Source organism: Bacillus sp. FSL K6-3154 (assembly GCF_040869395.1).
Classification (GTDB): Bacteria; Bacillota; Bacilli; order Bacillales; family Bacillaceae; genus Bacillus; species Bacillus safensis.
Genome location: NZ_CP152033.1, coordinates 857,525 through 915,195, shown reverse-complemented (window position 1 = coordinate 915,195; position 57,671 = coordinate 857,525). Strand labels below are relative to the sequence as shown.

General features: G+C 41.1%; 60 protein-coding genes, 1 pseudogene and 1 riboswitch (1 of these 62 cut by a window edge). Of the genes and pseudogenes, 50 read left to right on the top strand and 11 right to left on the bottom strand.

The annotated features are described in order from the left end of the window. The 19 genes from MHH61_RS05005 to MHH61_RS04915 form a co-directional block, all read left to right on the top strand. A protein-coding gene (locus MHH61_RS05005; RefSeq protein WP_024423405.1) for a YusG family protein crosses the window boundary here: on the top strand, nucleotides 1-89 show its 3' portion. The gene continues 148 nt to the left of window position 1, outside the view; only the last 89 of its 237 coding nucleotides appear in the window; its start codon lies beyond the left edge, outside the window; its stop codon occupies nucleotides 87-89. Between the two features lie 131 nt (nucleotides 90-220). After that, a complete protein-coding gene (locus MHH61_RS05000) occupies nucleotides 221-565 on the top strand; it encodes a toprim domain-containing protein (RefSeq protein WP_024423404.1) in 345 nt (114 codons plus the stop codon). 12 nt (nucleotides 566-577) lie between these two features. Further along, complete coding sequence (locus tag MHH61_RS04995; protein ID WP_024426005.1) at nucleotides 578-880, top strand: thioredoxin family protein; 303 nt, start codon at nucleotides 578-580, stop codon at nucleotides 878-880. 120 nt (nucleotides 881-1,000) lie between these two features. After that, nucleotides 1,001-1,342, top strand: coding sequence for an SCP2 sterol-binding domain-containing protein (locus MHH61_RS04990; protein WP_024423403.1), 342 nt, complete (start codon nucleotides 1,001-1,003; stop codon nucleotides 1,340-1,342). A gap of 102 nt (nucleotides 1,343-1,444) precedes the next feature. Further along, nucleotides 1,445-1,553, top strand: a riboswitch (SAM riboswitch). A gap of 154 nt (nucleotides 1,554-1,707) precedes the next feature. Next, complete coding sequence (locus tag MHH61_RS04985; RefSeq protein WP_024423402.1) at nucleotides 1,708-2,733, top strand: methionine ABC transporter ATP-binding protein; 1,026 nt, start codon at nucleotides 1,708-1,710, stop codon at nucleotides 2,731-2,733. Continuing rightward, entirely contained in the window at nucleotides 2,726-3,394 is a 669-nt protein-coding gene (locus MHH61_RS04980; RefSeq protein ID WP_125586118.1) for a methionine ABC transporter permease, read from the top strand. The genes MHH61_RS04985 and MHH61_RS04980 overlap by 8 nt, the downstream gene beginning before the upstream one ends. Before the next feature lie 14 nt (nucleotides 3,395-3,408). Next, nucleotides 3,409-4,230, top strand: coding sequence for a methionine ABC transporter substrate-binding lipoprotein MetQ (gene metQ / locus MHH61_RS04975; RefSeq protein WP_024426003.1), 822 nt, complete (start codon nucleotides 3,409-3,411; stop codon nucleotides 4,228-4,230). Between the two features lie 306 nt (nucleotides 4,231-4,536). Then, nucleotides 4,537-4,905 carry a carboxymuconolactone decarboxylase family protein gene (locus MHH61_RS04970; RefSeq protein ID WP_003212803.1) on the top strand — a complete coding sequence of 123 codons (369 nt, stop codon included), beginning with the start codon at nucleotides 4,537-4,539 and terminating at the stop codon, nucleotides 4,903-4,905. 215 nt (nucleotides 4,906-5,120) lie between these two features. Further along, on the top strand, nucleotides 5,121-5,255 hold the full coding sequence (locus tag MHH61_RS04965) for a hypothetical protein (RefSeq protein WP_254965641.1): 135 nt from the start codon (nucleotides 5,121-5,123) through the stop codon (nucleotides 5,253-5,255). A gap of 213 nt (nucleotides 5,256-5,468) precedes the next feature. Next, entirely contained in the window at nucleotides 5,469-6,254 is a 786-nt protein-coding gene (sufC, locus tag MHH61_RS04960) for a Fe-S cluster assembly ATPase SufC (protein ID WP_007500355.1), read from the top strand. A gap of 18 nt (nucleotides 6,255-6,272) precedes the next feature. Next, nucleotides 6,273-7,586 (top strand): Fe-S cluster assembly protein SufD, encoded by a 1,314-nt coding sequence (gene sufD, locus MHH61_RS04955; protein WP_125586120.1) that lies wholly within the window; start codon nucleotides 6,273-6,275, stop codon nucleotides 7,584-7,586. Continuing rightward, nucleotides 7,586-8,806, top strand: a complete 1,221-nt coding sequence (locus tag MHH61_RS04950; RefSeq protein ID WP_041107713.1) for a cysteine desulfurase — start codon at nucleotides 7,586-7,588, stop codon at nucleotides 8,804-8,806. Before sufD ends, MHH61_RS04950 begins: the two co-directional genes overlap by 1 nt. Then, the gene (sufU, locus tag MHH61_RS04945) at nucleotides 8,796-9,242 is read left to right on the top strand and encodes a Fe-S cluster assembly sulfur transfer protein SufU (RefSeq protein WP_012011181.1); all 447 of its coding nucleotides are present in this window, start codon (nucleotides 8,796-8,798) and stop codon (nucleotides 9,240-9,242) included. The genes MHH61_RS04950 and sufU overlap by 11 nt, the downstream gene beginning before the upstream one ends. Nucleotides 9,243-9,259: 17 nt before the next feature. Next, complete coding sequence (sufB, locus tag MHH61_RS04940) at nucleotides 9,260-10,657, top strand: Fe-S cluster assembly protein SufB (RefSeq protein WP_007500362.1); 1,398 nt, start codon at nucleotides 9,260-9,262, stop codon at nucleotides 10,655-10,657. A gap of 214 nt (nucleotides 10,658-10,871) precedes the next feature. Continuing rightward, nucleotides 10,872-13,625, top strand: a complete 2,754-nt coding sequence (locus MHH61_RS04935; RefSeq protein ID WP_125586122.1) for a type I restriction endonuclease subunit R — start codon at nucleotides 10,872-10,874, stop codon at nucleotides 13,623-13,625. A gap of 171 nt (nucleotides 13,626-13,796) precedes the next feature. Then, complete coding sequence (locus tag MHH61_RS04930; protein WP_125586124.1) at nucleotides 13,797-14,381, top strand: restriction endonuclease subunit S; 585 nt, start codon at nucleotides 13,797-13,799, stop codon at nucleotides 14,379-14,381. A 27-nt stretch (nucleotides 14,382-14,408) separates the two neighbouring features. Further along, nucleotides 14,409-15,962: a type I restriction-modification system subunit M gene (locus MHH61_RS04925; RefSeq protein WP_125586126.1), complete on the top strand. Its 1,554-nt coding sequence runs from the start codon at nucleotides 14,409-14,411 to the stop codon at nucleotides 15,960-15,962. Nucleotides 15,963-15,965: 3 nt separating this feature from the next. Then, nucleotides 15,966-17,222 carry a restriction endonuclease subunit S gene (locus MHH61_RS04920; protein ID WP_125586128.1) on the top strand — a complete coding sequence of 419 codons (1,257 nt, stop codon included), beginning with the start codon at nucleotides 15,966-15,968 and terminating at the stop codon, nucleotides 17,220-17,222. A gap of 151 nt (nucleotides 17,223-17,373) precedes the next feature. After that, nucleotides 17,374-17,925, top strand: a complete 552-nt coding sequence (locus MHH61_RS04915; RefSeq protein ID WP_125586130.1) for a hypothetical protein — start codon at nucleotides 17,374-17,376, stop codon at nucleotides 17,923-17,925. 317 nt (nucleotides 17,926-18,242) lie between these two features. On the opposite strand, the gene MHH61_RS04910 is transcribed toward MHH61_RS04915, so the two are convergent. Next, the gene (locus tag MHH61_RS04910; protein WP_125586132.1) at nucleotides 18,243-18,893 is read right to left on the bottom strand and encodes an FMN-dependent NADH-azoreductase; all 651 of its coding nucleotides are present in this window, start codon (nucleotides 18,891-18,893) and stop codon (nucleotides 18,243-18,245) included. Between the two features lie 82 nt (nucleotides 18,894-18,975). Between MHH61_RS04910 and MHH61_RS04905 the strand changes: the two genes are divergently transcribed. Beyond that, the gene (locus tag MHH61_RS04905; RefSeq protein WP_125586134.1) at nucleotides 18,976-19,908 is read left to right on the top strand and encodes a YafY family protein; all 933 of its coding nucleotides are present in this window, start codon (nucleotides 18,976-18,978) and stop codon (nucleotides 19,906-19,908) included. Nucleotides 19,909-19,990: 82 nt separating this feature from the next. Here the strand turns inward: MHH61_RS04905 and MHH61_RS04900 are convergent, their stop codons facing one another. Next, on the bottom strand, nucleotides 19,991-21,196 hold the full coding sequence (locus tag MHH61_RS04900) for a DUF418 domain-containing protein (protein WP_125586137.1): 1,206 nt from the start codon (nucleotides 21,194-21,196) through the stop codon (nucleotides 19,991-19,993). A 249-nt stretch (nucleotides 21,197-21,445) separates the two neighbouring features. On the opposite strand from MHH61_RS04900, the gene MHH61_RS04895 reads away from it, so the two are divergent. The 9 genes from MHH61_RS04895 to MHH61_RS04855 all read left to right on the top strand — a co-directional run bounded on the left by MHH61_RS04895 (nucleotide 21,446) and on the right by MHH61_RS04855 (nucleotide 29,277). Continuing rightward, the gene (locus MHH61_RS04895) at nucleotides 21,446-22,147 is read left to right on the top strand and encodes a response regulator transcription factor (RefSeq protein ID WP_125586140.1); all 702 of its coding nucleotides are present in this window, start codon (nucleotides 21,446-21,448) and stop codon (nucleotides 22,145-22,147) included. Next, nucleotides 22,128-23,441: a HAMP domain-containing sensor histidine kinase gene (locus MHH61_RS04890; protein ID WP_125586142.1), complete on the top strand. Its 1,314-nt coding sequence runs from the start codon at nucleotides 22,128-22,130 to the stop codon at nucleotides 23,439-23,441. Before MHH61_RS04895 ends, MHH61_RS04890 begins: the two co-directional genes overlap by 20 nt. A 37-nt stretch (nucleotides 23,442-23,478) precedes the next feature. Further along, the gene (gene psiE / locus MHH61_RS04885; RefSeq protein ID WP_024423385.1) at nucleotides 23,479-23,907 is read left to right on the top strand and encodes a phosphate-starvation-inducible protein PsiE; all 429 of its coding nucleotides are present in this window, start codon (nucleotides 23,479-23,481) and stop codon (nucleotides 23,905-23,907) included. Nucleotides 23,908-24,216: 309 nt separating this feature from the next. Beyond that, complete coding sequence (locus tag MHH61_RS04880; RefSeq protein WP_125586144.1) at nucleotides 24,217-25,128, top strand: alpha/beta hydrolase; 912 nt, start codon at nucleotides 24,217-24,219, stop codon at nucleotides 25,126-25,128. 9 nt (nucleotides 25,129-25,137) lie between these two features. Beyond that, entirely contained in the window at nucleotides 25,138-25,299 is a 162-nt protein-coding gene (locus MHH61_RS04875; RefSeq protein WP_241218537.1) for a hypothetical protein, read from the top strand. A 139-nt stretch (nucleotides 25,300-25,438) separates the two neighbouring features. Then, nucleotides 25,439-26,392 carry an ABC transporter substrate-binding protein gene (locus tag MHH61_RS04870; RefSeq protein WP_024425990.1) on the top strand — a complete coding sequence of 318 codons (954 nt, stop codon included), beginning with the start codon at nucleotides 25,439-25,441 and terminating at the stop codon, nucleotides 26,390-26,392. Nucleotides 26,393-26,465: 73 nt separating this feature from the next. After that, on the top strand, nucleotides 26,466-27,482 hold the full coding sequence (locus MHH61_RS04865; RefSeq protein ID WP_024423381.1) for an iron ABC transporter permease: 1,017 nt from the start codon (nucleotides 26,466-26,468) through the stop codon (nucleotides 27,480-27,482). Continuing rightward, nucleotides 27,475-28,512, top strand: a complete 1,038-nt coding sequence (locus tag MHH61_RS04860; RefSeq protein WP_024425988.1) for an iron ABC transporter permease — start codon at nucleotides 27,475-27,477, stop codon at nucleotides 28,510-28,512. The genes MHH61_RS04865 and MHH61_RS04860 overlap by 8 nt, the downstream gene beginning before the upstream one ends. Nucleotides 28,513-28,533: 21 nt before the next feature. Continuing rightward, nucleotides 28,534-29,277 (top strand): IucA/IucC family C-terminal-domain containing protein, encoded by a 744-nt coding sequence (locus MHH61_RS04855; protein ID WP_024425987.1) that lies wholly within the window; start codon nucleotides 28,534-28,536, stop codon nucleotides 29,275-29,277. A gap of 13 nt (nucleotides 29,278-29,290) precedes the next feature. On the opposite strand, the gene MHH61_RS04850 is transcribed toward MHH61_RS04855, so the two are convergent. Then, nucleotides 29,291-30,169: an endonuclease I family protein gene (locus MHH61_RS04850; protein ID WP_125586146.1), complete on the bottom strand. Its 879-nt coding sequence runs from the start codon at nucleotides 30,167-30,169 to the stop codon at nucleotides 29,291-29,293. 171 nt (nucleotides 30,170-30,340) lie between these two features. On the opposite strand from MHH61_RS04850, the gene MHH61_RS04845 reads away from it, so the two are divergent. Both MHH61_RS04845 and MHH61_RS04840 read left to right on the top strand, forming a co-directional pair. Continuing rightward, nucleotides 30,341-31,576 (top strand): alanine--glyoxylate aminotransferase family protein, encoded by a 1,236-nt coding sequence (locus MHH61_RS04845; RefSeq protein ID WP_029707392.1) that lies wholly within the window; start codon nucleotides 30,341-30,343, stop codon nucleotides 31,574-31,576. Nucleotides 31,577-31,734: 158 nt separating this feature from the next. Continuing rightward, nucleotides 31,735-32,925, top strand: a complete 1,191-nt coding sequence (locus tag MHH61_RS04840; protein ID WP_024425984.1) for a tetracycline resistance MFS efflux pump — start codon at nucleotides 31,735-31,737, stop codon at nucleotides 32,923-32,925. Between the two features lie 56 nt (nucleotides 32,926-32,981). Here the strand turns inward: MHH61_RS04840 and MHH61_RS04835 are convergent, their stop codons facing one another. Continuing rightward, the gene (locus MHH61_RS04835) at nucleotides 32,982-34,139 is read right to left on the bottom strand and encodes an oxalate decarboxylase family bicupin (protein ID WP_024425983.1); all 1,158 of its coding nucleotides are present in this window, start codon (nucleotides 34,137-34,139) and stop codon (nucleotides 32,982-32,984) included. 64 nt (nucleotides 34,140-34,203) lie between these two features. Next, nucleotides 34,204-35,373: a CdaR family transcriptional regulator gene (locus MHH61_RS04830; RefSeq protein WP_024425982.1), complete on the bottom strand. Its 1,170-nt coding sequence runs from the start codon at nucleotides 35,371-35,373 to the stop codon at nucleotides 34,204-34,206. 305 nt (nucleotides 35,374-35,678) lie between these two features. Here MHH61_RS04830 and MHH61_RS04825 point away from each other — a divergent pair, with 305 nt between their 5' ends. The 4 genes from MHH61_RS04825 (at nucleotide 35,679) to yunB (ending at nucleotide 39,183) form a co-directional block, all read left to right on the top strand. Next, nucleotides 35,679-36,530 (top strand): DUF72 domain-containing protein, encoded by an 852-nt coding sequence (locus MHH61_RS04825; RefSeq protein WP_024423374.1) that lies wholly within the window; start codon nucleotides 35,679-35,681, stop codon nucleotides 36,528-36,530. A gap of 66 nt (nucleotides 36,531-36,596) precedes the next feature. Next, complete coding sequence (locus tag MHH61_RS04820) at nucleotides 36,597-37,970, top strand: bifunctional UDP-sugar hydrolase/5'-nucleotidase (protein ID WP_125586148.1); 1,374 nt, start codon at nucleotides 36,597-36,599, stop codon at nucleotides 37,968-37,970. A 67-nt stretch (nucleotides 37,971-38,037) separates the two neighbouring features. Continuing rightward, nucleotides 38,038-38,343 (top strand): YunC family protein, encoded by a 306-nt coding sequence (locus MHH61_RS04815; protein WP_024425980.1) that lies wholly within the window; start codon nucleotides 38,038-38,040, stop codon nucleotides 38,341-38,343. A gap of 69 nt (nucleotides 38,344-38,412) precedes the next feature. After that, a complete protein-coding gene (gene yunB, locus MHH61_RS04810) occupies nucleotides 38,413-39,183 on the top strand; it encodes a sporulation protein YunB (RefSeq protein ID WP_024423371.1) in 771 nt (256 codons plus the stop codon). A 26-nt stretch (nucleotides 39,184-39,209) separates the two neighbouring features. On the opposite strand, the gene MHH61_RS04805 is transcribed toward yunB, so the two are convergent. Beyond that, on the bottom strand, nucleotides 39,210-40,154 hold the full coding sequence (locus tag MHH61_RS04805; RefSeq protein WP_229137106.1) for a M23 family metallopeptidase: 945 nt from the start codon (nucleotides 40,152-40,154) through the stop codon (nucleotides 39,210-39,212). 326 nt (nucleotides 40,155-40,480) lie between these two features. Here MHH61_RS04805 and lipA point away from each other — a divergent pair, with 326 nt between their 5' ends. Beyond that, entirely contained in the window at nucleotides 40,481-41,377 is an 897-nt protein-coding gene (gene lipA / locus MHH61_RS04800; RefSeq protein WP_008360456.1) for a lipoyl synthase, read from the top strand. 39 nt (nucleotides 41,378-41,416) lie between these two features. Here lipA and MHH61_RS04795 read toward each other — a convergent pair whose 3' ends face one another. After that, nucleotides 41,417-42,052, bottom strand: a complete 636-nt coding sequence (locus tag MHH61_RS04795; protein ID WP_024425978.1) for a YhcN/YlaJ family sporulation lipoprotein — start codon at nucleotides 42,050-42,052, stop codon at nucleotides 41,417-41,419. A 120-nt stretch (nucleotides 42,053-42,172) separates the two neighbouring features. Here MHH61_RS04795 and MHH61_RS04790 point away from each other — a divergent pair, with 120 nt between their 5' ends. From MHH61_RS04790 to MHH61_RS04780, 3 genes are read left to right on the top strand one after another with little or no spacing between them, the layout of a single operon-like run. Further along, complete coding sequence (locus tag MHH61_RS04790) at nucleotides 42,173-42,448, top strand: YutD family protein (protein ID WP_024423368.1); 276 nt, start codon at nucleotides 42,173-42,175, stop codon at nucleotides 42,446-42,448. A gap of 19 nt (nucleotides 42,449-42,467) precedes the next feature. Further along, nucleotides 42,468-42,902, top strand: a complete 435-nt coding sequence (locus MHH61_RS04785) for a DUF86 domain-containing protein (protein WP_025094159.1) — start codon at nucleotides 42,468-42,470, stop codon at nucleotides 42,900-42,902. An 18-nt stretch (nucleotides 42,903-42,920) separates the two neighbouring features. Continuing rightward, complete coding sequence (locus tag MHH61_RS04780; protein WP_117590494.1) at nucleotides 42,921-43,694, top strand: TIGR01457 family HAD-type hydrolase; 774 nt, start codon at nucleotides 42,921-42,923, stop codon at nucleotides 43,692-43,694. A gap of 40 nt (nucleotides 43,695-43,734) precedes the next feature. On the opposite strand, the gene MHH61_RS04775 is transcribed toward MHH61_RS04780, so the two are convergent. Next, the gene (locus MHH61_RS04775) at nucleotides 43,735-44,235 is read right to left on the bottom strand and encodes a phosphatidylglycerophosphatase A (protein ID WP_025094161.1); all 501 of its coding nucleotides are present in this window, start codon (nucleotides 44,233-44,235) and stop codon (nucleotides 43,735-43,737) included. A gap of 132 nt (nucleotides 44,236-44,367) precedes the next feature. Here MHH61_RS04775 and yutH point away from each other — a divergent pair, with 132 nt between their 5' ends. From yutH to MHH61_RS04745, 6 genes are all read left to right on the top strand, one after another. Further along, nucleotides 44,368-45,390 (top strand): spore coat putative kinase YutH, encoded by a 1,023-nt coding sequence (gene yutH / locus MHH61_RS04770; protein WP_056765874.1) that lies wholly within the window; start codon nucleotides 44,368-44,370, stop codon nucleotides 45,388-45,390. Nucleotides 45,391-45,464: 74 nt separating this feature from the next. Then, nucleotides 45,465-46,433: a D-glycerate dehydrogenase gene (locus MHH61_RS04765; RefSeq protein WP_125586150.1), complete on the top strand. Its 969-nt coding sequence runs from the start codon at nucleotides 45,465-45,467 to the stop codon at nucleotides 46,431-46,433. 223 nt (nucleotides 46,434-46,656) lie between these two features. Continuing rightward, nucleotides 46,657-47,958 carry a homoserine dehydrogenase gene (locus MHH61_RS04760; RefSeq protein WP_024423362.1) on the top strand — a complete coding sequence of 434 codons (1,302 nt, stop codon included), beginning with the start codon at nucleotides 46,657-46,659 and terminating at the stop codon, nucleotides 47,956-47,958. Further along, nucleotides 47,958-49,019 carry a threonine synthase gene (gene thrC / locus MHH61_RS04755; protein ID WP_024423361.1) on the top strand — a complete coding sequence of 354 codons (1,062 nt, stop codon included), beginning with the start codon at nucleotides 47,958-47,960 and terminating at the stop codon, nucleotides 49,017-49,019. The genes MHH61_RS04760 and thrC overlap by 1 nt, the downstream gene beginning before the upstream one ends. After that, entirely contained in the window at nucleotides 49,016-49,948 is a 933-nt protein-coding gene (gene thrB / locus MHH61_RS04750) for a homoserine kinase (protein WP_024423360.1), read from the top strand. The genes thrC and thrB overlap by 4 nt, the downstream gene beginning before the upstream one ends. Nucleotides 49,949-50,050: 102 nt before the next feature. After that, a complete protein-coding gene (locus MHH61_RS04745; protein ID WP_125586153.1) occupies nucleotides 50,051-52,021 on the top strand; it encodes a S9 family peptidase in 1,971 nt (656 codons plus the stop codon). 215 nt (nucleotides 52,022-52,236) lie between these two features. On the opposite strand, the pseudogene MHH61_RS04740 reads toward MHH61_RS04745, so the two are convergent. Next, nucleotides 52,237-52,536: pseudogene (locus tag MHH61_RS04740) on the bottom strand (NifU family protein). A 121-nt stretch (nucleotides 52,537-52,657) separates the two neighbouring features. On the opposite strand from MHH61_RS04740, the gene MHH61_RS04735 reads away from it, so the two are divergent. Together MHH61_RS04735 and MHH61_RS04730 are read left to right on the top strand one after the other, a co-directional pair. Continuing rightward, on the top strand, nucleotides 52,658-52,987 hold the full coding sequence (locus tag MHH61_RS04735) for a YuzD family protein (protein WP_024423358.1): 330 nt from the start codon (nucleotides 52,658-52,660) through the stop codon (nucleotides 52,985-52,987). Between the two features lie 101 nt (nucleotides 52,988-53,088). Further along, a complete protein-coding gene (locus MHH61_RS04730; RefSeq protein WP_024423357.1) occupies nucleotides 53,089-53,319 on the top strand; it encodes a hypothetical protein in 231 nt (76 codons plus the stop codon). A gap of 50 nt (nucleotides 53,320-53,369) precedes the next feature. Here the strand turns inward: MHH61_RS04730 and MHH61_RS04725 are convergent, their stop codons facing one another. After that, nucleotides 53,370-54,437 (bottom strand): NAD(P)/FAD-dependent oxidoreductase, encoded by a 1,068-nt coding sequence (locus tag MHH61_RS04725; RefSeq protein ID WP_024423356.1) that lies wholly within the window; start codon nucleotides 54,435-54,437, stop codon nucleotides 53,370-53,372. Between the two features lie 255 nt (nucleotides 54,438-54,692). Here MHH61_RS04725 and MHH61_RS04720 point away from each other — a divergent pair, with 255 nt between their 5' ends. The 3 genes from MHH61_RS04720 (at nucleotide 54,693) to MHH61_RS04710 (ending at nucleotide 56,490) form a co-directional block, all read left to right on the top strand. Then, nucleotides 54,693-54,929, top strand: a complete 237-nt coding sequence (locus MHH61_RS04720; RefSeq protein WP_008346813.1) for a YuzB family protein — start codon at nucleotides 54,693-54,695, stop codon at nucleotides 54,927-54,929. A gap of 270 nt (nucleotides 54,930-55,199) precedes the next feature. Beyond that, nucleotides 55,200-56,054 (top strand): diaminopimelate epimerase, encoded by an 855-nt coding sequence (gene dapF / locus MHH61_RS04715; RefSeq protein WP_024425968.1) that lies wholly within the window; start codon nucleotides 55,200-55,202, stop codon nucleotides 56,052-56,054. Between the two features lie 73 nt (nucleotides 56,055-56,127). Continuing rightward, nucleotides 56,128-56,490: an iron-sulfur cluster assembly accessory protein gene (locus MHH61_RS04710; protein ID WP_024425967.1), complete on the top strand. Its 363-nt coding sequence runs from the start codon at nucleotides 56,128-56,130 to the stop codon at nucleotides 56,488-56,490. 297 nt (nucleotides 56,491-56,787) lie between these two features. Here the strand turns inward: MHH61_RS04710 and MHH61_RS04705 are convergent, their stop codons facing one another. Further along, a complete protein-coding gene (locus MHH61_RS04705; protein WP_169510658.1) occupies nucleotides 56,788-57,555 on the bottom strand; it encodes a MerR family transcriptional regulator in 768 nt (255 codons plus the stop codon). Nucleotides 57,556-57,671: the final 116 nt, after the last annotated feature.

The following is a 57,671-nucleotide window of genomic DNA, read 5'->3' as shown; positions in this document are numbered from 1 at the left end:
ATCAAAATCGTTTTTATCGTTTAACGGACACATTAACCGATGGGACAGAAAAATATGTTGACTGTGACGATGAAAATGGCTGGTGCTAATCACAGATGAGACTGCAGTGAACAGAAGCTGCAGTCTTTTTGATGACGAGGCGCTCAATCTTTACAACCTGAATGAAAGATTGTAATCTAAGGAAGAAGTGAATCAACGTCAAAAGGGCCGGGTGATCGTGATGAATGTCGAGATAGAAAAGGTCATCATTGTAGAAGGTAAAACAGACAAACAAAAGCTAAAAGAAGTCATAAGTGAACCTGTTACCATCATTTGCACCAATGGCACGATCAGTACATCGAAGCTGGATCAGCTTGTGGACGATTTAGTGGGGAAAGACGTTTACATATTAGCTGACAGTGACGATGCAGGCGACAAACTGCGGAAGCAATTTCGAAAAGAATTCCCTGAAGCACTTCATCTTTTTGTCGACAGAACGTACCGCGAAGTGGCCGCTTCACCGTCAGCCCACATTGCATCTATCCTATTAGCTGCAAACATTGATGTTCATTCGAAATATTTATGAGGGTGGACGTATATGAAAGAGATTGAAGAGCACGAATTCAAGGAGATAGAGGACGATTTATTTCTTTTATACTTATATACACCGTTTTGCGGAACATGCCAGCTGGCTAAGAAAATGCTGGCAGTTGTAGACGCCATGCAGCCGGATGTACCATTTTACGAAAACAATTTAAACTATTCACCAGGCTTTGCGAAAGCATTTGAAATTGAGAGTGTTCCTTGCTTTCTCCTGTTTAAAAAAGGTGAATTGGTGCAAAAAGGCTATGCATTTCACTCAGTTCCATATCTTCATGAAATGATTGAAACCGCTAAATAAAGCGGTTTTTTGTCATATTTCAAGAAATTCATTTGAAAATTTGTCGAGTTATTTATAAAGGACAAGAAGATGTTTGTAGAGAAATGTTATGTATAACCAAATGACAGGGAGGTTATACATGTGGAAAATGTGAAAGCCCATGGTAACACAGGGCAGCGTTTATTATTAAAGCCGCTGCTCTCATCATCATCCTTGAAGATTACATTTGAGGCGGAAACTGACTCTTGTACATTGATTGTGGATGAACGTGGTGAAGTGAAGAAACTACCTGCAATTGAGTTATCGGATCTCATCTTTTATGGTGAGAGGAAAGAAATTCTTCAATTATTAGATGGAGATATGTCCTTACAGCAGTTAATCAGCAGAGGACAAGTCAAAGTGAAAGGGTCATTCCGTGCGCTCCTTAGACTAGAGGCAGTGCTTTGGCTGACGAACGGTTTTTTTCGAAAAATGATAACGTAGTTGTTTACTTGGAAATTAGCGATTTACAGCGTTGACATATCTCGGGTAGCATGATATTCTACGTTAGTAAAAACATGAACATCACATAAAACAACATATTTTCTCTTATTAAGAGAGGTGGAGGGACGTGCCCTATGAAACCCGGCAACCGTCAGCATAGCTGAAATTGGTGCCAATTCACTCAAAGCCGCAGCGCTTTGAAAGATGAGAGAAAGGCGTAATTGACATAAAAGGCCTTTCTGCTTGCGTTGCAGTTAGGTCTTTTTTACTGACCTGGCGCCAGGCTAGAGTCATGACAGAAAGAAGAATAAATAACGTATGTGATGGAAACCTATAGATTCAGCAAGAAAGCAGGTGATCAGACTGTGATCCATTTACAGAATGTATCAAAAACGTACCATTCAAAAAGCGGAAATGTTGATGCCGTGAAAGACGTCAACTTGGATATTGATAAAGGTGAAATATTCGGAATTATCGGGTATAGCGGTGCAGGGAAAAGCTCGCTTATTCGCCTATTAAACGGTCTGGAGCTGCCAACAGAAGGAATTGTTGAAGTGGCAGGCAACCGGATCAATGAAGTATCGAATGCGAAACTTCGGAAAGCAAGACAAGAAATCAGCATGATCTTCCAGCACTTTAATTTACTTTGGTCAAGAACGGTGAGACAAAACATTATGTTCCCGCTTGAGATCGCAGGTGTACCGACATCGAAACGGAGAGAGCGTGCGAATGAACTGATTAAATTGGTCGGTTTAGAAGGAAAAGAAAATGCATACCCGTCTCAGCTAAGCGGCGGGCAAAAACAGCGTGTCGGCATTGCGAGAGCATTAGCGAATGATCCCAAGGTTCTTCTATGTGACGAAGCGACATCTGCGCTAGATCCGCAAACGACTGATTCGATCCTTGAGCTTTTGGCGGATATCAATAAACGGTTAGGGCTCACGATTGTGCTCATTACACATGAAATGCACGTCATTCGCAAAATTTGTCATCGCGTCGCGGTCATGGAAAATGGACGCATTGTCGAAGAAGGCGAAGTATTACGCGTCTTCAGACAGCCAAAGGAAGAAATGACGAAACGATTTGTGAAACAGCTTGCAGAACCAGAGGAAGCGAAAGAAACAATCGAGCACGTCTTAGAACGAGTAAAAGAAGGTCAGGTCGTACGGTTGTCCTTTATTGGAGACTCTGCCGAGCAGCCGCTGATCACTGAAATCATTCGATCCTTCAATGTCGATGTGAATATCCTTCAAGGGAAGATTTCTCAAACGCAGGAAGGCGCGTTTGGAACACTCTTTATCCACATTAATGGAGAAGAGACCGAGGTAGAAAAAGCCATCGCCTATATCCAAAGCAAACAGGTTGAAATCGAGGTGATGACACATGTTTGAGAAATGGTTTCCGAACGTTGATTTAGACGTCATCTGGAGTGCAACAGGTGAAACGGTGTATATGACACTGATTTCATTGGCATTTGCTTTTGCAATCGGGATTATCTTAGGGCTCCTGCTCTTCCTTACAGGAAAAGGCGGTCTTTGGGAAAATAAACCGATTAATGCTGTCATCGGCGCTGTCGTCAACATTTTCAGATCGATTCCTTTTATCATTCTAATCATTCTATTATTAGGATTTACAAAACTTATTATGGGCACTATTCTAGGCCCAAATGCAGCACTCCCTGCCCTTGTCATAGGGTCAGCTCCATTCTATGCACGTCTTGTCGAAATTGCACTGCGTGAGGTAGACAAAGGAGTCATTGAAGCAGCACGATCAATGGGAGCAAAAACGTCAACAATCATTTTCAAAGTATTGCTGCCAGAATCATTGCCAGCCCTTATTTCAGGTATTACCGTAACAGCAATTGCTCTGATTGGCTCTACTGCGATTGCAGGTGCAATTGGAGCAGGCGGACTTGGTGACCTCGCCTATGTGGAAGGGTACCAATCTGGTAATACAGATGTCACACTTGTAGCTACTGTGTTTATTCTCATCATCGTCTTTATTATTCAAATAATCGGTGATTTGATTACAAATAAAATTGATAAACGTTAAGGGAGGATTTATTCATGAAGAAATTGATATTAAGTGCACTATTTCTAGCATTTGCAGGTATTTTAGCTGCGTGCGGTTCATCAAATAACGCAAGTGAAAGCAAAACCATTACGGTTGCCGCTTCAAAAACGCCTCATGCCGAAATTCTTGAAGAAGCAAAACCACTTCTAAAAGAAAAAGGCTACGATTTAAAAGTGAAAGTGCTTAGCGATTATAAAATGTACAATAAAGCGTTAGCTGAAAAAGAAGTGGATGCGAACTTTTTCCAACATATCCCTTACTTAAACGAAGAAAATAAATCAAACAAAGATTATAACCTAGTGAGTGCTGGTGCGGTTCACCTTGAGCCTTTCGGTATCTACTCTAAGAAATACAAATCCGTAAAAGATATTCCAAACGGCGGCACAATCATCATGACAAACAACGTAGCTGAACAAGGTCGTATGCTTGCCCTGCTGCAAAATGCTGGTGTCATCAAGCTTGATCCAAAGGTTGATACAATCAACGCAACAGTAAAGAACATTAAAGAAAACCCAAAGAACCTAAAATTCAAAAAAATCGCGCCTGAATTAACGGCGAAAGCTTATGAAAACAGTGAAGGCGATGCTGTATTCATCAACGTCAACTATGCGATCCAAAATAAATTGAATCCGAAAAAAGATTCAATCGAACTTGAGCAAACAAAGAACAACCCATATGCAAACATCGTTGCGGTTCGCAAAGGTGACGAAAAATCAGATAAGATCAAGACATTAATGGAAGTTCTTCACTCTGATAAAATCAAAGAATTCATCGACAAAAAATATGACGGTGCAGTATTGCCTGTATCTGAATAACAACATTTTAACCTCGCTTCTATCAAAGCGAGGTTTCAGCATGTAGACAAACCCTCGCATTCTTTGTCAGTTCTGCGCTCCGGTGCTCACGAATGTCAAATTCGCTCCGCTCCGGTGCTCGCCCTTCCTAGACTTCAAAGGTTTTCTATCACGCTGAAAGGAAGATAAAGGGCTAAAATAAAGATCATTTTAGCCCTTTATCAACAATCTGCAACCTCGCTTCTACCAAAGCGAGGTTTTTTGTGTATTTTTTCAAATCTCGCTCATAATAAAAACGTACAAATGACCTGAAGGGATGGAATCAAGATGAATGAACAGCATATGAGCGGATCCATGCAGCAATCACTGACTGATTATAAAACCGCAATGGGTGAATTCCAGAAGAAAATGCCAGTGTTTGGTAAGAAATTCAATGAATTTACGGAGCAGTGCTTCCAAAGCGATTCATTAACGCAAAAGGAAAAACAAATGATTGCCCTCGGTATTAGTATTCATGCGCAGGATGAATACTGCATGATTTATCATACAAAAGGAGCGCTCGATCAAGGGGCGACAGAAGAGAATTTGCTGGAGGTTGTCAGCGTGGCGGCAGCTTTTGGCGGAGGAGCAGCACTAAGCCAAGGAATCACTGTCGTTCAGCAATGTATTGATGAATTTGGAGGACAGACGCATTAAGGGAAGCAAAACACGGTATTTTTCCATCTCAGGGAGTTGAGCGCTTCTCATCCGATTGTGTGAGAAAATATGCCAGCATAGGGTGTCGTATCCCTTTTGAGTGAAGACGCATACGTTTGCTACAATAAAGCTACACTCAAGGAAGGGAATGGTTTATTATTTGTTCGGACCATAGTACACTAGGATTGGATTATACCGCCGAGATGGAAAAGGCCATGCATCAAGCTCATGGCATGAGCTATGCAGAGTACGAAAGAGACCATGACTTACGGATGAAAGTGGAATATAAACGAGAGCAGTCCTACCGAGATGAGAAAAGACAGCTCGCAAAAATGAATATACGAGGCTAATAATAGCTGAGGGGCGGGGAGCACAGTTTCCCGCCCTTTCTTTATGAAAACAGTCTTTTCGACATAAATCCTTTTATCTACCTGCTTTTTTTGTTAGAATTTTGAGAGCATCCTCTCACGCTTATCGTGAATGTGTTGTATTCAGTTTTAATTTGTTATAAAATTAGAATGAGAATAAATTGAGAATAATGATTATTTTGGAGGTATCGATATATGACTGCTTCGACATTAACAATTAAGGACTTGCACGTTGAGATTGAAGGGAAAGAAATCTTAAAGGGTGTAAACCTCGAGATAAAAGGTGGAGAATTCCACGCAGTAATGGGACCAAACGGAACAGGTAAATCTACTTTATCTGCTGCCATTATGGGTCACCCTAAATATGAAGTAACAAAAGGGAGCATCTTGCTTGATGGCGAAGATGTCCTTGAAATGGAAGTAGATGAGCGCGCTCAAGCTGGTCTTTTCCTTGCGATGCAATACCCATCTGAAATCAGCGGTGTTACAAATGCTGACTTCCTTCGTTCTGCAATTAACGCACGCAGAGAAGAAGGCGATGAAATCTCTCTTATGAAATTCATCCGCAAAATGGACGAAAACATGGAGTTCCTTGAAATGGACCCAGATATGGCACAGCGCTACCTAAACGAAGGTTTCTCAGGCGGGGAGAAAAAACGCAACGAAATTCTTCAATTAATGATGATTGAACCAAAGATCGCCATCCTTGACGAAATCGATTCTGGTCTTGATATCGATGCCTTGAAAGTTGTTTCTAAAGGAATTAACAAAATGCGCGGCGAAAGCTTCGGCTGCTTAATGATCACTCACTATCAGCGTCTACTGAACTACATCACACCAGATCACGTTCATGTCATGATGCAAGGTCGTATCGTGAAATCTGGCGGCCCAGAACTCGCGCAGCGTCTAGAAGCAGAAGGCTATGATTGGATTAAAAAAGAGTTAGGAATTGAAGACGAAACTGTTGGTCAAGAAGCGTAAGCGTTAGGAGGATTATTGATGACATTAGAAACGAAATTATCAGTAGATCAAGATTATGTCAAAAGCTTCTCCGAGAAGCATCAGGAACCGGCATGGATGAGCTCCCTTCGCTTACAGGCTCTTGAAAAAGCAGAAGACCTCCCAATGCCAAAGCCTGACAAAACGAATATTTCAAAATGGAATTTAACGAATTTCAAACAGCATACAGTCGAAAGTGCGCCATTTGGATCATTAGAAGAGCTTCCAGAAGAAGTGAAATCTCTGATTGATTTAGAGGACACAAATAAGACAGTTTACATTCAGCGTGATCAAACGCCGGCCTATTTGTCTCTTTCAGCTGAAGCGAAAGACAAAGGTGTGATCTTTACTGATCTTCATACAGCGATTCGTGAGCATGGAGATTTAGTGAAACAATACTTCATGACAGATGCAGTGAAAGTGGATGAGCATAAACTAACAGCTTTACATGCTGCTTTAGTGAATGGCGGGGCTTTCCTCTATGTACCGAAAAACGTAGAGCTTGAAGCACCAATTCAAGCTGTTTATCTTCATGAAAATGATGAAACGACTTTGTTCAACCATGTCATCGTTGTAGCAGACGATCATAGTGCTGTGACATATGTAGAAAACTACATCAGTACAGCAAAACCGGAAGAAGCGATCTTCAATATCGTTTCTGAAGTGTTCACAGGCGCAAACGCCCGCGTCACATACGGTGCTGTAGATAACCTTGCAGAAGGAGTCACAGTATATGTAAACAGACGCGGTATGGCAAATGGCCGTGACAGTAAAATCGAGTGGGCACTTGGCCTGATGAATGATGGAGACGTTGTGTCTGAGAACATCACAAAACTGATGGGCGACGGTACATTCGGTGATACGAAATCAGTTGTTGTCGGCCGAGGAAACCAAACAGAAAACTTCACAACAAGCATCATCCACTTCGGTAAAAATTCTGAAGGATATATCTTGAAGCATGGTGTGATGAAGGATCAAGCATCTTCTATCTTTAACGGAATTGGCAAAATCGAGCATGGCGCAACAAAGTCAAATGCAGAGCAGGAATCACGTGTCCTCATGCTGAGTGAGAAAGCACGCGGTGACGCAAACCCAATTCTTTTAATTGATGAAGATGATGTGACAGCAGGGCACGCCGCTTCTGTTGGACGTGTTGATCCAATTCAATTGTACTACCTCATGAGCCGCGGGATTTCCAAAGAAGATGCAGAAAGACTTGTGATTTATGGCTTCTTAAATCCAGTTGTGAAAGAACTGCCGATTGAAGGAGTTAAAAAGCAGCTGATTTCTGTGATTGAAAGGAAAGTAAAATAATGAATATCAAAGACGTTCGTGAGCAATTTCCAATCCTTCATCAGCAAGTGAACGGACATGATTTGGTGTATTTGGACAGTGCAGCGACTTCTCAAAAACCAAGAGTGGTCATTGATGCAATGAATGAGTATTACCGGTCTTACAACTCGAACGTCCACAGGGGTGTTCATACCCTTGGCACAAGAGCAACGGACGCATACGAGGGTGCGAGAGAGAAAGTTCGTGCATTCATCCGTGCTTCATCTGTCCAGGAGATTATTTTTACTAGAGGTACAACGACTGCACTAAACACAGTGGCGATCAGCTATGCTAGAGCCAACCTCAAAGAAGGCGATGAGATTGTCATTACGCATATGGAGCATCATGCGAATATCATCCCTTGGCAGCAAGCAGCAAAAGCAACTGGCGCCACATTGAAATACATTCCGTTACAGGAAGACGGCACGCTATCGCTTGAAGATGTGAAGCAAACGATCACACATCAAACGAAAATTGTCGCAGTCACACATGTCTCAAACGTATTAGGAACCATCAACCCGATTAAAGAGATCGCCAAAATTGCCCACGATCATGGGGCAATCATTGTCGTCGACGGTGCGCAAAGCACCCCGCACATGCAAATTGATGTTCAGGATCTAGATTGTGACTTTTTCGCATTCTCTGGGCATAAAATGTGTGGACCGACTGGCATCGGTGTGCTTTACGGGAAGAAGGACCTTTTGAATAATATGGAGCCTGCTGAGTTTGGCGGTGAAATGATCGACTTTGTGGATCTATATGATTCTACATGGAAAGAGCTGCCGTGGAAATTTGAAGCGGGAACACCGATTATTGCTGGAGCAGTTGGACTAGGAAAAGCAATTGACTTCTTAAATGACATTGGTATGGAGGAAGTCAGCCGTTACGAGCATCAGCTTGCGACTTACGCGCTTGAGCGCTTTAAAGAGCTTGACGGTGCGACTGTTTATGGACCGCAGCACCGAGCTGGGCTTGTGACGTTTAACTTAGACGACGTCCATCCGCATGATGCGTCAACTGTTCTGGATACGGAAGGTGTCGCCATTCGTGCTGGACACCACTGTGCACAGCCGCTCATGAAATGGCTTGGTGTATCAGCGACTGCAAGAGCAAGCTTTTATCTGTATAATACAGAAGAAGAGATTGATCTACTCATTGCAGCGCTCCGTAAGACAAAGGAGTATTTTACGAATGTCTTTTAATGTAAACTTAGATACACTGTACAGACAAGTGATTATGGATCATTATAAAAATCCGAGAAACAAAGGTGTACTAAACGACAGCATTGTCGTCGATATGAACAACCCAACGTGTGGTGACCGCATTCGTCTTACGATGAAAATCGAAGACGAAAAAGTCACGGATGCGAAATTTGAAGGAGAAGGATGCTCGATTTCGATGGCATCTGCCTCTATGATGACGCAGGCGATTAAAGGGAAAGATATTGAAACAGCTTTGAAAATGTCTCAGATTTTCTCCGATATGATGCTAGGAAAAGAATACGACGATTCCATTGATCTTGGTGACATTGAGGCGCTACAGGGAGTGGCAAAATTCCCTGCCCGCATCAAATGTGCAACATTATCCTGGAAGGCGCTTGAAAAAGGCGCATCTGCCGAAGATAACGGCAAATCATAAGATTGGAGTGAAAATGGATGGCTAAAAAAATGCCAGATGTTGGTGAATATAAATACGGCTTTTCTGATAAAGACGTTTCCATTTTCCGTTCAGAGCGCGGACTGACAAAAGAGATCGTTGAAGAAATTTCTCGTATGAAAGAAGAGCCTCAGTGGATGCTCGACTTCCGTTTGAAATCTCTTGAGCACTTTTACAACATGCCGATGCCACAATGGGGCGGAGATTTAAATGCATTAAACTTTGATGAAATTACGTACTACGTAAAGCCATCAGAGCGCTCTGAGCGTTCTTGGGATGAAGTACCAGAAGAAATCAAACAAACCTTTGATAAGCTTGGTATCCCAGAAGCAGAGCAAAAATATTTAGCTGGTGTATCTGCTCAGTATGAATCTGAAGTTGTGTATCACAACATGAAGCAAGACCTTGAAGATCTAGGAATTGTGTTTAAAGATACAGACAGCGCATTAAAAGAGAACGAAGACATCTTCCGTGAGCACTGGGCAAAAGTCATTCCTCCGACTGACAACAAATTTGCTGCGCTTAACTCGGCTGTATGGTCTGGTGGTTCATTTATCTACGTACCAAAAGGCGTAAAAGTAGATACTCCACTTCAAGCATACTTCCGTATCAACTCTGAAAACATGGGTCAGTTCGAACGTACACTGATCATCGTTGACGAAGGCGCACATGTGCATTACGTAGAAGGCTGTACAGCTCCAGTTTACACAACAAACTCACTTCACAGTGCGGTTGTTGAAATCATCGTCAAAAAAGGCGGCTACTGCCGTTATACAACGATTCAAAACTGGGCAAACAACGTCTTCAACCTTGTGACAAAACGTACAGTATGTGAAGAGAATGCAACAATGGAATGGATTGATGGAAACATCGGTTCTAAGCTGACAATGAAATACCCAGCGGTCATCCTAAAAGGTGAAGGCGCTCGTGGTATGACATTAAGTATTGCCCTAGCAGGTAAAGGTCAGCACCAAGATGCAGGTGCGAAGATGATTCACCTTGCACCAAACACATCTTCAACAATCGTATCGAAATCGATTTCCAAACAAGGCGGTAAAGTAACATACCGCGGAATCGTTCACTTCGGACGAAAAGCAGAGGGTGCACGCTCAAACATCGAGTGTGATACACTCATCATGGATAACAAATCAACATCTGATACGATCCCTTACAATGAAATCTTAAACGACAACATTTCATTAGAGCACGAAGCGAAAGTATCAAAAGTATCTGAAGAACAGCTATTCTACTTGATGAGCCGCGGAATTTCTGAAGAAGAAGCAACAGAAATGATCGTCATGGGCTTCATCGAGCCATTCACAAAAGAACTGCCAATGGAATACGCCGTTGAAATGAACCGTTTGATTAAGTTTGAGATGGAAGGTTCGATTGGTTAAAATCTTAAATTATCTATTAGTGTAGGAGGCGAACTTTTGAAGTTCGCCTTCTTCTATTTGCTCAGTAATAGGTGTTCGTTTGTATTTTATTGGTTTTATAAGAGGGGGATTAGAACAGGGGAATGGATAATTAATGCAATGTTAAAGATAAAATGGAACTTAAATATTTAATTTTTAGTATAATAAAAGGTAATGGTATTAAGGAGGTTCCAGTATGGCATACCAACCTGAAGCAGAACTTGAAAAAACTCTACATAAACAACTTGTAAATCAAGGCTATAAAGCTGTTAAGATTGCTGACTATGATGCACTATTAGCTAATTTTAAGCAGCAGCTTAACTTATTCAATGAACATAAACTAAATGGACAACCATTATCTGATATAGAATTTAAGAGAATACTTACATTAATCGAAGGAAAAAGTATTTACGATTCTGCCAAAATCCTACGTGATAAATTATTAATTGAACGTGAAGATGGTACTCAATTATATGTAGAATTGCTAAACACAAAAGATTGGTGTAAGAATCTTTTTCAGGTTACAACCCAAACCACTGTGACTGGTAAGTACACTAATCGTTATGACATCACTATTCTAATTAACGGCTTGCCACTCGTTCAAATAGAATTAAAAAGACGAGGATTAGATTTTAAAGAAGCGTTTAACCAAATCCAACGCTATCGTCGTCATACATTCCCTGGTTTATATCGTTTTCTACAAATCTTTGTTATAAGTAATGGTGTCGATACAAAATACTTTTCAAACTCTGATTATGACATTCAATTTGGATTTACATTCTTCTGGTCAGATGAAAAAAATGAACTGATTACGAACTTACAAAGTTTTAGTAGTACATTCTTAAATCCATGCCATCTTGCGAAGATGATTAGTCGTTATATGGTCATTAATGATACCGATAAAGCATTAATGGTTATGCGTCCTTATCAAGTTTATGCAGTTGAAGCACTTGTAAAGCGTGCAACCGAAACCAGCAACAACGGCTATATTTGGCATACAACCGGTTCTGGTAAGACATTGACTTCCTTTAAAGCTGGTCAAATTTTATCAGATGAAGAAAGTATCAAAAAGGTGTTCTTCCTTGTCGACCGCCAAGATTTAGACAGCCAAACGATCGCAGAGTTCAACAAGTTCCAAAAGGGAGCGGTTGACCGCACTGACAAAACCGAAATCCTTATTGAACAAATACAAAATCCAATGAAACGGTTCATTGTGACAACGATTCAGAAAATGAACAATGCTATCAAAAATCCAAAGTACGTTAAGATAATGGAACCATACAAACAAGAGAAAGTAGTTTTCATTATTGATGAATGTCATCGTAGCCAATTTGGTGATATGCGAAAAGAAATTGATCATCACTTCCAGAATGCTCAATATTTTGGTTTTACCGGAACACCACGTTTTATCGAGAATAAAAGTCAAGATGGACGTACAACTGCTGACCTATTTGATAAATGCTTGCATTATTACCTTATTAAAGATGCGATCCGTGATGGGAACGTACTAGGTTTTTCAGTAGAATACGTTCGTACTTTTAACGCTAATATTGATGAAACAGATGCTACAAAAGTACAAGCGATTGATACAGATGAAGTGTGGCATGATGAACGACGTTTAAACTTAGTAGCTGACCATATAATTGATAATCATCAACGACGTTCTAAAAGCAAAGGCTATTGTGCTATGTTTGCAGTTGATTCAATTCCTACGTTAATTAAGTATTACGATATTTTTAAATCTAAGAATCATGATTTAAAGATTGCTGGGATTTTCTCATATGGGCAAAACGAGGAAAGCGATGGTACAGGTGAACATTCTCGTGAAGCGTTAGACCGCATGATTTCAGATTATAACCAAATGTACGACACAGACTTCTTGACAGAAACATGGGATCGTTATTTTTCAGATGTATCAAAAAAAGTTAAAAATGCTCAAATAGATATTTTACTTGTCGTAAAGATGTTCTTAACTGGATTTGATAGCAAGCCACTCAATACTCTCTATGTAGATAAGAACATGGTATATCATGATTTGTTGCAAGCATATAGCCGTACAAATCGTGTAGAGAAATCGACTAAGCCATATGGAAATATCGTTTGCTATCGAAATTTAAAAGAAAAAACAGATGAAGCAATTAAGTTATTCTCAAGAACAGACAACGTTGATACCGTTCTAATGGGTAGCTACGATGAATATCTAAAAGCGTTTAAGGAAGCAGTGAAAAATTTAAGGGATGTTGCAGTCATTCCTGAAGAAGTTGACGAGCTAGAAAGAGAAGAAGATAAGCGGCAATTTATTATTGCATTCAAAAATGTAACGAAATTCCTTCAACGTTTACAATCATTTTCTGATTTTGAGTTTGATGAAACAGAGCTAACGATTTCACAGCAATCATATGAAGATTTCAAGAGCAAGTACTTCAAAGTGTACGAAGATTTTAAGCGTAGTGAAGTGCCAAAGGAATCGATTTTACATGATATCGACTTTGAATTAGAGCTAATGCATACAGACAAGATTAATGTCAGTTACATTTTAAATCTGGTTGCCAACCTTAACACAGAAAATGAAAAAGAACGTGACAAAGAGATTAGATTTATTAAACAAGAATTAGACCATGCCTCAGATCCAAAGTTACGTCTGAAAATTGAATTGATAAAAGGGTTCTTAGATAAGGTCGCACCAACTTTGGCTCCTAATGAATCTGTAATGGATGCTTACAATCGTTACGAAGAAGAAATGAGTGAACAAGAACTCTCAACATTTGCGAAACAAGTAAATATTGAAGACAGTGTATTACGTGAACAAGTATCAGCGTATGAGTATTCCAGTCTAATTGAAAAAAATGAGATTATGGATAATTTATCAGGATCGTTTCTGAAAAAGAATAAAGCAATCAAAGCGATTACTTCTTTCATTCGTGATTTTACCGAAAAATACGGTGCGTAGTTACCGCACATTACACATTTAATAAAGGAGAGGGCGCTAAAACAGCGCCCTCTCTTGTTATTTTTAAAAATATCAAAAAAACAAATGAAAAAACATTGATATTTTAAAAAATATCATATATATTAAATGTATCGGATCTGATATTTTAAAAAATATCAAAGGAGGAATGTTGTGAAACTTTATCAAATTGCACAATTTACTCAAGGTGCATTTACAAATCGCTTAGAAACATTTTCTTCTGATGTTGAAACGTTAAAAGTCAAACCACTATCATTAAAGGAATTTAACGAAACCCTAGGATTAGCTTATCGAATCTCAAATGAGAGAAATGTGGAAATTACTGTACCGAAAGAAAAATTGGTACCACAACTGCTAACTGACACAAACAGTCTTATTTTACACGCTCATACACAAAAAGTTGCTTTGTTACCTGATAAATATAGCGGGTTATTATTAACAAATAACTTTATCAAAATTCAATTAACAAGCAATGTAGATCCAGCCTTCTTCGAATGGTACTTTAACGAACATCCATCCATTCAAAAGCAGCTGTCTGTCTTAAGTGAGGGAACAGTCGTTTCATTATTGAAACTTTCTCATTTAAAGGATTTAGAAATTGACTTGCCACCTATTCAACAGCAAATCATTATTGGTAAAGTTGCTAAGCTTAAAAGGAGAAAAGAATTATTGATGGCTGAAAAAACTGAATTACAACAGCTATATATTCAGCAGAAACTAATTCAAAGTATCAACTAAAACTAATCCACCTTAGGAGGAATAACGATGACTACAAGTGAAAAACAACGACAGCAACAAGCTGAACTGCATAAAAAATTATGGGCGATGGCAAATGACTTACGAGGTCAAATGGATGCCAACGAATTCAAGGATTATATTTTAGGGTTAATTTTCTATCGTTACTTATCTGAAAAAGTAGAAGCACGTGCAAAGAAATTACTAAAAGACGATAACATATCTTATGCAGAAGCATGGGGAAATGATGAGTACCGTGAGGACTTAGCTGAGTATCTTATTGATGAATTGGGTTATATAGTAGAACCGCAATTCCTGTTCTCACGTTTCCTTGAAGAAATCGAAAAAGGGGCAAATGGTAACTTTGATGTGGAGATGCTACAAAACGGTGTAAAAGCAATTGAATCATCTACTTTAGGCACTGAAAGTCAAGACGATTTCCAAAATCTATTCGACGATATGGATTTAACTTCATCTCGCCTAGGGCGTACAGTGAAGGATCGTACAAATTTAATCAGTAAAGTGATTGTCAATATTGCAGATATTCCATTTCTACAAGATGATGTTGAGATTGATGTTTTAGGCGATGCATACGAATATATGATTTCTCAATTCGCAGCAAACGCAGGGAAGAAAGCTGGAGAGTTCTATACGCCACAACAAGTGTCTAAAATTTTAGCGAAGATTGTGACTGCTGAAAAATCAGAAATTCGTGATGTATATGACGGAGCTTGTGGTTCAGGTTCGTTGCTACTTCGAGTGGGTAAAGAAGCGAAAGTACACAAATATTACGGACAAGAAAAAGTATCAACAACCTACAACTTAGCTCGTATGAATATGTTGTTACACGATGTTCCATACCAACGTTTCGATATTCAAAATGCGGATACATTAGAAGAACCGCTCCATATTGACCAACGCTTTGAAGCAATCGTTGCCAATCCTCCATACTCAGCAAAATGGAGCGCAGATGACAAATTTAAAGAAGATGAACGCTTTAGTGCCTATGCAAAGCTAGCTCCAAAGTCAAAAGCAGACTTTGCTTTCATTCAACACTTTATTCATCAATTAGATGATAACGGTACAATGGCAGTCGTTTTACCACATGGTGTCCTATTCCGTGGTGCAGCAGAAGAAGCAATTCGTAAGTATCTTATAGAAGAAAAAAATTACTTAGATGCAGTCATTGGTTTACCAGCGAATGTTTTCTATGGCACAAGCATTCCTACTTGTATCTTAGTATTTAAAAAATGCCGTAAGCATGATGATAATGTATTATTTATTGATGCATCAAATGAATTTGAAAAAGGTAAAAACCAAAATCGCTTAGCAGATGAGCACGTTGAAAAAATCATCGAAACATTCTTAAGCCGTGAAACAATTGACAAGTATTCGTATGCAGCAGCTTTAGAGGAAATTAGAGAGAATGACTATAACTTAAATATTCCTCGCTATGTGGATACATTTGAAGAAGATGAACCTATTGATATAAAAGAAGTGACACAGCGGCTAAAAGAAATTGATGATGAAATAGAGAAAGTGGATAGCGAACTTGAGAGATACTTTAGTGAGTTGGAGGTGTAAAATATGAATGCACCTAAGTTGAGATTTAAGGGTTTTAATGACGAGTGGAAATTAATTCATCTTAGTGAGTTAATGACATTTAATAATGGTATTAACGCTGATAAAGATAGTTACGGTCATGGTCGTAAATTTATTAATGTATTAGACATTTTAAACAATAATTCAATAAAATATGATGATATTAAAGGATCTGTATCTGTTTCTCAAAAGGTTGAGCAAACTAATAGAGTTGAGTATGGAGATTTGTTATTCCTTCGAAGCTCTGAGACTAGAGACGATGTTGGCAAAAGTTCGGTTTATTTAGATGAAAATGAGTTTGCATTATTTGGTGGATTTGTAATTCGAGGTAAAAGACAAAAAGAATACGAGCCATACTTTCTAAAACTTAATTTAGAATCACCTAGAAATCGACATCAAATTAGCTCTAAGGCAGGAGGAAGTACTCGATTTAATGTTAGTCAATCTATTTTAAGCTCTGTTGAAATTTCTATACCATCTAGGATTGAACAAGAAAAAATTGCAGATTTCATTAGTTGTTTTGATAAAAAAGTTCAACTGCAAAAAGAAAAAATCGAATTGTTGGAACAACAGAAAAAAGGCTATTTGCAGAAGATTTTTAACCAAGAATTGCGTTTTAAAGATGAGAATGGAAAAGAGTATCCTGAATGGGAATTTAAAAAATTAGGTGAAATTGGAGAATTTAAAACCAGTAGTGTTGATAAGGTGATTAAAGATTCCGAAAAGCAAGTGTACTTATTAAATTATATGGATGTATATAATCACAAGGTAGTTAATCTAAACAACTACAAAACCTTAGATAAAAATACTGCATCAAGTCAACAAGTTATTACAAACAACCTTAATAAAGGTGATATAATTTTCACTCCATCTTCTGAAACTCCTGAAGATATAGGTCATTCTATTGTTATATCAACCGATTTACCCAATACTGTTTATAGCTACCATTTAATCAGATTTAGACCAAATAAAGCTGCTCAGTTAAATATAAACTATTCTCATTTCTTTTGTAATACTGATTATGTTAGAAAACAGATAATCAAGCATGCTACTGGTTCCACACGTTTTACTGTAAGTAAAGAAAGTTTTTCTAATATTCTTGTGCCATTGCCTTCTAAAAAGGAGCAGCAAAAAATTGCAGAATTCTTAATGCTTTTAGATAACAGAATTAAAAAAGAAAAAGAAAGATTATTTGTACTGAGAATGCAAAAACAAGCCTACATGCAAGAAATGTTCATTTGATAACCAATTACAATACCTTACTGATTAGGGGGTTTTACCAATAAAGAATATTTTTTCTAATAATAGTGACATCAATAAAAATGCATATATGAATTGGAGAACAAACCGATTTGATCATATTCATAATATGCATGTAATAGCAGAGGGTTTTATGAATTCAGCAATAACATTAGCCCAAACCAGTTTAAAAGATAATCATGACAAAAAAGCAGATATGTTAATCTTTCCGATTCTATTTAATTTAAATCATGGTATTGAAGTTTATTTAAAAGCCATGTGTTGGAGCTTAAATCAGCTATTAAATAAAAAGGAAACCTTTGAGTCATCGCATAACCTTAATAATCTAATTAAGGAAACGAAAAAACTAACAAGTGCGTTTGACAATAGAACTGAAGCATTACAATGGTCTTTACAATTAGAAAAATATATAGATGAACTCTATAGTAAAATTGAAACTGTAAAAGATAATGGCAAAAAAGTTTATGATATTACTTTTGCTCGATATTCCTTAACAAGAGATTTGGAACCACAGTTTTATATAACAGAATTTGATAACGTTGTTATTGATTTAGAAAACTTCGTGCAGTTTTTTAATGATGTATATAGAGGTTTAGACAATATGTCATCTTATTTGTTAGATATATTGGAACAAAGAAATCAACTTAGAGCTGAAATGGAATCTGAATATCATTCAAATTTATAACTATTAATAAAAACATCACCTTCCACTCATTTTGGAAGGTGATGTACCTGTTTGCCATTCAAAACCAATGGTTTTATTAATTAGATTTCCGTGCCAAAACCATGCCAAGTTCATGCCAAGTTGAAATTATCATCCATTTTAAACCATTTGAAGAATGGCTTGATATCAAAGGTTTGACTGGTTTTATTTTTAATCATTACGTCCCATTTCAAGCAAAGTTAATCAAGTTTGAGATGGAAGGTTCTATCGGCTAATAATAAAAGACCAAAAACGTGATATCAAACGTTTTTGGTCTTTTTGTTTTGAAAAAACAGATCTTACATCTCACTAGGCGAGTAAAACGCATCAAAGGCTTTAGACAAATCGTCAGCTGCAGATGTCAAGATCGTTTCTTCTTCTAAAATCGCTGTTCCTTGTGCTCGGACAATATGAAATTGTTTAAAGCCCATCAAGTTTTGGAATATTTCTTTTAGGTAGTAATGTGAAAATTCCAGAGGTGTATATCGATCGTGATTTGTGAAAATTGAGCCGCTTGCTTGGAGCAAAAGTACACGATAATCATCAGTCATCAGACCAACTGAACCACTTTCTGTATATTTAAACGTTTCTCTAGCAATAAAAATATTATCTATATAATCTTTCATACGTGACGTCACATTGAAATTATGAACAGGTGATACAATCACGATTCGATGATGTGCTTTGAATTGAGCCAATAAAGCAGAGGAAGCAGCAGCGATTTTTTCTTCGGTAGCTGTTAATGTTTGTTCAGATGCTTGCTTATCCCAAATACGTAGCAGCTGGTCTTTTTCGATACGAGGAATTTCAGTTTCATGTAAATGTAAAATGGTCGGTTCTTCATGAGGGAATCTTTCTTTAAACTGTTCTAAAAACAATGTTTGCAGTTTGTTTGAATAGCTTTCTTGTTGAGTAAAATCTGGGTGCGCGTTGATGATTAATGTTTGCATGTACATGCTCCTTTTCTTTTGATAAGCTGAGTATAAATGATAAAGGTGACAAAATAAGTCACCTTTTTAAGAGGGAAAACAAATGAAAAAATCAGAACGATTAAACCAAGAACTTATTTTTTTAAGCGATAAACACTCTTTTCAGTTAAAGGACTTACAATCCGAATTTGACATTTCTAAAAGGACGGCTTTAAGAGATATAGAAGAGCTAGAGTCAATGGGCTTAGCTTTTTACGTTGAACCTGGCAGACACGGAGGATATCGACTGGTGAATCAATCTCCATTGGTTCCTATTTATTTCAATATAGAAGAAGTCCAAGCTATTTTTTTCGCTTTAAAAGCTCTAGATCTAGTGTCAGCAACACCATTTAAAAAATCCTACTCACAAATTCGGCAAAAGTTGTTTGCCACAATGTCTGATGAGAAAAAGCAAATGATTACGGAGACTTTGGATGTGATTCATTACTATAATGTCGCACCAGTTAGTGAACAAAATCATTTGGAATTGATTTTACAGGCAATGATGAAAGATCAAATCGTGAAGATGACGTACACTCAATATGAAAATAAATGGATCAGGCTGCAATTTCTTGAGTTGTTTTATCGAAATGGTATTTGGTTTTCTCAAGCATATGATGTTCAAAATAAAAAGTGGGGCATCTATAGATGTGACTTTATGAAGGACATGGTGATTGAAGAAGACGGCAAAGACACCTTTACGAAGGAAGAATTAAAAGAACTGCAGCTCGAATATGAAAAAACTTATCATGATATCTCATTTAAATGTCGATTAACGGAACAAGGAAAAGAAAAGTTTTTAAAGCATCATTACCCAAATATGAGATTGGAGATCATTGATCAGATCCCTTATATTGTGGGTGGATACAACCAAGAAGAATTATCGTATATGACTCATTATTTGATGTCATTTGGGAAACATGTGAAAATTGAATACCCAGATGAATTGAAAGAAAGTTATTTGAATCAATTGCGAGAAGTGATTGACAAGTATTGAATCAAAAAAATGAATATACTACAGAAAAGGCGAACCACTAAAGTTCGCCTTTTCCCACTCTTTTTAACTACTATTATTTCAGTTACTTCGCCATATCCATTGTATTTGTTTTCGGTTGATCATCAACCTTCCCATATGTCAGCTGACGCCAAATAAACTCCATCGGGCCATATTTGAACCGCTTTAACCATAATGTACTAAAGAGCACGAGGAAGACATAAACCCCGAGTCCAATCATGAACGTGCCAGCAGGCTGAAGATGATCGGCAAGTCCGGCTCCGTATTTCAGAAATAGCGTTGTGCCAATGATGGAGTGAAGCAAATAGCAGGTTAGTGACATGCGTCCGACTTTGGTAAATACCATCAAAGCACCTCGCAGCTGAGGGACGTGAAGAAACAGCATCGCAAGTGTACTCATATAGAACATACTGCCTGTTAATCCGCCGTTTTGCTCAAGGGCAGAGGCTATGTTCGTCCAGAGCGTATTTTCAAAAGGATTAACCGCTGCTATGATCGTGCTGCTCTGTGTCATCAGAAATGCGATTGTGAAAATGACCCAAATGCGATTCCATATCGCTTTTTTCGCCTCCATGTTTTTGAAAAACTTCATTTTCACAAAATACACACCAAGTAAAAACATGAAGAACATAGAATAGACGGTGGAAAATGAACTGGAAGCCATTGTGACCATATCTGTCCACCGATCACCAATAGATGCTAAATAAGTCAGACTGTTGTGGCTGGTCAGCTCGAAATCAGCAAAGTCCGGCTTGCCTGATGATCCTGAACTGACGGTATTGAACAGCATCGTGAAAATAGGTGTGAGCAATTGAATCACAAAGAGTGTGATGAGCCAGTATAGGATGGTTTTGGCTGTGCGTTTGTAAAAGAAAAGCAATAAAAAGCCAGCGACTGCATAATAGGCCAAAATGTCACCAATCCAAACGAAGGTCAAATGCAGAAGGCCAAATCCTAAGAGAATGGTTAATCTGCGGGCAAACAGTTTGTTCGGACTGTCCACCTTCTGAGCAGCTCGGTCCATAAAAATCATAAAACCAACCCCGAATAGAAAGGAAAACAGTGTAATAAATTTCCCCGAGGCAAACCAATTCACCACATTGTGAAAAACATCATTTGACAGCATGTCAAATCCCTTGGCCGAATCCACGATCAAAAAGTAATTGACTAGAATAATCCCCATTAAGGCAAACCCTCGTACAATGTCCAAGAAATGAACCCGTTCCCGCAGACTCATCGGTTGTCCGTGTGCTACTTTGTTTACATTCATATCCATGCTCCTTTTCTTGTTATGATAATGTGATTCGGATCAATTCATCGATCCTTACAATGAATCAATATACGGCCCAAATCTTAACAATTTATGAAGATCCAATTTTTTGAAAATAAATGTGACAAATTGATGGCAGATGGTCAAATTCATAAACTGTTAAGGTTTATGCTGTATCTTTTCACATAACTAGATGATATATAGTAAAGACATAAAAGAAAGAGCAACACATTACATGAGGTGAGAGACATGACCCATCGAATATTAGTCGTAGAAGATGATCAGGATATTGGGGACCTTCTGCAGGAATCCCTTTCACGTGCAGGATATGAGGTGCTAAGAGCGATGAATGGCGAGCAAGCATTGAAGTTTGTGGATGATTCGCTCGATTTGGTGATTTTGGATGTGATGATGCCGGGGCTCTCAGGCATCGAAACGTGCCAGCAGATAAGAGCCTCTTCTAATGTCCCGATTCTATTTCTAACAGCCAAATCAAGTACATTCGATAAAACCGAAGGCTTACTTGCCGGCGGGGATGATTATATGACAAAACCTTTTTCACAAGAGGAGCTTCATGCTAGAGTGATTGCACAATTACGCAGGTATACTGTCTATCAGGAAAAGAAGGAACAGGAAGAGACCTTTCTTGTTGGGGGCAAACTGAAGGTAAGTGAAGAATTTAATGAAGTATGGAAAGAAAACCAGCAAATTAAGCTGTCTGATCTAGAATATCGGATGTTAAAACTGCTTATGAGCAGGCGAAACAAAATCTTTTCAGCCCAAAATATTTATGAAAGCGTGTGGGGACAGCCTTATTTCTATTGTTCCAACAATACGGTGATGGTGCATATTCGAAAGCTGCGTGCCAAAATTGAGGATGATCCTGCGCGTCCTGTATATATCAAAACTGAATGGGGAAGAGGATATCGATTTGGCACATCCATATCGTAAATATACACTGGCCAAAAAGCTTGCACTGCTGATTTTGGCGGCTGCAATTGTGAGTGGTATTGTCTTTTTGACGCTGCAAAAGATCACCAATGATTTGATTGATGGATATTTGAGTTCGGACGAGTATTACGATCAGGAGTCAGCCAAGTACATTCAAAAATTCAGCCGCTATGTGTCTGAGAATGAGCTGTCTTCAACGGATCGAAAAGCGTTTGGCGAGTGGGTGAAAAAAGAGAATTACATTAATTTGACTATCTTCAATGATGAGGTGCTGCAATATGACTCCATCTATTCGGCTGCGGATGAATCGGCGTACGGAAAAGAAAGGATGACTCAGTACGCTGAGCAACATTCGTATCCGGTTCAGTTTAGCGACGGTGAAGGCCGGGTCATGGTGGACGGGTTCTATTCATCTCGCTACCACGATCTTGCGTTTACACTCGAGCTGCTCGGAGCAACGCTTATTTTTCTCCTCATGGTTCTTCTCGGGATTCGCAAAAGTTTGCGCTACCTGCAAACGATTCACCAAGAGATACATATTCTTGAAGGCGGAGAGCTGGACTATGAGATGACGGTGAAAGGGCATGACGAATTAGCGATGATTGCCAAAAGTATTGAGGACCTTCGTAAAGCTTTTTTGGACAAGCTTCAAGCCATTGATGAGCTGCAAGAAGAGAGCCGCAGCTTGGTTACTGAAATGTCACACGATATGAGAACACCGCTGACGTCGCTGATGATGAATTTGGAGTTTGCGAAAAAAGAGGAGGCTGGAGCGGATACCCGTAAGGATCAATATATAGCAAGTGCTTATGAAAAAGCACTGCAATTGAAAAATCTATCTGATAATCTGTTCGCCTATTTTCTACTTGATAAAGAACATGAACCTGAGCTTGAGACAGTTGCAGTCAAAGAGGTCATTTACGATCTCTTATCAGATCAGGTGGCGATTTTGCAGCAAGAGACATTTAAGGTTCATCTTTTAGGAGAGCTGCCAGACAGCTATATCAATGTGAATGTCGAGGAGCTTGGCCGAGTGTTTGATAATCTGATGTCGAACATACTGAAATACGCTGACCCGAAAAAAGATATCAATCTCACGTTTCTATCCGACCAAGAAATCTTTGAGATCCATATCAGCAATGCGATAAACGAGACAGATAACACCCAGGAAAGCACTGGACTTGGTGAACGAAGCATAAAACGAATGATGTCCCGCATGCACGGGCAGTTTGAAAGGATGGAAAAGAACGGCGTTTACTACATCGTGCTGCGATTCTGGCATATTAAAATATAGCTGACAAATGAATAACATGGAATGGAGAGACAATCTAATGAAACGATTCAACAACTTCCAAAAGGTACCGGATCTCTTGCAAGGCCTTCTGAATATTTGTTTATTCTTTCTGGCCATTGCTTTAAGCGTCCTCTTAATTAGTGAAACTTGGTATATTGTCCAATTCGTTTACAAGAATTTGCTCAGCAAAGAAGACAGTTATTATGAAATGCTTGGTGAGTTGCTGATCTTCTTTATGTACTTTGAGTTTATTGCCTTAATTATTAAGTACTTTAAATCAAACTTTCATTTTCCGCTTCGCTATTTTATTTATATTGGCATCACAGCCGTTATTCGTTTGATTATCATCGATCATAAAGAGGCTGTATCGACCTTCTGGTGGGCGCTGACCATTTTAGCCATGACCGTTGCTCTCTTTATCGCTAGTAAACGACATGCGGTTCAGGAGCATGAAGAAGTGAAGTGAGGGAAGAAGACGAACGATGACCGTTCGTCTTTTTTCATGTCTGGACATTGACGAAATGAACACTCAGTCGTCATCTGTCTATTAATGAACGGTTAGGGTCAGATTGACAATTGATTGTCATGCATCTAAAAAGTAGAATATGAGTAACATTAAATAAACAGTTGTTCATTAATGGATAGGTGTTTGTTGTGGTGAGTGATCAGCTGGATAAAAAGGTTTTTTCCTGATGTACGTCTTCATATGGTATGCTTTAGAAGCCTTATCTTTCCATCGAAATCGATCATGATTCTATGAACAGGGGTTGATCATATGCGAAGTATTCAAAGTTTTTTAGTAGAACAGCTACTTGCTTTGACGAAAAAGAAACTCAATGTAAATGATTATCTAGAAGAACGAAGAAGGGCAAATCAACTACCTTATGAATTACCTGAAAAAATCAAGAATAAGTACAAAATCACTAAAAATGACTCGTTTCCAGTCGATACGTATATGCTGAAATCAAATGATCAGCCAGATGACCATCAGGTGTTGTTTATACCAGGTGGTGGCTATATCGAACAGCCTTTAACTTGGCACTGGCGTTTTTTAGATCGATTAACGAAGCAATTAAATAGTACGGTGTATGTGCCGGTGTATCCAAAAGCACCGAACCATCAGTATATGGATGCGATCGAGAGTGTCCTCCCTGTGTACCAAGGTCTTTTAGAGAAAGGAACACCTGAAAATATCGTCATCATGGGCGATTCTGCTGGCGGCGGTTTATCGTTAGCTTTTGCTCAATACTTGGCAAAAAAGGGCTTGCCGCAGCCAGGAAATATCATTCTTTTATCACCATGGCTAGATGTCACATTAAGCAACCCAGATATCGCTGCTATGGTTCCAAAAGAGCCAATGCTCAATCTAGCCTTATTAATTGAAGCAGGAAAAAGATATGCGGGTGAAATGGATGAAACACACCACTTAGTCAGTCCAATTTATGGAGAGATCAAATCATTGGGACGAATTTCTGTTTTTATAGGCACTCACGAATTTTTTCTCCCAGATGCTCGTAAATTCAAAGAGATGGCAGATAAGCAGGGAGTTCCAATAAACTATATAGAATATCCTAAAATGAATCACGTGTTTCCTGTCTTCCCTATACCAGAAGCAAAAAAAGCGTTAAATCAAATTGTCGCGATTATTGAAAGTAATACCTTTCCTTTGAAAGAATTCAATGAATAAGATATAGGAATGAGGATGACTAGCGCGGCTGGCCATTCTCGTTTCTGTTTGAAGGAGCAAAAAAAACAATCAGTCTATCAAGTGCTTGAAGGACATACCCATTTGTCAGTTTTACTAGAAGCAGGAAAACAGATTGGCAGGACCATCCAGATGTGGAATCCTTCTATTTAGTATGAATAACTAGTCAATACTCTCCCATTTTCTTAAAAATTTACATTGACACCATCCTTTTCTATGATAAAATCATAGTGTGATAATGAGAATCGTTATCAAACGATATGACTACATATAGAATGGATAGGTGAGGTACATGTTCAAGAAATCTTTTTGGTCGCTATTAGTTGTGCTCTCCATCGTTTTACTTGCAGCTTGCGGCAGCAATAGCAGTAACGGCAAGTCAGATAGTAAAGAGAAAACAAGAACCGTTGAAAGCGCTATCGGTTCAACTGAAATTAAAGGATCGCCTAAACGTGTGGTGACACTGTACCAAGGAGCAACGGATGCAGCAGTCGCTATGGGCATTAAACCAGTAGGTGTTGTTGAATCATGGCTTGAAGCACCTACGTATAAATATTTAAGAAATGACTTAAAGGATGTTAAAATTGTTGGGCAGGAAACACAGCCAAACTTAGAGGAAATTGAAAAGCTCAAGCCTGATTTGATCATTGCATCGAAAATCCGTCACGAGCAAATTTTTGATCAGCTGAAAGAAATCGCTCCAACTGTTGCAACAGAAACAGTGTTCACCTTTAAAGACACAGTGAAATTAATGGGTGAAGCATTAAACAAGCAAGACAAATCAAAAGAATTGCTGACGAAGTGGGATGACCGCGTCGCTGACTTCAAAGAAAAAGCGAAAAAAGACATCAAAAACTGGCCGATGAGTGTATCTGTGGTGAACTTCCGTGCAGATCATGCTAGAATCTATCAAACTGGTTTCGCAGGGTCCATTTTAACAGAGCTAGGCTTTGAAGGACCTAAGAATGTCAAAGATAAAAAGCAAGACATCATTACACTGACAGACAAAGAGAGCATTCCGCAAATGGATGCAGATGTGATCTATTACTTTATGGATGAAAAGGATAAAGCAGTTGAAAAAGCATATAAAGAGTGGACAAGTCATCCTTTATGGAAGCAGCTTGACGCAGTGAAAGCAAAACAAGTGCATAAAGTAGATGAAATCACTTGGAACATGGGCGGAGGTATTATCGCTGCAAACATGATGCTTGATGATATTTACGATCGTTTAGGAATTGATAAATAAGTCTTAAAAGAGGAGAAAATGTGAATATACCATTTTCTCCTTTTTTCCATAACAGATTGAAAGCGGGAATCAGATGAGAAGTTTAATAAAAAAGGATTCAAGCAAGGCACTGCTTTTTGCTGGATTCATTGTGTTGATGTTGGTCTTTTTTATGCTCAGTATTTCCCTTGGGCAAACCTCAATTTCCCTCAAAGCCACCATCCATGCTTTTCTTCAATTTGATGAATCGGATCCAAACAGTGTCATTGTCATGACATCCAGATTATCAAGAGCTTTAATTGCAACGGTCGTTGGCTCAAGCCTGGCGATTTCAGGTGCACTCATGCAGGCATTGACAAGAAATCCGCTTGCGGCGCCTGATTTATTAGGAATTAATGCAGGTGGACTATTTTTTATCGTGATTTCGATTGTTTTCTTTTCAACAGAGTCGTTAACAAGCTATATGTGGACAGCCTTTCTAGGCGCAGCGATTGCAGGGATGCTCGTTTTTCTATTGGGTTCCATTGGAAGAGATGGATTGACGCCGGTCAAAATAGTCCTTGCAGGTGCGGCGATATCTGCACTGTTTGCGTCTTTTACACAAGGTCTTTTAATCGTGAATGAACAATCAATTCAAAGCATTTTGTTCTGGATGGCTGGGTCAGTGTCTGGAAGAAGCATTGATATGTTAATCCCTGTTTTGCCTTATATTTTAGGTGCGACTGTAGTGGCGCTGCTTCTTGGACGTTCTATTAATGTTCTTTTGTCGGGAGATGATATTGCCAAAGGACTTGGCCAGCGTACACTGCTGCTGAAAATCACGATGGGTGTACTCGTTGTCTTTTTAGCAGGTGGTTCCGTCGCTGTTGCTGGTTCAATTGGTTTTGTTGGTTTTCTTGTGCCGCATATTGTGAAAAAGCTCGTCGGGCCTGACCACCGCTGGGTACTGCCGTATTGTGCCGTTGTGGGGGCGTCTCTTTTACTTGCCGCGGATTTGGCGGCTCGTTTTCTGATCATGCCGCAGGAAGTGCCGATTGGTGTCATGACGGCGGTAGCAGGAGCGCCTCTATTTGTTTATCTCGTGCGCAAGGGGTTGAAGACAGGTGGCTAAAACATATACAGTGCGTTCTAAAGGCGGGCGCATTTCATTTCAATTTTCAAAGCGGACGTTTTTGATTTTACTTTTATTGACGGCCATTGCCTTTGGCTTATTTATTCTCAGTCTCAGTATGGGAAGCCGGTTCATTCAGCCGGTCGATGTGCTGCTTCATTTAATCGGTCAGGGAGAGGGGAATTCCTTTGTGTTAAATACACTGAGGATTCCACGAACGCTGCTGGCTGTCTTAGTTGGATCCGCACTTGCGGTATCAGGGCTTATTTTGCAAGGGTTGATCCGCAACCCGCTGGCATCACCTGATATCATTGGAATTACAAGTGGTGCTTCGTTTGGAGCGATTATGTTCATCGTTTTTTGGATGGGCACTGTGCCTATTGCTTATCAATCCTTATGGGCGATTGCAGGTGCTTTTGCGGTATCGAGTCTGATCTATTTGCTTTCATGGAAAAAAGGGGTCAAGCCGATCACACTTGTCCTAATGGGAATTGGGATTTCTGCCATTATGAAGGCATGTGTGACGTTTACGCTTGTTCTAAGTGATACGATGACAACGACCAAGTCTTACATCTGGCTGACGGGGAGCTTATATGGTTCTACGATGAAAGACGTCACTGCGATGCTTCCTTGGGTGATGATCATTTTACCGATTGTCATGGTGTTAGCAAGAACGATGAATGTAAAAGAACTTGGCGATGATCTTGCAACAGGTCTCGGGGTAAAAGTGCAGGCGAAACGATTATTCTTTCTCCTGATGAGTGTGACATTGGCTGGTGTTGCAGTCGCATTTGCAGGCGGCATTGAATTTGTTGGACTCATGGCGCCGCACGTTGCACGGATGATCATTGGACGTTCATTCATAGCGCTAGTTCCAGCATCTGCGCTAGTTGGAAGTATTCTCGTGATGCTGGCTGATCTTGTGGCTAGAACCGCATTTCTACCGTTAGATGTTCCAGCAGGTGTATTTACGGCAGCTATTGGTGCACCGTTCTTTATTTATTTGTTATATCAACAGCGTAATCGATAAACAGAAGATAGGGGTTTTGATATGAGGCCAGAGTGGGTTGAGAGAGAATTACTTGATTTCGGGGTACACATCATAAATGAACCAATGACATCTGATCGCACACTTGCTGCGCTTTTTTCAGAAGCAGCCGTCATACGTTTATTAGAAGCTGAAAAGGAAGCGATGCATGCACCGAATCTTGCGGTAGCAGCCTCTATGTTTTCAAAGCGCTACGCCTACTTAGCCGTCAGTTCCTCTTTATACTTGATGACGCTGTATAACGGTGTCTATCAGTATCCACCAGCAGCATGTGCATTTAGAGAGGATCGAAAAATTGAAATAGATGAGGCGTCGTGTTCGTTTGTTCCACTAGAAGGAGAGCGGCATGAATGGAGAGAGAAGGTCGTGCGTGAATTGTTTACGGAGTGTGTCACGCCTCTTTTAGACGTGCTGAACCGCACCACAAAACTCTCTTATCGTATTTTATGGGAAAATGTAGCGGTTCGAATCAACTCTCTTTATCGAAGCATGATGCGGGAAGCGGAAGAGCCTGCGGTGAAGCAGCGCGTGCGGGAGGATTATCTGTATCTGAAGCAGGCGGCTGGAGATGTTTTTGGAGCTCAGCAAAATCCATTTCAGCACAGCCTAAACCTAGACGACAGTTTACTTGAAACATCCAACCGGAAGACCTGCTGTATGTATTATAAGCTAGAGAAAAAATCGGAGAGTCTCGATTATTGTCTTGTTTGTCCGCTTGAAAAAAAGAAAGGCACTGCTTGCTCGTAGCAGTGCCCTTTTTTTATTCCCAAATCTCACTTGCCCATTCAGGGTGATCAATAAAAGGGTTGCGATTGTGCTGATACGTTTGATATATGATCTCATTGCGGTTCCGTTCGATTTGATCGACTGGGTCCTGCTTGTGCCATTTGAGAAGTACAGACATTTTGCCGTGAAGAGGAGAGCTTCCATTATTTACTTTGTCGTTCAATTCTAAATCTGGAAAGCGGTCATCACCCTCGTAGCGAACCGCCATATAAAAGAGCATTCTCGCAACATCTCCTTTGACCCGGCTGTGAGGTTCGAATGAGTCGCTGTCGTAGAAATTGCCCGGTGCACCTTTGTATTCATTACCACCCGTGTCAAAATCTAAATTTCCGCGTGTGCTGTTCGTTTGCACATCTGCCGCACGAAGGTGGTGGAGATCTGTCCCAGGTCCTTGGCTTGTCCCGAAATTGCCGTGAGACTTGGCCCAGACATGCTCCCGGTTCCACTGGCCCACATTTCCGCCATTCGACTGCTTTGAACGGGAGACACCACTATAAAGCAGCAGCACATTGTTTGGGTTATTGGGGTCTTCATCTGTTTTCTTTAAGGCATCCCACACCTGGCTGTAGGATAGCTGCGTATGATCATCGATGATATCGTGTAAAGCCTTCTTAAGAGCGGGTCCTGATTTGCCAGAAGCAGATTGGTAATAGGAATCGATTTGACTTGTGGCGGCAATTTGCGTTTGTTGTGCAGATGTTTCGTTTTGAAGCTGTAACGGGGAAAAGGTGATCGTTTGACTAGGTTCACTCAGATTGAAACCTTGAGCATTTGCAGCTGGAGGCAACGGGGCGGCGAATGTGCCGAATATCATGATTCCGGCGGCCACAGTTCCAAATAAAGTTCTTTTCATTCGATTTCCTCCTTGATAGGGAATGTATTCTCTTTATTTCTATCATATTGCCATGAAGAAATAAATGGATTTCTCGTAAATTTTATGTAATAAGTTCATAGGAAAAGAGATTGCTATTTTAGGCGTATTCCTGTATAAGTGGGCTTATAAGGATGGACAGCAAGGGAGAGGATGGATCACGTGAAAGAACTGCAAACACCTTCAAGAACGATTATGACACCGGGACCCGTTGAAGTAGATCCGAGAGTGCTCCGTGTGATGAGCACGCCAATTCTCGGTCAATTTGATCCAGCATTTACACACATTATGAATGAAACAATGACTTTATTGCGGTCACTTTTTCAAACAGAAAACAGATGGGCTTATCCAATTGACGGTACGTCCCGTTCAGGGCTTGAAGCTGTGCTCGCCAGTGTGATTGAGCCGGGAGATTCAATGCTTGTGCCTGTCTTTGGCCGCTTCGGTCACCTGCTCATTGAAATAGGGCAGCGCTACGGAGCTGAGGTACATACAATGGAATGTGAATGGGGGACGGTTTTTGATCCTGACAACATCATCAAAGAAATAAAGCGGGTCAAGCCTAAAATCGTTGCCATGGTTCATGGAGAAACATCCACCGGACGATTACAGCCGCTCAAGCAAATCGGGCAAGCATGCCGGGCTCTTGATGCGCTGTTTATTGTAGACGCTGTGGCAACCATTGGCGGTGTCGAGGTAAAAGTGGACGAATGGAAAATAGATGCGGCGATTGGCGGCACGCAGAAATGTTTATCTGTTCCATCAGGTATGTCACCTATTACGTATAATGACCGAGTCGCAGCTGTCATTGAATCGAGAAAGAAAGTAGAAAAAGGCATTGCGACACAGGATGAATTACAAAAACAAATAGACATTTCTCCAATCAAAAGCAATTATTTTGATTTAAGCCAGCTTCAGGATTATTGGAGCTCAAGACGATTAAATCATCATACAGAAGCGACAACGATGCTCTATGCACTGCGAGAAGGGGTTCGTCTTGTGCTGGAAGAAGGGCTGTCTGAACGTTTTCAAAGACACGCGTATCATGAAAAAGCCTTGATGAAAGGTCTTGAAGCGATGGGGCTTGAATTGTTTGGTGATCCAGATTGTAAAATGCCGGTTGTGACCTGTGTTGTCATTCCAAATGGTATTGACGGAGAAGCGGTCCGTGCCGACCTGCTTCATCATTTTGGAATTGAGATTGCAAGCTCCTTTGGACCGCTTGCCGGCCGTATATGGAGAATTGGGACAATGGGCTACAGCTGCCGAAAGGAAAATGTGCTGTTTGTGTTAGCAGGGCTGGAAGCGATTCTCATCAAACACGGTGCGGCTATCCATTGCGGAGCAGGGCTTCAGGCGGCTCTTTCTATCTATGAACAAGCTGAATAACGAGCTCCAACATACTCGCCATTGGCGGGTATTTTTTATTTGGAAAAGAACACTAATTTTTGAAAAACTAGACTTATAGATGAGGTTATCGCTATACTGGAGAAGTTCTTATCGTTTTTGTCATCATTTTCATTTATTTGAAGAAAGAGGTTTTTTGTATGAAGAAGATGGGCAGATTGTACATTTTGATGCTCAATATTTTTATTGCCATGCTTGGCTTTGGCCTCATTGTACCTGTTATGCCGAGTTACATCGAAGCCTTTGGTGCAACAGGAAAAACACTCGGTTTTCTTGTCGCTGCAACAGGTTTTACACAATTTGCGTTATCGCCGGTTGCCGGGGCACTGACCGATCGATTTGGACGAAGAAAATTGATCATTGCCGGGATTGCGGGTTTTACGATTGCTCAGTTTATTTTTGCTTTTGCTGATCAGCTTTGGATGCTGTTCGTTTCTCGATTTTTAGGCGGTGCTGCCGGAGCTTTGCTTATGCCGGCCATGTTTGCATACATTGCTGATATCACAAGTGAAAAGGAACGAGGGAAAGGAATGGGTCTATTCAGTGCAGCGATGACACTAGGTTTTGTCATTGGGCCGGGCGTAGGCGGCTATTTGGTTGAGTACGGGATCGCATTTCCATTTCTGATTGCCGGTTCCTTTGCTGCTCTTTCTACTTTGTTATCCATCCTCTTCTTACCTGAAACATTAACAAAGGAAAAACAGGAAGAGGCGCGGCTCAACAAGGATATTCATTTCAATCCTTTTGTACAAATGATCGAGGCTCTAAGGACATCTTACGGCTTTTTGTTTATATTGGCCTTTGTCCTCAATTTCGGAATCATTCATTTTGAATCGATTTTCGGCTTATATGTAGACCAAAAACACGGATTTTCACCGAAGGATATTGCGTTTGTGATTACGGTTGCGGGTCTTGCCGGGGTGCTTGTTCAAGGGGCGTTAGTGAATGCCTGTGTGAAACGATTTGGAGAGATGAGAGTCGTCCGTTATGCGCTGTTAGGTGCGGCTTTCATGCTGATCGCCTGCCGTTTTGCGCCGTCCTTTTGGTTGATTTTTACGGGTTCGATTTTATTTTTATCGGCTACGTCATTTGTCCGACCAGCGCTCAATACATTGCTGTCCAAGATGGCAGGCAATCAGCAAGGGGTAGCAGGCGGTCTCAATACATCCTTTATGAGCCTTGCCAATATCGTCGGACCGAGTCTTGCGGGTATATTATTTGATGTGAATATTGAATTTCCTTTTATGTTTGGAACATTGGTGCTTTGCGTAAGCTTCGCTGCATCCATCGTGTGGGGGAAAAAAGTGCAGCATGCTTCGGCAGCTTCTTAAAATTTGCTGATAAAAAAACCGATCAGGACGAATTGATCGGTTTTTTATGATGGGCATCATCTCTCATATTTCACGACAGGTGATTTTTCTTTATGAAGCGCACGAATCATCGCTTCATCTACGTGTAAATGCTCTTTCACTAATTGAGGCGGGGTTAAGGCCATCCACTGATTCAACGAAATATCTGCAAACCGGTCACTTTTAAAAATCTCTAAAAACCAAAGGCTCGTTTGGCCGATATTTTGGATGTAATGCCCCATGCCAAAAGGAACATATCCAACATCACCTGCTCTGTAATTAAAGGTGCGGGCAGTACCCCCTGCTCCAAAGACCGTCATTTTAGCTGTACCTGTTAAATAGTATTGCCACTCATCATTATTAGGGTGCCAGTGCATTTCTCTCATGCCGCCAGGTTTAACTTCAACAAGTGCAGCCGCAATCGTTTTTGAAATCGGGAAATTCCGTGAATCGACAATTCGGACGGTTCCGCCAGAGGTCGTTATCGGGTTTTGACGAAGGAGCTGGTGCGTAAATGGTGGCTTAATGCTCCCGTATGGATCAGATACCGTTTGGCTTTCTAAGGATGACGGCGGCGAGCCTTGAAACATATAGCGCTGCTTATTCGGAATATGGTCAAACAATTTCCTCGGAACACCAAAATTGGCGGAGAGAATCTCTTTCGGTGTATGGGCAAACCAGTCTGTGATCGTGAATGTATCAAATTCAGAAAAATCGCCATCATCAAATACAAGAAGGAACTCACAACCATCCTCAAGTCCTTGAATGGAGTGCGGGATACCAGGTGGAAAATACCACAAATCGCCTTCTTCTAGATCAGCAATCATATTTCGCCCTTCTGCATCTACAGATGTGATGCGGGCTTTGCCTAAAATCATATACGCCCATTCCGCCTGCTTATGCCAATGAAGCTCACGAACACCTCCGCGTGTGAGCCGCATGTTGACACCTGCAATCGTTGTTGAAACAGGCAGCTCCCGCTTTGTAATTTCCCTCGACCAGCCGCCGTGATTCAAATGCATGTGTGTATCAGAAAATGAAAATTTTAAATTTGGGATTGTTCCGGCATCGGTTTTAGGGGGAACGAGCATATCTGGGTTCTCTATATCTCGAAGGACATCGCGCGGGCCTAAGTCGGTGGCACCCGCGCCGTCCTTTCGAATGGGCTGCGGGATGTGACGGAGCTCATCATCCATTTGTCATCCCTCCTTGAGTCTCATTTTTCTCCTCCAAACTATATGAGGTTTCAGAAGAAAAAATTCAATCAGGATGGGATGAGAGAAACATTTGAATACGGAAGGCTAAGCGCAGCCGCAATGTTGCGTCAGAATCTTTTAAGCTGATTCGAAGCAATTCTTCACACTTCTCGAGGCGATAAATGACCGTGTTGCGATGAATGGACAAGCGTTTGGCTGTTTCTGAAATGTGGCAATGGGTTTCTAAATAAACAGATAAGGTGTGAAGAAGGCTTTGATCGACTTGTGATGATTCAGATAACGGGTGAAGGTGCAGCTGGTGAAACGTGATCATATCCTTTCTTGGAATGAGCCTTAGTAAATCTGGCACATCCTTTGCTTGATAAAATTGAATATATTCAGTCCGCGATGAGAGATGTCCGGTTTGAAGAGCCTCTAATGCTTCATTGTAGCCTTCAGACAGATGGGAGATGTGGCAGCCCGTCAAGCTCACCCCAAAAGAAATAGTATGATTCACTTGCAGTTTAACAAGCATCTGCAACTGTTTTAAAAAAGAGCTGAGCCTGTCGCTAACCTCCGGCCAACTGCCAGTCTCCTCCATCAATACAACACCCATATCACCTTTTAAAAACAGAAAGGCAGGAAATGGGCAGCTTGGAAGTGCACTTTCGAGCAGATCAGCCACTTGATCCAAAACCATTTGCTGCTTCATAAAACATGTGGTATCACTGCGCTCGTCAAGCTGACAGATCATACATAGATAGCGGCATTCGGCGTTTAATCCAAACGCCTGAGCGAAATGTAAGGAATCTTGGTGGGAAGACGATGCCCTCTCTATCCATTTGCGAAAGCCCTCATTTCTAGCACGCTTGGCCGTTTGCAGGGCGGCATATTGTCTCATGCGTGCAATCGACATTTCGTTTACTGCTTTTGCAATGATCCCATGCAAAGTTTTATTCTGCGGGTGAATGAAAGAAAGGATGACCAGAAAATCACATGTTTGTTCGTTTAGATCAATTGGAAAGATGGAAAAGGTTTGTTTTGCATGTATCATCGAAAAAGAATGAGTTGTCCTGCTTTGAAAAAAGGGGAGAATGTGCATCCATTCTGAGCTTGTAATCATGGGGTGCGAGGTATAGAGAATACGTCCATGCTGGTTAAACAAATAGATAGGCTTGTGAATCTTTTTGGCCATTTTTTGTAAAATTTCAAACTGGTTATTGTCTATGTTCATATCCACTCAATCTCCTTTATTGGTGAAGATGAATAAAAAAATGGACAATCACTGTCAGCATCTCTGATATGCATTTTATGTTATCAGCTAAAATCATTTTAGATAGAAAGTTGTCAATTAATATAACAAACAAACAGAGCGCCAGGACAAAATCACGTGCCGTCAGTCATCTTCATTCAGAATTACGAGCAAATATGATATGTTGTAGACAGAAGAATTTCTTTCAGAAAATATGGGTATCACAAGAAACAAAGGCTTCGAATGAGGAAGCCGTCTATACATGAGAGTGGCAAGAGGTGAGAAACATGATTTATATCGGATTAACTGGCTGGGGAGATCATGACAGTCTTTATCCGCCGAGAATCGGCAGCGCGCAAAAGCTGTTTCACTACGCGTCAACGTTTCCGATTGTGGAACTGGATGCCAGCTTTTATGCGGTTCAGCCTGAGCGTAATCATGAAAAGTGGATAAAGGATACGCCAGATGACTTTCAATTTGTTGTGAAAGCATATCAAGGAATGACTGGACATCAAAGGGGCGAGATTCCGTTTGCTTCAAAGGAAGAAATGTTTGATGCATTTATTCTTTCGCTGACTCCGCTTATTCGTGAAGGGAAACTAGCCATGGTGCTCTTTCAATTTCCACCTTGGTTTGATTGCAAAAAAGAGCACGTCCACTATTTAAGATGGTGTAAGGAGAAGATGGGGGACATTCCATGTGCCCTCGAATTCCGAAACCGTACATGGTTTTCAGATGAATTTTATGAGCAGACTTTGTCCTTTATGGAAAAGGAAGGATGGATTCATTCCGTCTGTGATGAACCGCAAGTCGGAGAAGGCTCCATTCCGCCGGTCATACAAGCTACACACCGTGATAAAACATTGGTCCGATTTCACGGGAGGAATAAACAGGGCTGGCTTCACCCGGCAGACCATGAGAATTGGCGTGAAGTGAGATACTTATATTTATATAATGAAGCTGAATTAAAAGAGTGGAAAAAGAATCTCGACATCCTGCATCAGCAATCGAAAGATGTCTATGTCGTGTTTAATAATAACTCCGGCGGAGATGCAGCGGCAAATGGCCAGCAGATGATTGATTTGCTGGATATCACCTATTCAAACCTGTCTCCGAAGCAGTTAGATTTATTTAGTTAACCGAGAGCTGACTGAAGCTTTCAACCTGAATGAGACGGTCAGTGACAACTTGAGGGAGAGATCAACATGCTGCAGAAGCTATGGTTATATCATACAAACGACTTGCACAGCCACTTTGAGAACTGGCCAAAAATTGCAGCTTATATTGAAGAAAAGCGTCAAGTTCACGATCAGATGCTCTTGTTTGATATTGGCGACCATATGGATCGAGTGAACCTCGTATCCGAAGCGGATTATGGAAAGGTAAACGTCAAGCTCCTCAATCAGCTTGGCTATGATGGAGTCACGATCGGGAATAATGAAGGCATTACGCTGCCCCATGATCAGCTGGATCACTTGTATGAGAATGCACAATTTCCAGTGGTGCTGTCTAATTTATTTGAGAAAGGCAAAAGGCCTTCGTGGGCAAAGCCCTATCATATGATCACAATAGAAAACGGACTGAAGCTCTGTCTCTTAGGTGTGACCATTGCGTATACACCCGTATATGAAAAGCTGGGCTGGAACATTACTGATCCGTTTGACAGCATACGGGACATGCTGCAGGAAGTGAAGGGACAGGCAGATGTCATTGTGCTTTTATCTCATCTCGGTATCATCCATGATCGAGAGGTCGCCCGTGATTTCCCTGAAATCGACATCATCCTAGGTTCACACACGCATCATCTGTTAGAAGAAGGTGAAATGGACAATGGTGTGCTGCTTGCATGCGCTGAAAAGTACGGGCATTATATTGGCTGCGTTGAGCTGACGATCGATACAGCGCGCAAAGAGCTGATAGAGAAAAAAGCGACAGTACAGTCAGTGGATCAGCTCATTAGTGAATCAGATGAAGCCATCACCACCTTGCAGCAGGCAGAAAGAAGAGCGAAAGCACTCATGCAGGAAAAAGTGACAACGATTGAGTCGAAGCTAGAAACGAAGTGGTTCGACGATTCTCCGCTTCCGCAGCTCTTAACAGATGCCATTAAAGATTGGTGCGGAGCAGATATTGGCATGATGAATGCAGGTATGGTGCTTGATTCATTAGAGGCAGGGATCGTCACAAGAGAAGAAATCCACCGGATATGTCCGCATCCCATTAATCCCATTCGGGTGACGCTTACCGGTCAACAGCTCATCGAAACGGTTCAGCGAGGCTGTGAAGAAAAAATGGAACAGCTGCGCATCAAGGGCTTCGGCTTTAGAGGTGAGCTGATGGGGAAAATGCTATATAGCGGCCTCAGCTATACATTAGAAGAAGGCGAGGCCAAATGGGTGAAGGATGTCTTTGTACATGGTCAATTGATCAAAAAAGACGCCTCCTATACTGTTGGCACAGTCGATATGTATACATTAGGCTCTCTTTTTCCTCATATCCGTGATCACGAACACATTGAATATTTTATGCCTGAATTTTTACGTGATGTTTTGACATGGCGCTTGAAGGAAGCAACATGAAATCCGCTTCAGCCTAACAACACGCGCCCTCTTTTCACATAGATTGTGATGAGAGGAGTGAAGGGATTTGGTGAATTTAACACCTATTACAATTGATGGCCATTCCTTTACAGCGGTCACCGTCAAGCTGCCGAAGACAAATTTCATGGCAGTAACAAATGAACACGGGTATATCATGTGCGGTGCACTGGATGTCGGGCTCTTGAATGAAAAACTTGCAGATAGAGGAATTATTGCAGGAAGAGCAGTTGGTGTAAGAACCATTGAGCAATTGCTCGATGCTCCTTTAGAATCTGTGACATACGCCGCAGAAGCGCTGGGCATCTCAGCTGGAACAATTGGAAGAGATGCATTATTAAAAATGGTGAAATAAAATAGAGAGATGATTCCTATCCCCCCGCCTGTCTGCATACACATGTAATGGAGAAGGGGGGATTTTTTATTGAGAATGAACCGCCGTTATCGCCCCTACAAGAAGGGCCCTTTGCCATTTCGTTACGTCATGCTGCTTGCGATTTTATTCTTTGTGCTCTCAACCGTAATTAGTTTATTTTTTATCAACCGATCAATTAAACCTACCCTTATTCATATTGCTGAACTAGAAACAGAGCGCATCGCCAATCACCTCATACAATATTCAGTTCAAGACTTTGCAGACGATCAGGAGAATATGAAGGATATGGTGGTCATGAATACAAGTGAGAACGGAAAAGTGACGACCATCGATTTTAATGCGCAAGCAACATCGAAAGCAATGGCTGACCTCTCGCGTCATCTTCAAAAAAATTTAGAGGACATTGAAAAGGGGAACTTTCAAAAAGAGGCAAAAGAAGCATTAAAGGATCAAACAGATGGACATGACGGCATTATATATAACATTCCGCTTGGGCAAGCATCCGGAAATGCACTCATTGCCAACCTCGGACCCAAAGTGCCTGTACGCTTTAGTGTGATTGGTGATCCGCATACGGACGTTGAAAAAAATATTAAGCCTTATGGCATCAACAATGCCTTGATTGATATTAGTGTTCTGATCGAGGTCAAGGTAAGAGTCATTATCCCATTTGCTTCTGAAACAATCGTAGTGAAAAACTCTGTTCCTGTCTCCATACAAGCCGTTCAAGGAGACGTGCCAGATTATTATAATGGCAGCGGAACAAACTCAGGTGCTCCATCAATTGTTCTTCCAGAAAAAAAGAAGAAAAAGGAATAACAGCCCAACAATGATTGGGCTGTTATTTACTTTCGTTTCCGTTCAGCTCTTTCCCACGCCCTCAAATGAGGATATGGATCAAATGACCATTCCGTTCTGCCGTTGTCTTTGTACATGCCATAGTGAAGATGCGGCGGAAACTTTCCTGCGGTGCCTGGAGGACCGTAACCGGAGCTTCCGACAGATCCAATCACCTGGCCAGGTTCAACAATTTGACCTGTCTTGAGTCCTTTCGCAAAGCCATTTAAGTGAGCAAAGTAATGATAATGATTATGAATATCTCGAATGCCTATCCGCCAGCCGCCAAAGCGGTTCCAGCCTTTCATTTCAATCACGCCATACGATGTCGCACGAACGGGAAGTCCATAATGGGCAAATAAATCGGTTCCCTCATGAATTCTCCTTCCTCCAAACCCTCTTGCATCTCCCCATGTACTTCGGTAGCTGTAGTCAGCTCCAACCGGAAGAGGAAAAGCATGTTTTCCAAGATCAAGATGGCCGTAGTGCTTATATAGCTTCATAAAAGATGAAATGATTCCAACGGTTTGATCACGTCCATAATAGTCCCATAAGCCAATTTTTAATTGATCAATGCTGCTGCCGTAGTGAAGCAAGTATTGTGCAAAAGTGAATAATACATCCTCATCGTCATCGCTGCTTGCTTTGCCATCCCCATTCCCATCAAGACCAATTCCATCAAACACTTTAATGCTTAAAGGAGAGGTATCCTGTTTATTCGGGTTTTCTGGTCCAATCCACATTTCCCGGGGAATGTAGATGCCAATGACGCCTTTTTGTTTCGGTAAATCTCTTCTGCTTTTTCGAATATTGTGTTCATACTGATCAACTGCAGCAAGTACATACCATGGAACCTGTGTTGTGATGGAGACTTTTTCATATAGGGCCATTCTTTGCTTCAATTCATCTGGCTGCTTGCCCGTCCCTTTTGCATGAACAGGTAAAGGGAGCATTGAAAGAGCAATCATGATGGCTAAAACCACTTTCACAAACGTCCATCTCCTTTCATCGAGCATCATCTTCTACCGTTTAGTGTGGTTAGAACACTCTATTTCATAAGAAGAAAATGTTAGTAATTTTCTTCTGTTTTTTTAGGAGGCTTTTGGGTATTTTTGCAGCTCATTCCCTTGTTGTTCAATCTGTACTATGTTAAAGTGTCTAAAGAAAAGGCTTTAGGCCGAAGATTCAATTTTTTGCAGCTTCTTAGCTGCATCCATCGTATATAGCAGGAAGATTTTTGTAGATGCACCTTTAACGAATTCATATGGAGATGATGGAATTGGCAAAGAAGGAAGAGCACGTAAGAAAACCGGACTGGCTTAAAATTAAGCTGAATACGAATGAAAACTATACCGGTTTAAAGAAAATGATGCGGGAAAACAACCTGCATACCGTTTGTGAGGAAGCAAAATGTCCGAATATTCATGAATGCTGGGCAGTGAGAAGAACCGCTACATTTATGATCCTTGGATCTGTTTGTACGCGCGCATGCCGTTTCTGTGCGGTGAAAACTGGACTTCCAACTGAGCTTGACCTGCAAGAGCCAGAACGCGTGGCAGATTCAGTAGCCTTAATGAACTTAAAGCACGCTGTTATAACAGCGGTTGCAAGGGATGATCAAAAGGATGGCGGCGCAGGTGTGTTCGCTGAAACCGTTCGTGCGATTAGAAGAAAAAGCCCATTCACGACCATTGAAGTTCTCCCTTCAGACATGGGCGGCAATTATGATAACTTGAAGACGTTAATGGACACTCGTCCTGACATTTTAAATCACAACATTGAAACAGTTCGCAGATTAACGCCAAGAGTTCGTGCGCGTGCTACATATGATCGTTCATTAGAATTCTTGCGTCGTGCAAAAGAAATGCAGCCCGATATTCCAACAAAATCAAGCATTATGATTGGACTTGGTGAAACGAAGGAAGAAATCATTGAAGTCATGGATGATCTTCTTGCCAATAACGTGGATATTATGGCGATTGGCCAGTACTTACAGCCTTCGAAAAAGCATTTGAAAGTTCAAAAATACTACCATCCGGATGAGTTTGCAGAGCTGAAGGAAATTGCGATGTCAAAAGGCTTTAGCCACTGTGAAGCTGGGCCGCTTGTGCGCTCTTCCTACCATGCAGATGAACAAGTAAACGAAGCGTCTAAAAAGCGTCAGGCGCAAGCGTAACAAAGAAAACGCCAGAGCTCTCTGGCGTTTTTTCTCGTATTAATTTTGGCCGTAAGGGGCGTTTCTTCTCATCGTACGGTCGGAATTCGTCATGCCATTTGCATCTTCTTGATTCGATATGTTCCCGCCTTGAGGGGAATACTTCATTTGCTGAATCGTTTTGGTTAAAATTTGGTCAAAATCACGTGAATTGGTTTGAAGACGTGAAAAATTGGCAATGGATTGAAAGTGCTCTGGATTATCAGAGACGTATACATGATAATAACGAGGGAGAACAGAAACCGCCGTTTTCTTTACTTGATCGGCAGATTCATCACGGTTTTTGTTTCCTGTTCGATACACGATGAGTGCATCCTCATCTGTTACAAGTGTGGCTGCATCTTTGATGTTTGGCAGCTGCACCGTTAGACTTGTAATCACGTGGGCAAGATGCTCACGATTTAAAGCAGGGGTTCTTTCTTTCTGATCCGTTACTTGCTGGCGCTGGTAACGAACATATCCTGCTCTGTTTGTATCTGCTTCTGGCATATTGGAATTATTTCCTTCATGACGATCCGACAGACGGATGGTTTTACTTGAAGAATCTTCATCCACTTGCCGGTTCATACCTGATTGAAAGCCGCACCCGCCTAAAAGCATGCTGAGGAGAATCGCGGCAGTCAGTTGTTTCTTCATAAATGTGACCTCCTTTTTCCTTTAGCTTCGGCTAAATCGGAAAAAACATGCTTTAGCAATTGATGGAGTTCTTCCAATGAATTATCATTAAAGATGGATCGTTTAAAAAGAGGTGAGAAGATGATCGTCGTTCAGAATGCTACCTTTGATCTTGTAAGAGATATCAAAGACGGCTTTAATGAAGAAGCGTTTAAAGCAAGGTACTCAGATATTTTAAATAAGTATGATTATATTGTGGGGGACTGGGGCTATAATCAGCTCAGGCTGAAAGGGTTCTTTGATGACCAAAACCAAAAGGCCACATTTGATACTAAAATCAGCACACTCGATGAATACATTTATGAATACTGTAATTTTGGCTGTGCCTATTTTGTCTTAAAGCGAATTAGAAAATAACGCAAAGGGGAGCGTCATAATGTATTTCGTAGACAGAAAAAAGATTGAAGAGACATTACGTTTTTTCGAGGAGCAATATGAGTTGATGCAGAGTCATCAAACATGGACAAGTCCTCTAGAGAAAAAAGCGCTGGAACGAATTGTTCATTTGCTCGTCGAATGTATTCTTGATACCGGAAATGACATGATTGATGGCTTTATTATGCGTGACCCAGGAAGCTATGATGACATCATGGATATACTTGTTGATGAAAAGGTTGTACCAGAAGGAGAAGGGAGTCAGCTGAAAAAGCTTGTCTCATCCCGCAAAACACTTGTGCAGCAATATCAGGAAGTGGTTCATCATGACTTATTGCAGGTGATCAGCGAAGTAGAGCAGGCGCTCGAGGTCTTTCCAAGCCGCATCCGTACCTACTTGGAACAGGAGCTTGGCCCAGTATCAGCGTTTAAATAAACCATTGGAGTTGTGAGCATCATGAAATACAAAGGCTATTTAATTGATTTAGACGGGACAATGTATAAAGGAACAGAAAAGATCGAAGAAGCAGGTCAATTTGTTCAAAAGTTAAATGAGTTGGACATCCCTTACTTGTTTGTCACGAATAACTCATCACGTACGCCAAAGCAGGTAGCGGAAAAACTCGTTTCATTTGATATCCCAGCAACAGAAGAACAAGTTTTTACAACAAGTATGGCGACGGCCAATTATATTGCTGAGCAAAAGAAAGATGCGTCAGTTTACGTGATCGGTGAAGAAGGAATCAAGCAGGCCATTGAAGAAAAAGGGCTGACGTTTGGTCAGGAAGACGCTGATTTCGTTGTTGTTGGAATTGATCGTGGCATTACATATGAAAAATTAGCAGTAGGTGCGATTGCCATCCGTCAAGGCGCACAATTTGTCTCAACAAATGGAGATATTGCCATTCCAACAGAAAGAGGGCTTTTGCCAGGGAACGGCTCGTTAACATCTGTACTGACCGTAACGACAACGGTTCAGCCGACATTTATTGGAAAGCCGGAATCCATTATTATGGAACAAGCGATGCGTGTACTTGGGACAGATGTGTCTGAGACGCTCATGGTGGGGGATAACTATGATACGGATATTATGGCAGGAATGAATGCAGGAATGGACACATTACTCGTCCATACAGGTGTGACAACAAAAGAGCTGCTTCAGAAGTACGAAAAGCAGCCAACCTATGTCATTGATTCATTATCCGAGTGGATTGAGCGATTATCATAAAAAAAGAGGACAAGCGTTACGCGCGCGTCCTCTTTTTTCTTTATTCCGCATTTCTTGCACTATGTGCCAGCCTGCTTGATGCGGCGGCAGCAATAGCGCCGACAATGTCATCTAAAAAGGTGTGGCATTCGCCCGTGGATTTATCGTTGAGTTTCCCGAGTATTCCTGGTTTTTCTTTATCGATATATCCGTAATTCGTAAAGCCGATCGAACCATAAATATTGACGATTGCAAAGGATAAAATTTCATCAACGCCATACAGGCTCTCGTCCGTTTCAAGTATTGATTGAAGCGGCTCAGTCAGCTTCTTTTGCTCGGCGAGTACGTCTAATTCGACGCCCGTTAAAATCGCATTTTGGACTTCACGTTTTGCGATGACACGCTCCACATTGTGGATGCACTCTGTCATGTCTAAGCCAGGATGATATTTTTCCTGTAAAAAGTAGACAAGGTCTGCTATATCTTGAATGGTTACGCCTCGTTCTTGTAAACGGCGTCTTGCTGTTTTTTCTACTTCGTTCATCTCATGATGATGCGGCATGTATTCCTCACCCAATCCTCGTATTTTGTCCACAACGTGTAAAAAGCTTCGGATAGTAAATAGTATTCATAAATCCCTCAACCTGCGACTACGATATGATAAGAGATTGATCATAGGAACGCAGGTGAAAACATGAAAGAAACCATTTATCACACATTTGGTATTGATGTTCGTCAATTTACGCCATATGGCAGTTATCAGAGCTTTCAAACGGCGGAGGCTCTCTTCCTCATTGTTCCTGTGTCTCATTTGCGAGAAGAAGAACTCTCGGAGTTGTATCATATCAGTCAGTATTTACTGAATGCTGGAGACCCATACGTCGCTGTGTTTGAATTAACAAATGAAGAGAAACCCACCTTTACTCATGGGAAGGAGCAGTATGCTTTATTAAAAGCAGCACCTCCGCTCTCAAGCCGCTCGTTTCAGCAAGCGTCAGAGCTGGCATCCTTCCATGTCAGAGGAAGAGGATTTCCATATGAAGTATCCGAAACAAAACGTGTCGGTGCCTGGAAGGAATTATGGGCAAAACGATTAGATCAGCTCGAAGGCTTTTGGATGCAGCAAATGCATCAAAAACCGCTGGAACGGTTTGAACAAAAATTCATTGAATCGTTTCCGTATTATCTTGGATTAACGGAGAATGCCATTCAATATTTAGTCGATACTGAGCTTGATGATGAACCGAAAGAAGGCGACTCAGGCACTGTCTGTCATCAGCGCTTTTCACGTATGACATGGCCGCATGAGCAGCCGCTTCGTTTACCTGTGGATTGGGTCTTTGATCATCCAACCCGTGATATTGCCGAATACTTAAGAGAGACCTTTGTACAGCATAAGGAAGATTTAATTGAAGAGGGCTTTTCCTTTCTTCAGCAATATGAACAGGTGACACCTCTTTCCTCCTTTTCAAAGCGTTTGTTATACAGCCGCCTGCTGTTCCCGCTTCATTATTTTGAAATTGTGGAAGGCTACTACATGTCGGGAGAAAATGAAAAAGCATATTATGAAGAGCGGTTAGATTACGTCTTAAATGATGCCAATCGTTATGAATACTTTCTGAAGGTCTTTCAAGAAATGAGTGCCATGCGAAGCGGCGGGAGCCCCATTCCGGCTATTGGCTGGATTCAGCCTGCAACTGATTTGAAGTTTCAGTGAACAGACGAAACGTCTCTTTTCTCTTGAGACGTTTTTCGTTATGCTTAAAGAAATCGATAAAAGGAGTGTTCTTCTTGACGAAACCTTACGTCTATATCACAAGAAAACTGGATGAAGCATCACTTACACCATTAAAAGAAGTCGCTCATGTTGAGATGTGGCCAAGAGAGGATGAGCCGTGTCCAAGAGAAGAGTTAGAAACACAAGCTGCTAAAGCGGATGCGCTTCTCACCATGCTGTCAGATCAAATAGATGAGCCGCTTTTATCAAAGGCTCCGAATATCAAGGTGGTTGCAAACCTTGCTGTTGGCTATGACAATATTGATCTTGAAGCAGCCAAAAAGCATGGAATCACCGTATGTCATACACCAGACGTCTTAACAGAATCGACGGCGGATTTAGCCTTTGCTCTTCTGATGGCGTCAGCTAGACGCATTGTCGAGGCGAGTGATTGGATTAAGGATGGAAACTGGACAGGCTGGGGGCCGCTTCTTCTTGCCGGTGCTGATGTTCATCACAAAACACTCGGGATTGTCGGAATGGGCAGCATTGGAACAGCACTAGCCAAGCGGGCCAAAGGCTTTAATATGAATGTCCTTTATCATAATCGTTCAAGAAAACCCGAGGCAGAAGCGCAGCTTGGCGTGACCTATGCGGCTTTTGAGGAACTGCTCAAGCAGTCTGATTTCATCGTCTGTCTGACGCCGTTAACCCCGGAAACGAAAGACATGTTTAATGAAAAAGCATTTGATCTGATGAAGAACTCTGCTTATTTCATTAACGTATCAAGAGGACAGACTGTGGATGAGGATGCTTTATACGAGGCTGTCACAACAGGAAAAATTGCCGGCGCTGGTCTGGATGTATTTAGACAGGAACCTGTCAGCCCGTCTCATCCGTTAACGACATTATCTAACGTCACAGTCCTTCCTCATATTGGAAGTGCTAGTGTTGAAACAAGAAAAACGATGATGCGTTTATGTGCTGAAAATATTGCGCTTGTCTTACAAGACGAGCCAGCCAAAACGCCGGTTCGTTTATAATATAAGGCTTCCCGGCTTTCGGGAGCTTTTCTGACAAAAATATTTTGAAAATATAGAATCTTGATATAAATAGCTGTTAAGCGGTTTCATTCTGACAATCTCTTATTTTATTACCTTGTCAAAATGAGGATACCCCTTTATAATGTGTGTACATTGAATGTCTGTGTAAGGTTAACAAATGTCTTTTTAGAGAGGACATTTACGGAGAAAGGTGGAATTTCAGGTGAAGGCAATTCGAGTTGGGCTATTAGGATTAGGAACAGTGGGAAGCGGTGTCGTAAAAATTATCCAAGACCATCAGGATAAATTAATGCACCAAATCGGCTGTCCGGTATTAATACAAAAAGTGCTTGTGAGCAATCCCGATAAAAAAAGAGATGTGGATGTCGCAAGAGAGGTCTTCACAACTGAAGTATACGATGTGATTAGAGATCCAGAGGTCGATGTCATCATTGAAGTAATGGGCGGCATTGAAGAGACAAAACAATATTTAATAGATGCGTTAAATGAGAAGAAGCATGTCATTACAGCCAATAAAGATTTAATGGCGCTTTACGGTACGGAGCTTTTACATGTAGCGAAAGAAAATAGCTGTGATCTTTATTATGAAGCAAGTGTCGCCGGAGGAATTCCGATTCTGCGCACACTGGAGGAAGGGCTGGCCTCTGACCGAATCACTAAGATGATGGGGATTGTGAACGGTACAACGAATTTTATTTTAACGAAAATGAATGTCGATAAAAGCGCATATGAGGATGTCTTAAAAGAAGCACAGGATCTAGGCTTTGCAGAAGCAGACCCGACAGCTGATGTAGAAGGACTGGATGCAGCAAGGAAAATGGCGATTCTTGCAAGACTCGGCTTTTCCATGAATGTAGATTTAGAGGATGTCAAGGTGAAAGGTATTTCGGATATCTCTGATGAGGATATTAATTTCAGTAAGCGGTTTGGCTATACAATGAAGCTGATCGGCATTGCTCAGAGGGACGGAGAGAAAGTGGAGGTCAGCGTTCAGCCAACTTTACTTCCTGATCATCATCCATTATCATCCGTCAACAATGAATTTAATGCGGTGTATGTCTACGGAAGTGCTGTAGGAGAAACGATGTTTTACGGACCTGGAGCAGGAAGTCTGCCGACAGCAACAGCTGTTGTATCAGACTTAGTGGCAGTGATGAAAAACATGCGCCTTGGCGTGAACGGAAGCGGATTTATCGCACCGCAGTTTGAGAAGAAGATCAAATCGTCATCAGAAATATTTGCTCAGCAATTTTTAAGAATTCATGTTAGAGATCAAGTCGGGGCATTCTCCCGCATTACATCTATTTTTTCTGAAAGAGGCATCAGCTTTGAAAAGATCCTTCAGCTTCCTGTGAAAGGACATGATGAGCTGGCTGAAATTGTGATTATTACACATCAGACCTCAGAAGAAGATTTTTCAAATATCCTGCAAAAATTAAACGACCTCGACGTGGTGGTTCAAGTGAAGAGCACGTACCGAGTAGAAGGGAACGGTTTAAGCTGATGAAATGGAATGGACTCATTGAAGAATTTCAAGAATTCTTACCAGTAAACGAATCTACACCTAAACTAACATTAAATGAAGGGAATACACCGCTGATCCATCTCGCCAAGCTTTCAGAAAAGCTGGGAATCGAGCTTCATGTGAAAACAGAAGGCGTTAATCCAACAGGTTCTTTCAAGGATCGAGGAATGGTCATGGCTGTTGCAAAGGCTAAAGAAGAAGGCAACGATACAATCATGTGCGCCTCAACAGGGAATACCTCTGCAGCAGCAGCGGCTTATGCAGCCCGTGCGGATATGAAATGTATTGTCATCATTCCAGACGGGAAAATTGCCTTCGGTAAGCTTGCACAGGCCGTCATGTACGGAGCAGAGATCATTGCCATTGACGGCAACTTTGATGATGCACTGAAAATCGTCCGCAGCATCTGTGAAAAAGCACCGATTGCCCTTGTTAACTCTGTCAATCCTTATCGAATTGAAGGACAAAAGACAGCAGCATTTGAAATCTGTGAGCAGCTAGGCTCTGCCCCGGACGTACTGGCGATTCCTGTTGGTAATGCCGGGAACATCACGGCCTACTGGAAAGGCTTCAAGGAATATCACGAGAAAAAAGGAACTGGACTGCCTGTCATGCGTGGTTTTGAAGCAGAAGGTGCAGCGGCAATCGTTCGAAATGAAGTGATTGAGCAGCCAGAAACAGTGGCAACGGCTATCCGTATCGGAAATCCAGCGAGCTGGAAACAAGCTGTGGCAGCCGCAGATGAATCAAATGGAAAGATTGATGAAGTAACAGATGAGGAAATTCTTCATGCGTATCAATTGATTGCACGTGAAGAAGGCGTGTTTGCAGAGCCAGGTTCTTGTGCTTCGATTGCGGGCGTGTTAAAGCAGGTGAAATCTGGAGAAATCAAGCCAGGCAGTAAAGTTGTTGCGGTACTAACAGGCAACGGACTGAAAGATCCAAATACGGCTATCGATATTTCACAAATCAAGCCGGTCACACTCGATGCAGATGAAGATCAAATTCTTGAACACTTAGAAAAGGCCGCACGCGTATGAGTGAAGCCTCCATGCTTTTTTCAATCACAGTACCGGGAAGCACTGCCAATTTAGGACCAGGCTTTGATTCAGTTGGAATGGCGCTCAGCCGCTATTTAAAGCTATCGGTCTATGACCATGATAGCTGGCTGTTTGAAGCAGAAACAGATGTCGTGTCTGGGATTCCATCAGGCACCGACAATCTGATTTATCAAACAGCCAAAAAGGTCGCAGATGACTTTGGAAAAACACTCCCGCCTGTTCATGTCAAAGTGTGGAGTGATATTCCATTGGCACGGGGGCTTGGCAGCAGTGCTGCTGCCATCGTGGCCGCCATTGAACTTGCCAATCAGCTTCTTGAATTAAACATGACAGATGATCAGAAGCTCTTTTATGCAAGTGAGGTAGAAGGTCATCCAGATAATGCGGGTGCCTCTTTATTTGGTGGTTTACTGATTGGTCTCCATGAAGAAGACAAAACACATGCCGTTAAAGTGCAGCATGTGGATGTAGATGTCGTCGTGGTGATTCCTTTTTATGAAGTGCTCACAAAGGATGCCCGTGATGTCCTGCCAGAGGATTTCTCCTATAAACATGCTGTCAGTGCGAGTGCTGTGAGCAACGTCCTTGTAGCCGCCTTAATGACGCAAAACTGGCCGCTTGTTGGAGAAATGATGAATAAGGATTTATTTCATCAGCCTTACCGCACAATGCTCGTGCCAGAGCTGTCGAAGGTAGAGCATGTCGCTTCGCTCAAAGGAGCGTATGGAACGGCTTTGAGCGGTGCTGGACCGACGATCCTCACCTTAGTGGAAAAAGGGAAGGGAGAAGCGCTGAAAGAACAGCTTGCCCAAAACTTCCCGCATTGCGAAGTAGATTTGCTGACGGTGCCAGTAGAAGGTGTTGTCGTGCAGCATCATCCTGTTAATCAAGTAAAGAACGTGCTGTGAATCTGCACGTTCTTTTTTTATGCTTGTTTTTATGGGAAGAAGCAGGGATTATTATTTAGAGGATCGAACTATTTTTTAAGCATAAAAGGGGGAGATACGTTCATGAAGAAATTGATGACGGCAGAAGATTTAACGAAGATTGTTTCTGTTTCCCATCCGGTTTATTCACCAGATGGAAAAAAGGCAGTCTTTACAAAAGTCACTGTGAATGAGAAAAAAGACGATTACAACATCCACTTATGGGTTCGAGATGAAGAGACAGAGGAGCTGGCCCAATGGACATTTGAGGATGGAAAGCATCATCATCCAGTTTGGTCAAAAGACGGCAGGCAGCTTGCTTTTATTTTACAAAAGCCAAAGGAAGTCCCTCAGCTGGCGCTCATGAAGAGCGAAGGAGGCGGCGTGCGAACCTTAACGACGATTCCTTACGGAGTATCTCATCCTGTCTTTTCTCCAGATGGTGCTTTTCTTTATGCGGCTGTGTCATTGAAACAATCAGAATCTGTTCATGATGAAAAAAAGGAAGAGCAAGATGACTTTGCTCCAGCGGTATATGATGATTTGACCTATAAAGCAGATGGAAGAGGCTTTTTAGATGGGCGTGTCACGCAGATCGTGAAGGTAGATATCGATTCAGGAGAGATAGAGCCTGTCACGAGCGAGCAGGTTCATCATATGAATCATACGATTTCTCCTTGCGGCAAATGGCTTGCCTTTATTCAATTAAATCCACAGATACCTTACATAAGTGACGTGTGTCTTCTGTCATTAGAAGATGGTCAGACAAAAAAGATCACACAAGCAAACGGCGCTTATTCCACCGTATCTTTTTCTCCAAATGGAGAGAGTATTTTGTATATTGGACATGAGCGCGAATTTCAAAATGCTACCTTCCCATCAATATGGCTGTATGATCTGAAGGAAGAAAAGACGGTTCAACTGTCAGAAATGCTCGATATGTATGTTGGGAACTGTATGGCAGGAGATAGCGTGATGGGAGAGGTCTATCAGCTTCCGCAGTGGACAAAGGACAGCCAAGGGTTTTATGCGCTTGTTTCTGATCAAGGCAGTACAGGGATTTATTATTTCTCTATTGAAGGTTTAGCCTATCCTGTTCGACTAGAGGCGGAACATATCACCAATTTCAGCCTTCATCCAAATGAATCCAAATTGCTGCTCAGCCGGCTTTCACCTGTCTCTCCAAGTGAGCTGTATGAGATGACATTAGGGGAGACAGAACTAAAGCAAATCACATTCGAGCATCATGATTTTCTAAAGGAGCATATCGTATCGGAACCTGAACCATTTTCTTTTCAGTCAAAAGATGGAGACGAGGTGCATGGCTGGTTTATGAAGCCTTCCAAGAGGGAAGAGGGAAAGAAATATCCGCTCATTCTAGAGGTTCATGGCGGACCGCATGCGATGTATGGTCATACGTATTTTCATGAATTTCAAATGCTCGCTTCTGAAGGCTACGCCATCGTGTATATCAACCCGCATGGCAGTCATGGGTATGGACAGATGTTTACTGACCGTGTGAGAGGAAACTATGGTGACGTTGATTATGACGATGTCATGCAGGCTGTTGATCATGTGCTCAAAGCCTATGATTTCCTTGATGAAACAAGGCTTGGCGTGACAGGCGGCAGCTATGGCGGTTTTATGACCAACTGGATTGTTGGTCAAACCGACCGCTTCCGTGCAGCTGTCACACAGCGTTCCATTTCAAACTGGATTAGCTTTTATGGCATCAGTGATATCGGTTATTTCTTTACAAGGTGGCAGATTGATGGGGATATTTATGATTCTGTCGATAAGCTATGGGATCGTTCGCCACTAAAATATGTGAAGCAGGTGAACACGCCGCTCCTCATCTTGCACAGTGATGAAGATTATCGCTGCCCAGTTGATCAAGCAGAGCAGCTTTTTGTGGCATTGAAGGAGCTTGGGAAAGACACAAGATTGGTCAAATTCCCGAAGGCATCTCATGATTTATCCAGAAGCGGCCACCCGGGGCAGCGTATTCAAAGACTGACTTTTATAAAGGAATGGTTTAGAGAAAAGCTAGCCTAATAAAAAACGACCCTTCAGCGTGCTGACAAACCCTCGCATTCGGGTCAGTCCTGCGTGCTGGTGCTCACGAATAGAAAATTCGCTCCGCGCCAGTACTCGTCCTTCCTAGATTTCAAGGGTTTTCATATCACGCTGAAAAGAAGACAAAGGGCTAAAGCCTTTGTCAATCATGAAAAAAACGACCCTAATTGGGTCGTTTTCATGTCATATATGAATTAGAAAACCTGTTCAACTTCTACAACGCCAGGCACTTCTTCTAATAATGCGCGCTCAATACCGGCTTTCAATGTAATGGTTGAACTTGGGCAGCTGCCGCATGCACCAAGAAGACGTAATTTCACAATGCCATCTTCAATGTCTACAAGCTCACAGTCTCCACCATCACGTAATAGAAATGGACGAAGTTTGTCCAGTACTTCCTGTACTTGGTCTTTCATTTCGACTTCAGTCATTAGATATAATCGCTCCTTTCACAACATATCACCATTATATTCATCTGGACGATAAAAATCTATTGATTGGTTTCAAAGTTTCCTTCTCATTATAGCACAATCTCATCTTGAAACAAAAAGTGATTTTGACTTTTTTCATCCAGAAAATTCAGCTAAAATGAAGAAAGAATAGGGGGCTTGTCAAATGAACAAAACCGTCGATCTTTATGTATATGGAAGAGATGTCTTGTGTGCTAGCTGCGTGAATCTGCCTTCTTCAAAAGATACGTTTGAATGGTTAGATGCAGCATTAAAACGAAAATATCCGAATCAGCCTTTTCGCATCACATATATTGATATTGAACACCCTCCAGAAAATGAACAGCAAAAGGAATTGTCTGAACGAATTCTTGATGATGAATTCTTTTATCCGCTTGTCTTAGTAGAGGATCAAATTGTTGGAGAGGGCAATCCGAAATTAAAAGACATTTATCAAGAAATGGAGAAATACGGGTACAGGGAGAGCAGTGAATAAGCTGTTCTTTTTTTGAGAAATACAAACGAACAAGTGTTCCTTTTTTAGGTTGAAAAAGAACGTTTGTTCGTTTATAATGAAATGAAAGGAGCGTGAGCATCATGAATTATTTACTGAAACAATCTCTTCATCAGCAAACACCGATTGAGATGATTTATATGAAGAAAAATGGAGAGTGCACGAAGAGAAAAATCATTGTCCACCGTGAGACGGATCAGTTTATCCAAGCGTATTGTTTATCGAAGAAAACGATGAGAACCTTTCGTAAAGACTGCATTCTTGCCCTTGCTCCGATCAAATGGACCAACTCATCGGCACATGCCGTTTCATAGAAAAAAGCTCCCTCGTCACGAAGGAGCTTTGAGAAAAAATTCACATAATTTTAGCCGTTGTGATGCTTATACATCCAAAGCAGTCCAGATTTCAGAAGTCTTGGCACTCTGCCAACAAGTGGACGATCTGCCACTAAGCCAAATCCGGCTTTTTTCCCTAATGAACCTAAAACACCTTTTAGCTTAAACTGTGGATAAGCCTCAGGAAGCGGCTCATTTTTCCAGCGTTTTTGCAGAGATTGGACAATTTGTTCTGCCTGCGCCTCAGCAAGCTGTGCACTTGGGGCATGCGGCAGACTTGCGCAGTCACCTACGACATATACATGCTCATCCCCTGGGAGATTGTGATGAGGAGTTAATACGACACGGCCTTGTGCGTCTTTTTCAACATCCATCTCTCGTACCACTTTGCTTGGCTGTATTCCTGCTGTCCACACGATGACATCAGCTTCAATCGCGTCATCATGGTTATAAACAAGACCTTCTTCAACCTTTGTAATATTGGCACAGTTAATAATCTTTACGTCATTTTCTTCAAACCACTTTTGCACATACAAACTTAATCTTTTTGGGAAGCTTGATAGAATCAGCTCTCCGCGGTCAAAAAGAATAATGTTTAAATCAGCACGGCTTTCTCTTAATTCACTGGCCAGCTCTACCCCGCTAAGTCCAGCACCGACGATGCCAACCGTTGCACCTGCGCTCAAATTGTTTAATTTGTTATACGCATGTCTTGACTGATCAATGGTTTGAATGCTGTATGTATGTTCTTTCGCACCAGGGACATTATGATACTTGTCCTCACAGCCGAGTCCAATCACCGTATCATCATACGGAATCGGTTCACGGTCGCTGAATAAGATCTGTTTGTTTTCAATATCAATTTTTTCTACTTCCCCGTATTGAATATCCAGCTTCGGATGCTCTGGAAAAGATACTCGAATGTGATGATCAGAGATCGTTCCAGCAGCAAGTGCATAATATTCTGTTTTTAAACAGTGGTAAGGATTTCGATCAATTAATGTGATAGTGACATCATCAGGTAATTGATTTGGCAATAAGCGGTGGAGAACCCGCATATTCCCGTAACCTCCGCCGATCAAGACTAAATTTTTCATGACGATTCTCCTTTTCCCCGTAGACATTGAAAAACACTTATACTAAAAAACTTTAAGTTAAAATACCAAATAAAATTATATCGAATTTACTGTGAAACCACAATAATTGTTTCAAAATAACCTACATATTCATCAGTTAGTCCTAAATAGTAAAACATTTTACGAGGAATAGGCGTAACGATACAGATGAAGCTCATATTTTGACTAATACAAGGAATTTCGGTAGGATGGTAAGGCAATGTGAGGTGAAGCACAGTGTTTCCACTGATCGAATTTTGTGTAAGTAATCTTGCACAAGGGTCTCAAGAAGCAAAAGAGAAGCTTGAAAAAGACCCAAACCTAGACGTAATGGAATACGGCTGTTTAAGCTATTGCGGCAAATGTATGGACTCCCCATTTGCACTTGTGAATGGAGAATTTGTTTCAGGAGAAAATGCAGAGCAGCTAGTCGAGCGTATTTATGCTTTTATAGAGGAAAACGACATGTTTTAAATGCACCACATGGGTCATGAGGTGCATTTTTTTCGCATTTTCAGCTTCCATTTTTAAGGAGAATCAATAGAAAGCGCATCCAATATGTTATGCTAATAAAATATCATCAATATGAAATATCACACGAGAGAAAAAGAGGCATATGCATAATAAAAGCCCTTTGCCATGGCAGCAAAGAGCTTCTATGTATGAAAAACGGGGGATGATAAGATTGTCTCCTGAATCGACTCCTTTTATACTATAAAGAAACAACATTTTTGGAGGAAGCTCATGACATCATTTCAATTCACGAAAATGCACGGATTAGGAAATAATTATATTTACGTCAATCAGATGAAGGAACAGCTTCCAGAAGAGCAGCTATCAGAGATAGCGATCCGCGTTTCTTCTGTTTATACAGGAATCGGTTCTGACGGGATGATCCTTATTTGCCCATCAGATGTTGCACCTGTGAAGATGCGCATTTTCAACAATGATGGTTCAGAGGGCAAAAACTGCGGTAACGGGCTGCGCTGCGTTGCAAAGTATGTGTATGAGCATCAAATTGTGACGGACACAACGTTCCAGATTGAGACATTGTCAGGACTTGTTGAAGCGACTGTTCACGCTCAGGATGGTCAAGTTCAGTTAGTTACAGTAGATATGGGAAAACCACGTTTTGAAAAAAAAGCGATGCCAATGCTTGGAGAACCGGCTAGCACAACGATTAATGAGGCACTTGATTTTGGCACTACGAAATTAAATGGAACGGCCGTTTCAATGGGAAACCCGCACATCGTTTTTTATTTAGAGGACATTGAAAAAGCGCCGCTTCATACACTTGGGCCGATCATCGAAAAACACGACATGTTCCCTGAAGGCGTCAATGTAGAATTTGTTGAAGTTGTCAGTGAAACAGAACTTCATTTTCGAGTGTGGGAAAGAGGTTCAGGAATTACCCAGGCTTGCGGAACTGGGGCCTGTGCTGCGGCTGTATCCACAATTGTGAATGGTCAGGCAAAAAAAGAAACAGACATGACCGTTCATTTAGCAGGCGGAGACCTCATCATTCGTTGGAAAGACAATGACCACGTGCTCATGACAGGACCTGCTGAAACGATTTGTGACGGCACATTTTATCTCTAAACCATTTATTTGAGAAAAGGCATCATCACGTTTATAATTGAAAAGAAACATCCAGTCAAAAGGAGGGATGATCATGAGTACACCAGTAACCATTACAGAAGCTGCTGCACTGCAGATTAAAGATATGATGAAAGAGCATGAAGAAGAAAATGCGTTCCTTCGAGTGGGCGTAAAAGGCGGCGGCTGCAGCGGTCTCTCATACGGCATGGGCTTTGACCATGAAGTCTCAGAGAAAGACACGCAGTTCAAGCAGCACGGCATCAATGTCCTTGTCGATTCCGAAAGCCTTGACATCATGAACGGAACCATCATTGATTTCAAACAATCACTAATGGGTGGCGGTTTCACGATTGACAATCCGAACGCTATCGCGTCATGCGGGTGCGGTTCTTCTTTCAGAACAGCAACGAATACCGGTACGCCGGAAGAGTGTTAAGGGTTAAAACGATTCATTCTGTAAAACCATTTGTATAATGAAGACCTCCTCATATTAATCATTTTCTTGAGGAGGTTTTTTGTGTTGTTTTTAAAGATGCAAAAAAAGGACATGACTTCAATCACTCAGCACGTCCTCTTTATAAAGATATTTAATTAGAAAAAAGCTCGCAGTTTCTTAGTATTTCCTCTGTTCATCTTCCACATCTTTTCAAAAGGTTTCATCATGGTGTGTCGGAAAAAATGTTTTTTGTTGTGTTTCGTTGAGAATAACGTTTCGTATTAATCGATTGTATTCTCAATCATCATTTTCAAAGCTGTTCCCTCTTTTATGAAGAGTAGTAAAGACTTTCATCGCTTCGCTCATAAATGATGCCAAGCCCTCACCATAACGATCTATATTCTTTGTGAAACGTTCATCTTGAATATAGAGTTGGCCTAAACCGTAAAAAGCATCAAGAGAGTAATAACGAAAGTTTTCGTTTAAAAAGTCGTACCATTGTTTGATGACGATTTGCACCTCTTTGGATTTAGGGGATTGGCTGCGAAGAGAGGCTAGTTTATTCAATATGCTATCCCAGCTATCAGATAATTCAATTTGTTCATCTTTAGACAAATGATTTAGTTTTGAGCTGACTTCATCAACAGCTTGATTTCCCCAACGGTGACGAGCTTCTTCTTCATATTGGCTAAAATTCATATTCATATTCTCAAACCTTTCTTTATAGGTGTATTGAGTTTCTCCCGTTAAATGCTGTAGCGTCTTATCAATATTTCCGATCATTTTATCGAGATTATTTCGTTTCTCTACTAACATTTTTCTTTGTAGCATAAATGCTTCTTTCTTATTAAATGAAGGATTGTGCATCATCTTTTGGATTTCCTTCAATGGAAATCCAAGTTCCCTGAAAAATAATATTTGCTGCAATGTTTCAAGGTTTTCTTCTGAATAGAGCCGATAACGATTATCTGTGACTTCACTTGGGGTCAATAAACCAATCTTGTCGTAATGATGAAGTGTACGAATGCTAATACCAAATAATTTAGCCACTTCTTTTACTTTCATTTCAATTCACCTCTCTTGATATCCACTATAAAATATGACGTTGCGTTAGGGTCAATCATCTTTTTAAAAATTTATATCATTGTTGATCTTGTTTGAAGCAGCGAATTCAAGGAGCT

Bases quoted from the DNA above. Each gene is read 5' to 3' on its own strand.
- MHH61_RS05000 (WP_024423404.1), top strand. From the start codon at position 221: ATGAATGTCGAGATAGAAAAGGTCATCATTGTAGAAGGTAAAACAGAC.
- MHH61_RS04995 (WP_024426005.1), top strand. From the start codon at position 578: ATGAAAGAGATTGAAGAGCACGAATTCAAGGAGATAGAGGACGATTTA.
- MHH61_RS04980 (WP_125586118.1), top strand. From the start codon at position 2,726: ATGTTTGAGAAATGGTTTCCGAACGTTGATTTAGACGTCATCTGGAGT.
- metQ (WP_024426003.1), top strand. From the start codon at position 3,409: ATGAAGAAATTGATATTAAGTGCACTATTTCTAGCATTTGCAGGTATT.
- MHH61_RS04970 (WP_003212803.1), top strand. From the start codon at position 4,537: ATGAATGAACAGCATATGAGCGGATCCATGCAGCAATCACTGACTGAT.
- MHH61_RS04965 (WP_254965641.1), top strand. From the start codon at position 5,121: ATGCATCAAGCTCATGGCATGAGCTATGCAGAGTACGAAAGAGACCAT.
- sufC (WP_007500355.1), top strand. From the start codon at position 5,469: ATGACTGCTTCGACATTAACAATTAAGGACTTGCACGTTGAGATTGAA.
- sufD (WP_125586120.1), top strand. From the start codon at position 6,273: ATGACATTAGAAACGAAATTATCAGTAGATCAAGATTATGTCAAAAGC.
- MHH61_RS04950 (WP_041107713.1), top strand. From the start codon at position 7,586: ATGAATATCAAAGACGTTCGTGAGCAATTTCCAATCCTTCATCAGCAA.
- sufU (WP_012011181.1), top strand. From the start codon at position 8,796: ATGTCTTTTAATGTAAACTTAGATACACTGTACAGACAAGTGATTATG.
- sufB (WP_007500362.1), top strand. From the start codon at position 9,260: ATGGCTAAAAAAATGCCAGATGTTGGTGAATATAAATACGGCTTTTCT.
- MHH61_RS04935 (WP_125586122.1), top strand. From the start codon at position 10,872: ATGGCATACCAACCTGAAGCAGAACTTGAAAAAACTCTACATAAACAA.
- MHH61_RS04925 (WP_125586126.1), top strand. From the start codon at position 14,409: ATGACTACAAGTGAAAAACAACGACAGCAACAAGCTGAACTGCATAAA.
- MHH61_RS04920 (WP_125586128.1), top strand. From the start codon at position 15,966: ATGAATGCACCTAAGTTGAGATTTAAGGGTTTTAATGACGAGTGGAAA.
- MHH61_RS04915 (WP_125586130.1), top strand. From the start codon at position 17,374: ATGAATTCAGCAATAACATTAGCCCAAACCAGTTTAAAAGATAATCAT.
- MHH61_RS04910 (WP_125586132.1), bottom strand. From the start codon at position 18,893: ATGCAAACATTAATCATCAACGCGCACCCAGATTTTACTCAACAAGAA.
- MHH61_RS04905 (WP_125586134.1), top strand. From the start codon at position 18,976: ATGAAAAAATCAGAACGATTAAACCAAGAACTTATTTTTTTAAGCGAT.
- MHH61_RS04900 (WP_125586137.1), bottom strand. From the start codon at position 21,196: ATGAATGTAAACAAAGTAGCACACGGACAACCGATGAGTCTGCGGGAA.
- MHH61_RS04895 (WP_125586140.1), top strand. From the start codon at position 21,446: ATGACCCATCGAATATTAGTCGTAGAAGATGATCAGGATATTGGGGAC.
- psiE (WP_024423385.1), top strand. From the start codon at position 23,479: ATGAAACGATTCAACAACTTCCAAAAGGTACCGGATCTCTTGCAAGGC.
- MHH61_RS04880 (WP_125586144.1), top strand. From the start codon at position 24,217: ATGCGAAGTATTCAAAGTTTTTTAGTAGAACAGCTACTTGCTTTGACG.
- MHH61_RS04875 (WP_241218537.1), top strand. From the start codon at position 25,138: ATGAGGATGACTAGCGCGGCTGGCCATTCTCGTTTCTGTTTGAAGGAG.
- MHH61_RS04870 (WP_024425990.1), top strand. From the start codon at position 25,439: ATGTTCAAGAAATCTTTTTGGTCGCTATTAGTTGTGCTCTCCATCGTT.
- MHH61_RS04865 (WP_024423381.1), top strand. From the start codon at position 26,466: ATGAGAAGTTTAATAAAAAAGGATTCAAGCAAGGCACTGCTTTTTGCT.
- MHH61_RS04855 (WP_024425987.1), top strand. From the start codon at position 28,534: ATGAGGCCAGAGTGGGTTGAGAGAGAATTACTTGATTTCGGGGTACAC.
- MHH61_RS04850 (WP_125586146.1), bottom strand. From the start codon at position 30,169: ATGAAAAGAACTTTATTTGGAACTGTGGCCGCCGGAATCATGATATTC.
- MHH61_RS04845 (WP_029707392.1), top strand. From the start codon at position 30,341: ATGGATCACGTGAAAGAACTGCAAACACCTTCAAGAACGATTATGACA.
- MHH61_RS04840 (WP_024425984.1), top strand. From the start codon at position 31,735: ATGAAGAAGATGGGCAGATTGTACATTTTGATGCTCAATATTTTTATT.
- MHH61_RS04835 (WP_024425983.1), bottom strand. From the start codon at position 34,139: ATGGATGATGAGCTCCGTCACATCCCGCAGCCCATTCGAAAGGACGGC.
- MHH61_RS04830 (WP_024425982.1), bottom strand. From the start codon at position 35,373: ATGAACATAGACAATAACCAGTTTGAAATTTTACAAAAAATGGCCAAA.
- MHH61_RS04825 (WP_024423374.1), top strand. From the start codon at position 35,679: ATGATTTATATCGGATTAACTGGCTGGGGAGATCATGACAGTCTTTAT.
- MHH61_RS04820 (WP_125586148.1), top strand. From the start codon at position 36,597: ATGCTGCAGAAGCTATGGTTATATCATACAAACGACTTGCACAGCCAC.
- MHH61_RS04805 (WP_229137106.1), bottom strand. From the start codon at position 40,154: ATGCTCCCTTTACCTGTTCATGCAAAAGGGACGGGCAAGCAGCCAGAT.
- MHH61_RS04795 (WP_024425978.1), bottom strand. From the start codon at position 42,052: ATGAAGAAACAACTGACTGCCGCGATTCTCCTCAGCATGCTTTTAGGC.
- MHH61_RS04790 (WP_024423368.1), top strand. From the start codon at position 42,173: ATGATCGTCGTTCAGAATGCTACCTTTGATCTTGTAAGAGATATCAAA.
- MHH61_RS04785 (WP_025094159.1), top strand. From the start codon at position 42,468: ATGTATTTCGTAGACAGAAAAAAGATTGAAGAGACATTACGTTTTTTC.
- MHH61_RS04775 (WP_025094161.1), bottom strand. From the start codon at position 44,235: ATGCCGCATCATCATGAGATGAACGAAGTAGAAAAAACAGCAAGACGC.
- yutH (WP_056765874.1), top strand. From the start codon at position 44,368: ATGAAAGAAACCATTTATCACACATTTGGTATTGATGTTCGTCAATTT.
- thrC (WP_024423361.1), top strand. From the start codon at position 47,958: ATGAAATGGAATGGACTCATTGAAGAATTTCAAGAATTCTTACCAGTA.
- thrB (WP_024423360.1), top strand. From the start codon at position 49,016: ATGAGTGAAGCCTCCATGCTTTTTTCAATCACAGTACCGGGAAGCACT.
- MHH61_RS04745 (WP_125586153.1), top strand. From the start codon at position 50,051: ATGAAGAAATTGATGACGGCAGAAGATTTAACGAAGATTGTTTCTGTT.
- MHH61_RS04735 (WP_024423358.1), top strand. From the start codon at position 52,658: ATGAACAAAACCGTCGATCTTTATGTATATGGAAGAGATGTCTTGTGT.
- MHH61_RS04730 (WP_024423357.1), top strand. From the start codon at position 53,089: ATGAATTATTTACTGAAACAATCTCTTCATCAGCAAACACCGATTGAG.
- MHH61_RS04725 (WP_024423356.1), bottom strand. From the start codon at position 54,437: ATGAAAAATTTAGTCTTGATCGGCGGAGGTTACGGGAATATGCGGGTT.
- dapF (WP_024425968.1), top strand. From the start codon at position 55,200: ATGACATCATTTCAATTCACGAAAATGCACGGATTAGGAAATAATTAT.
- MHH61_RS04710 (WP_024425967.1), top strand. From the start codon at position 56,128: ATGAGTACACCAGTAACCATTACAGAAGCTGCTGCACTGCAGATTAAA.
- MHH61_RS04705 (WP_169510658.1), bottom strand. From the start codon at position 57,555: ATGAAAGTAAAAGAAGTGGCTAAATTATTTGGTATTAGCATTCGTACA.